The sequence below is a fragment of the uncultured Phycicoccus sp. genome (assembly GCF_947495705.1).
In the GTDB taxonomy this organism is placed as follows: Bacteria; Actinomycetota; Actinomycetes; order Actinomycetales; family Dermatophilaceae; genus Phycicoccus.
In genome coordinates, this window is the sequence record NZ_CANLZR010000002.1 from 113,382 (window position 1) to 171,052 (window position 57,671).

Below are 57,671 nucleotides of genomic sequence, written 5' to 3' on the forward strand. Positions count from 1 at the left end.
GGCCGGATCCCGACTCGGTCGCCCCGTCGCTGAGACCGCCGCATTGGCATCCCTGCCGGAGGGCTGCCGACTGGTCTCGGACCCGAACGCTGCGGGCGCGGTTCTCCTGCTCCGGCCCGACGTGCCGGTCTGGATCGACACCCGGGCCGACTACTGGGGGCGCGAACGCAACGCCGAGGCCATCCGGCTCATCACAGAGGGTGTGGACCGGACGGGCGCCCTCGATCGGGCCACCTGCGCGATGCTCGTTGACAACCCCGGTCTGCCGCCGTCGGCCCTGGCCGCGAGGCTCGACGCCGATCCCTCCTGGTCGCGGGTCCACGCCGACGGAGCCGCCACGGTATGGACCGCGCAGCCCTGAGGCGTCAGGGGTAGATGCCGTACGGATGCGGCGGCATGACCAGCCCGACCCACCACCACGCACCCAGCAGGCCGATGCCCACAGCGAGTGCCAGCGCGACCAGCGCGGGCCCGCGACGGCGTGCCACGGGCAGGAGGTAGAGCGCCGCTGGGAATGCGAACATGAAGTAGCGCAGGAGGGACGGGGTGATGAGCGACCCCAGGGCGAGGTACGGGGGGTAGAGGACCACCCAGGCCTTCAGGAGCGGCGGAGTTCCCATGGGCATGAGCTTGAGGCCGATGGTGGTCGTCACCACGAGAATGAGGACGAGCAACACCCCGATGAGCGGCTCCGTCAGAGCCCACAGCGCCGGGGAGAGCGGCGCCCCCGGCGTCGCGTACGAGTTGTGGGCCTCCAGGTAGACCAGTGGGTCGCCGGAATGGAACCCTGCCCAGACCGGCCAGGCCACAGTGGCGACCGCGGCCGCGACGACGACGCCCAGCAGGCCGCGGACGGATGTCCACTCCCGCGTGGACCGCCAACGGAGCAGCGCAACGACGGTGATCGTGGCCGCCAGGGGTACGGCCAACGGCCGTGCGAACGACAGCGCCACGATCGACGCCGTGGCGAGTCCATGACGCTCGTCGCTCGCCAGTTGCCAGGTGAGGACCAGCAAGAGGAGGGCGAGACCCTCGGTGTAGGCCATCTGGAAGACCGGGCTGGACGGCCACACCGTGATGGCGACGACGACCGTCACCGCGGCTGTCGTCCCGAGGATTCCGATGACCCATCGAGCAAGGACGACGATGGCCGCCGTCGCGAGCGACAGGTTCAGCCACGGGCCCACGTCGGCGGGCGGCAGGTCGAGGACGAAACCGGCGGCACGCATGAGCAACGGGTACAGCGGATGGAACGCGTAGTCCTGGTACCCCGCGGGAGGATCGCCCGGCGAGCCTCCCGACGGATACCCCCGCTCGGCGATCCCGACGTAGTGGACCGCATCCCATCCGGTGCGGGGGTTGGGGACGTCCAGGTTGTCGACCGCGATCGCGACGACCCCTTGGTAGAGCAGGAACAGCGCGCCAAGGAGCGCGGCGAACGCGGTGCGCGGCAGGGATCGCGACGAGGGGGGAGCCGACGGGCCGAGCGACATGACCGCGGACCGGACCCGCTCGACCCGACTGACACGCCCAGCCGTCGAGCCTTTCACTCCAGCACCCTGCACACCGTCTCCCCTACCGCCAACGCACTTCGTGCAACCAGAAAGTAGGCGACGCCACCGGGTGCGGACGAGAGGGGCGCAGAAGCCGTGACCGTTCGGACGATCAGGGACGGCTGCACCGCCGATCGCTCACTCCGCACGGAGGACGCGCACCCCCGGGGCGCATCCGAACCTGCGCCGCACCTCCTCAGGGGGCTGATCCGTCAACACCACCGGATCCGAGGCGGCTTGCAGAAGCGCGCATTCCTCCTCGACGGTGAGCGGCTGCTGCGGTGTGCTGAGAGGACCGGGCTCCGGCCTGAGGGCATCGAGCAGCAGGCGACTCACCGTGTCCGTGACGACCGGCCCTTCCGACCACACCACCTGGGCATCGGGGGCGCCCGGGGTGGAGAGCAGCCGGAGGACCAGGGCGCCGTCCACTGTGGACCACACCCCCACATACGCCGCGGCCGGTAGCGCGAACGAGTACGCCAACCCGAGGGCCACCGGTCCGGCGGCGAGGTTGCGGACGGCCCGCGGCATCGCGACCCGCCGCAGACGGCTCATGCCGAGTGCGACGACGACCGATATCGGCGCGAGGAACAGGGCCGACGAGTGCCAGAGCAGCTTGCTCGCGTAGTACGTGTCCGGGGTGATGCCGACGTAGGCCGCGAGGATGAGGCCGGTGACGGCCGGCACTGCCATGAGCCCCACCGCCCACCCGGCGACGCCCCCGGCCCAGCGAAGCAGGGCGACGCTGGCGACCACTCCCACGAGCAGAACGACCCACGGGACCGGCGCGACCACATCCGCATCGGTGGCGTGCTGCACCCCGACGGCGGTGACGACGGCGATGAGGGACGATGCCGACACCGCCAGGCTCAGGATGCCGAGCGATCCCACCACCCATAGCCCGACGGTGCCGCGTCGCCGGACCAAGCCGACCGCTGACCCGAGCGCAGCCAAGCCCACTATCGGGAGCACGAGCTGCCAGGTGTGCGAGATGACGACGACACCGGCCGCCGACACCACGAGCGCGCGGATGCTCGTCGGGTCCACCAGCTGGGTCCGGAGGACGGCGGCGACGACGCCCGCGGCCAGCAGCGAGGTCTGGAGGCCGAGGCCTTGGTAGTTCCCGAGGAACAGGGGCCACAGCGTGAGCGTCCCGGCGACGAAGCCAGCGACGACCGGCACGCGCTCACTGCACCCCAGGCGGTCGGCGAGCGTGGCCGCGAGAGCTGCCGTCGTCAGCGTCAGGCCGGCCGACAGCAACCAGACCAGAACCGCTGAGACGTCGACGACGGCGACGATGTCGGTCTCCGGACGCAGACCACATGCCGACCAGACAGCAGCCAGAAGCGTGTGCCACGCACGCGGGTACGACGTGACCCCGTACGTCAGCCAGCCCGCGTCCTGGATCTCCGCTGCCATGATGAGATGCCTCACATGGTCGCCACCGAGGAACCACTCGGTCCGTCGTCCGACGGGGAGCACCCGGACCGCGACCGGATAGAGGAGCATGATGACGGCCGGGGCCGCCACCAGGAGTTGCTGTGGACGGGTCCCGTCACCCGCGCGAAGCCGCCCGCCCCGAAGCCACCGCCACGTGGCGAGCGCCGTACCCGTGATTCCCGTGAGGGTGACCAGCCCGGCTGTCCCGACCTGGAGGGGGCGCAACCCGGCGAGACCCAGTCCGATGGCCGCGGCGACCAGAACTGCGAGGGACACGACGACTGCCGACCCGATGTCGCCCACCGGGCCGAACCGATCGGACGCTCTGCGCTCGTCGATGGTCACGCTCCAGGTCTCACAGCACGGCGACCGTCGACGAGGTCCGTGCCGACTGGAGGCACGCTTCGGCGACCTCGATGGTCCTCGTCGCGCTCTCGAGAGTGACGATGTCGGCGTCCTCGCCCCTCACGGCGTCCCGGAACGCCTCGTGCTCGGTGCGCAGGGGTTCGGGTTTGGGGAAGGCGTACCGGATCACGTCGCCCTCGGAGACGCCCCGGAATTGGGCGATGGCGTCCCAGGACTGCTCGGTCTCGCCGTTGGCGAAGTAGGTGAGGTCGGCGGCCAGCGTGTCGACGACGAAAGATCCCTGCGTCCCGGTGAGCACGACGAGGCGCTCCTTGAACGGCGAGAGCCAGTTGACGAGATGACTCGTGATCACCCCGTTGCGCAGCTGACCCACGACCGCGACGAGGTCTTCGTGGTCGCGACCTGAGCGATGGGTCATCCGCGCCGACACGGACACGATCTGCTGCTGGCTGACCCACTCGGTGAGGTCGATGTCGTGGGTCCCGAGATCCATGACCACGCCGACATCCCCCACGCGGCGCGGGAACGGGCCTTGGCGTCGGGTCGCGACCTGGTACAGGTCACCGAGTGCGCCGTGGGTCAGGCGACGGCGGGCCTCGCGCAGGGCGGGGTTGTACCGCTCGACGTGACCGACCGCTGCGAGCGTCCCGGCGTTCCGGTACATCTCGACAAGACGACCCGCGGCCTCCGGATCCATCGCGAGCGGCTTCTCGATGAGGGTGGGCACACGGGCCTCGGCCAGCACCGAGGCCACCGGCTCGTGCAGGGCGGTCGGGACGGCGACGACGCAGTAGTCGACCCCGGCCCGGACGACCGACTCCACATCCGCGCCGACTGTCCGGCCGGTGGCCGCCCCGTGGACATCACCGCGAGGGTCGGCGCACGCCACGAGGTCGACGCCCGGCAGGGAGTCGAGGACCCGGGCATGGTGGCGACCCATCATCCCCAGACCCACGAGCCCGACGCGCAGGGTGGCGGTCATGCGTCGGCCTCCAGCGCGAGCTGGTTCACGGCGCTGACCACGCAGTGGAGGTCGGCCTCCGACAGCGCGGGATGCACCGGGAGGGAAAGGCAGTGTGCAGCGGCGCGGTCCGTGGCCGGCAGGTCGGCATCGACGGCGAAGGCGGGGAGCCGGTGAACCGGCACGGGGTAGAAGACCCCGGTCTCGACGCCATAGCGGTCCTGGAGGTCTGCGGCGAAGCGGTCCCGGTCGGACGGGACGGCGACCGTGTACTGGTGGTAGACGTGTCCCACGCCGTCCGCGCGGCGCGGTGTGGTGACCCCACGGAGGTGCTCGTCGTAGTACGACGCGTTGGTACGCCGTCGCTCGGTCCACGCGTCGACCTTCGTCAGCTGCACTCGCCCGATCGCGGCGTTGAGGTCCGTCATCCGGTTGTTGAGCCCGGCGATCTCGTTGCGGTAGCGGACCTCCATCCCCTGGTTGCGAAGGAGCCTGACCTTCCGTGCGACGCCGGGGTCGGCAACGGTCACCATCCCGCCCTCCCCCGTCGTCATGTTCTTGGTCGGGTAGAACGAGAACACGGCAGCGTCCCCGAACGTCCCTACGGGCGCCTGGCCGATACTCGCGCCGTGCGCCTGAGCCGCATCCTCGATCACGAGCAGGCGTTGCTCCCGGGCAAGGGCGAGCAGCGCGCCCATCGGGGCCGGGTGACCATAGAGATGGACGGGGATCATCGCCCGGGTGCTGCCGGTGGTCGCGGCACGGGCCGCGTCAGGGGACATGCAATAGGTGTCGAGGTCGATGTCGACGAACACGGGACGCGCGCCGACCATCGCGACGGCGTTCGCGGTCGCCGCGAACGTGAAGGACGGGACGAGCACGTCGTCCCCCGCGCCGATCCCGAGGGCCAACAGTGCGAGGTGGAGGCCGGAGGTGCCGGAGTTCACCGCGACGCATTCCCGGTCGATCTCGAAGTGGGCGGAGAACTCGGTCTCGAAGGCTGCGACCTCGGCGCCCTGTGCCAGCCGGCCGCTGCGCAGGACGCGCAGCACGGCCTCCTCCTCCTCAGGCCCGAACAGCGGCTTCGCGTGCGGGATCACGGCGTTCACAAGGCCACCTGTCGCAAGAGTCCGTCTGCTTCCTCGTACCGTTCTCCTCCGACGGGGCAGCGCCACCCGCCGGCCTCACCGTCCGGGACGAGGCGCACCCCCGCCGGGCCGACCCATCCGACCCGTCGGCCCGGGTTGCCGGCGACCAGTCCGAAGTCAGGAACGTCGTCGACCACGACCGCGCCGGCGGCCACGAGCGACCACCGGCCGAGGACCACCGGGGCCACGCAGACAGCTGCCGCTCCCACCGACGCGCCCTCGGCGCACATGACACCGACGGCGTCCCAGTCGGTCGCTGACTTGGGCTTTCCGTCCGGAGTGACGGCTCGAGGGTGCCGATCGTTGGTCAGGATCGCGCCGGGGCCGATGAAGACGCCGTCGGCAAGAACCGCCGGCTCGTAGACCAGGGCGTTGTTCTGGACCTTGCAGCGGTCGCCCAGGCGGACTCCGGCCCCAATGTAGGCGCCCCGACCCACGATGCAGTCCGCGCCGAGGGCAGCGCCCTCCCGGACCTGGGCGTGGTGCCAGATCCGAGTCCGGTCGCCGAGCACCACGTCGTCGGCGACGTCGGCAGTGTCGTGTACCAGCGCTGTCATGGGGGTCCCTCGAGACGGGGCAAGACGTATCCGGTCGTGGACTGTACGCGAGCAGCGTCCCTCCCGCCCGGAGCACAGGCTGCGGGCCCGCGATGAGTCCGTGAGGGCCAGGTTTTCGGACCGAACGGCCGACCCAGGAGCCCGGGTCGCAGGCCCACGCGCGGCATATGGTCGTGAGGGCCCGCGACCGCTCGGGCCGATGTCTTCCGGAGGTGCGCGACGTGTACGAGGGGCTGCGAGTGGCCGTCGTCGTGCCGGCGTACAAGGAAGAAGCGCTGATCGCGGCGACGATTCGCTCGATGCCGCCGCTCGTCGACCATGTCGTGGTCGTCGACGACTGCAGTCCGGATGCGACCGCGGAACGCGCCCGGGCGGCCGCCGATGACCGCACCGAGGTGCTGAGCCTCCCGCAGAACCTCGGAGTCGGTGGCGCGGTCCTGGCGGGCCATCGACGCGCCCTGGAACTCGGCGCTGACGTCAGCGTCGTCATGGCCGGGGACGGCCAGATGGACCCCGAGCACCTGCCGCACCTGCTGGACCCCATCGCATCCGGTCAGGTCCAGTTCACGAAGGCCAACCGGTTCTACGGCCGAGGCTCCTTCGCAGGGATGCCACGCACCCGGGTCCTCGGCAACATCGCCCTGTCGTTCCTGACCAAGGCCGCCTCGGGGTACTGGAACCTCTTCGACCCCCAGAACGGGTATACGGCGATCCACCGGGACGCCCTGGAACGAGTCCCGTTCGACCTCATCGCGCCCCGGTACGACTTCGAGAACGACCTCCTCATCCAGCTCAACATCCTGCGCGTCCCGGCGCGCGACGTCCCGGTGCCCGCGAAGTACGGCGACGAGGTCTCGGGGATGAACCTGGCGACGGTCGGCCCACGCATCGCAGGCCGCCTCTTCCGGGGCTTCTGGACCCGGATCTGGTGGAAGTACGTCCTGCAGTCCTTCTCCCCGGTGGCGCTGCTCCTGTTCGCCGGGCTCGCGTTGAGTGGTTTCGGCCTGCTCGTGGGCTTATGGGTGCTGTGGCACACCCTGGGCCCCCCGATCGCTTCGGCCGGCTCGGTGATCCTGTGCGTGGGCCCCTTGCTCTCCGGCATCCACATGTTGCTCTTCGCCATGCTGCTCGACATCCAGGACTCGACCAACCGCGGATGACGAAGACGTGGACCAGGTCCGCGTCGGACCCGCACGAGCACTCACGGTCTGAGCCGGCCGGAACGCGACAGAGGCGCCGCCGGACACGGGGTCCGGCGGCGCCTCGGGCGCTGCTCGCGGGCGAGCGGGCCGCTGTCAGTAGCGGTAGTGCTCCGGCTTGTACGGGCCGGCCACGTCGACGCCGAGGTACTCGGCCTGCTCCTTGGTCAGCTCGGTGAGCTCGACCCCGAGAGCGTCGAGGTGCAGCTCGGCGACCTTCTCGTCGAGGTGCTTCGGGAGGGTCTCGACGGTCGGCTTGCCGTCGGCGTCGTAGTACTCGGCCGTCTTCGTGAACAGCTCGATCTGGGCGATCGTCTGGTTCGAGAACGAGTTGCTCATGACGAAGCTCGGGTGCCCGGTGGCGTTGCCGAGGTTCATGAGCCGCCCCTCGGACAGGACGATGATCGAGTCGCCGTCGTCGAACGTCCACTCGTGGACCTGCGGCTTGATCTCCTGCTTCTGGATGCCGGGGACCTTCGCGAGGCCGGCCATGTCGATCTCGTTGTCGAAGTGGCCGATGTTGGCGAGGATCGCCTTGTTCTTCATCTGCTGCATGTGCTCGGCGGTGACGACGTTGAAGCAGCCCGTCGAGGTGACGATGATGTCGGCCTGGTCGACGACCGACTCGAGCTTGGCCACCTGGTAGCCGTCCATCGCGGCCTGGAGCGCGCAGATGGGGTCGATCTCGGTGACGATGACGCGGGCGCCCTGGCCGCGCAGCGACTCGGCGCAGCCCTTGCCCACGTCGCCGTAGCCCGCGACGACCGCGACCTTGCCGCCGATGAGGACGTCGGTGGCGCGGTTGAGGCCGTCGATGAGGCTGTGCCGGCAGCCGTACTTGTTGTCGAACTTGGACTTGGTGACCGAGTCGTTGACGTTGATCGCCGGGAACAGCAGCTCGCCGGCCTCGGCCAGCTGGTAGAGGCGGTGCACGCCGGTCGTGGTCTCCTCGGTGACGCCCTTGATCTCGGCGGCGACCGTGGTCCACTTCTGCGGGTCCTGCTGCATCGTGCGGCGCACGAGGGCCTTGAAGACGCCGAACTCCTCGGAGTCCTCCTCGGTCGTGGGCGGCACCTGGCCGGCGGTCTCCCACTCCTTGCCCTTGTGGACGAGCATCGTGGCGTCGCCGCCGTCGTCGAGGATCATGTTGGCGCCCTGATCCCCGGGCCAGGTGAGGATCTGCTCGGTGCAGTCCCAGTACTCCTCGAGCGTCTCGCCCTTCCACGCGAACACCGGCACACCCTGCGGCTCCTCGGGCGTGCCGTGCGGGCCGACGACGACCGCGGCCGCGGCCTCGTCCTGGGTCGAGTAGATGTTGCAGGAGGCCCAGCGGACCTCGGCACCGAGCGCGGTGAGCGTCTCGATGAGGACGGCGGTCTGCACGGTCATGTGCAGGGAGCCGGCGATGCGGGCACCCGCCAGCGGTTGGCTGTCGCCGAACTCGGCGCGCAGGGACATCAGGCCGGGCATCTCGTGCTCGGCGAGGCGGATCTGGTGGCGACCGGACTCGGCGAGGCCGAGGTCGCGGACCTTGTGGTCAACGGACATGCGTGAGCTCCTTGGAGATCGTTGCGTTCAAGTTGACCGGCGTCGCCCTTCTGGGCCGCGTGATGCGAGGGTCATCGCCCAAGCCGGCAGTGCGCCCCTCAGAATACCGGAGGCCCCCCGGCCTGTCGCAAACCCGCGACGACGTTCGACGGAGCTTCCCCGGCACCGGCCAGCGCCCACCGGCGTCCCCTAGCGTGGGGAGCATGCCGACGTCTCGCGGAACCCTCGCCTGGTCCCCTGCTGCCGAGCACCCGCACCTGCTCGCACCGCCCGTCGCGGCCGCCGTCCCGCACATCGCCGGCGCCCTCGTTGCGCCCATCGACCCGACGCTCGCCGACACCGCCGCCCTGTGCGACGCCTACGACGTCTCCCTGGCTGCCAGTGCGAACTGCGTCGTCGTCGCGGCGACGCGCGCGGGCGTCACGACGTACGCGGCCGTCATGGTGCTGGCGACGCACCGCGCCGACGTGAACGGCGTCGTCCGCCGTCACCTTGGGGCCCGCAAGATCTCGTTCGCCCCGCGCGAGGAGGCGGTCGGGCGCACCGGCATGGAGTTCGGTGGGATCACCCCGATCGGCCTGCCCGAGGACTGGCCGGTGCTCGTCGACGACGCCGTCGCGGAGGCGGGCGAGGTGGTGATCGGCAGTGGCCTGCGAGCCAGCAAGGTGCTGTGCACCGGCGAGGACCTGTTGGGACTGCCCAGTGCGCTGCGGCTCACCTTGGGGAAGCCTGTGGACTGACTCAGGCGTCCTCCACAGCGCACCCCAGCGTCGCCGGAACCCCGGGCTTGGGCAGCAGCACTCGGACAGTCTGCCGGCGGATTCGCTCGGTGCCGTGCGTCGGGTGGAATCGCGTCACCTCGACGTAGTCCGAGTCGAGGTCGAGTCCATGGGAGCTGAGGGCATGGCTCACATCGAGGGGGTTGTCATCCGCATAGAGCACCACCGCGCTTGCGAGGTCCGGGCAGGTTTCCCGTCCGAGCGCCACCTCCGCCCCCCGCTCCGCACCGGCGAACGTGCCGAAGAACGAGGCGCGACCGAGTGGTCTCGTGCCGAGCGCCAGCTGGTAAGCAGCGCCGTAGCCCGTGAGGTCGATCGCCGGCTGCCCTGCCATCCCATGCTCAGCCGAGACCTGGTCGAGCCGAGTGAATATCGCCGCCGTCTCGGGCTCGAGGAGCAGCTTCCCACCGAGTGCCCGGGTCGAGACCGCAGCGTCGCGTACACCTTGCCCCTCCAGACCATCGCCGAACCAGACGACCTGCGTCACCGCCGTCGTTGTCACGAGAAAGAGGCCTAGCGGGACGAACAGCCGTGCCGCCTCAGGCCGGTTCGCCGCGATGACTGCCCCGGACCCCATCAGAGCGATCGCCCAGAACACACTTGCCTGGGTCATGGTCGGTACGAAGTTGGTGTTCGTGCCCACGGTGGCCACGTATGGCATGAAGAGGGCCACGAGGACGAGCGTCAGCGATCCTCGTCCTCGACTAGCGGGTAACGCAGCCCGGCCGCGCACGGCCACGACCAGGCTCCCCGCCGCCAGGAGCGCCCACAGCACGGTCAGCATCCTGATCTGCCCGCCGAAGTCCTGGGCCGACAGAAGCCACAGACCGAGAACCGCAGCCAGGGTCGGTATCGACAGACCAACGAGCACCTGTGCGCCCGCCGGCCACTTGGTCTCAGCGTTCCGCGCCATGTCGTGCCCGGCGATCCAGAGTGGCACGAGGACCAGAGGACCGAAGGCGAGCAGGACGCGAATAGGCACCGGCCGCAGCCCGAGCATCGAGAGCATCTCGCCATGGGCGTTGGAGGCCATCTCGACCTCGACCCCCCTGGAGAGGTAGCCGATCGCGCTCGCGGGATCCATGTCAGCAAGCCAGAGGACAAGGATCATGGCACCCGCCGTCCCAGCGAGGCCGGACAGGACGGCACGGGCCCACGCGTGTCGCGGCACGAGCAGGGCCACAGCGACGAGAACGACGATGAAGAGCGCGGCCGCAGAGGTGGGCTTGCCGGTGAAGACCAGTACCGCCGAGGCCCCGACCAGAGCAGCACCCGTGCTGACCTTGCCGCTCCCGAGCCGCGCCAGGCCGGCGAGGACGAGGAGCAGACCGATGAGAACGACGATCCGGTAGCCGGGTACACGGGCTGCACCCACGTAGGCCGTCGTCGCACACGCGGCCGACACGGAGCAGGCCATGCGCTCCCACCCGGCCGCTACGGGTACCTCTGCTCGTCGCAGGGCATCCGCGATGCCGCTGGTTGCAGCAATCGAGGCACCGACGAGAAGCAGAAGGCCCGCCAGCCGGAAGAGCGCCACATCTCGTCCGAGCGCGGTGAACAACGGATTGAGCACATGCTGAAAGAGGAAGATCTCGCCCGCCGTTCTCGACGCGTCCGGAAGGTCGACGAGCAGTAGGACGTAGGACCCGTCCCAGAAGTCGAACCCCCGCCAAAAGGTCGCGACTTCCATCCCGAGAACCCCGACCACCGTAAGCAGTACGGCCACTACGCCGGTCGCCCGCCCACCGCTGGCCCTACGGGCTTGGGTCAACACGACGTGACCTGACCTCTCCTGACGCTCCGAACTCCCTCGCGAACCATAGAAAGGCAACGCCCGGTCCCGCAGGTGAACTGCCGAACCGGGCGGCGGATCAGAACGGCGGGGTGTCGTCGCCCGGGGCGCGGGCTCGCCGTCGAGCCTGCGCGTACTGCCGCAGCCGGGCGGCGCTCGTGCAGCGGCGATGTCGGGCGCGGCGGGCGTCGTGGTGGTCGAGGGCGAGGGCGAGCCGGGACTCGAGGGCGCTCCAGACCGGTGCCGGATCGGGCGGATCGGGGGACGCCGGCGGCGGCGCGCCGCCCGACGCGAGGACGACGACCTCGAGGGCGTCGAGCGGGGCCGTGGTGCGGACCCGGCCGTCGGGGTCGGCCCAGGTGGCTGTGGCGTCGGGGTGCAGCCGCAGCCGCCAGCCGGGCGCCTGCTTGATGCGGTGGTGGCGCCGGCACAGGGTGACGAGGTTGGCGGCCGCGGTGGGCCCGGCGGGCCAGGGTCGGACGTGGTCGAGGTCGCAGAACCGGGCCGCGACGCTGCAGCCCGGGAAGCGGCAGCGCCCGTCGCGAGCCCGGACGAGCGCGGCCAGGGCGTCGCCGGGGCGGTAAGCCCCGGTGGTGAGGGCGTCGCTGGCGTCGAGGCGGGCCCCGGTGCGTGGGCTGCAGGCCACCGGCGCCGCGACGGGGTCGGTGTGCCGCGCCAGCCAGGACCGGGCCACGAACAGCGGCTCGGAGGGCCGACCCCCCTGCACCTGGACGAGGTCGTCGGGCGAGCCGCACCTGCGGTCGTCGCCGGCCGCAGCCTCGGCGGCGGGGGCCTCGGCGGCGGGGGCGCCGACGGGAGCTGATGCATCAGCGGGGACGGCGAGGACGACCCGGACGTCGACCGTCGCGCTGGACAGCACGAGGTCGGTGAGGGCCTTGCCGCGCGCCTGCTCGACCGACGTGCACACGCCCGCGGCGACGTGCTGGTGGGCGAGCCGGTCGATGGCCGCCCACGCCGCGGCCGCCGCCTCGGAGGGGAAGGTGCCGTGCCAGGTGTCGACCCCGGGCTCGGACACCCACCGCCGCAGGCCGGTCTCGGCGCGCGCCCGCGCGGCGCGCTGCCGCAGCAGGTCGGGTGAGATGCGGGCCAGCACCCGACGGGCCCGGCGGCGCAGCGACGGGCCGTCGTCGGTGTCGAGGTACGAGTCCAGGGCGGCGACGACGGCCTCGGCCACGTCGGCGGGGGCGAGCTCGAGCTCGGCGGCGACGACGGCGCACCGCGCCGGGTCGAGGCGCCCCTCGGCCATGGCTGCGTGCAGCGCGCCGAGGCCGCTGGGAGCCGGGGCGTCGCGGTCGTCGGCCTCGACGGGCCGGCGGGCGGCACCGACCCGCACGGCCGTCTCGACCCGCCGCTGGGCCTGCGCGTGCGACGCGCCGAGCGCGGGGGCGACGAGGTCGGCGGCGTCGAGGGCGACCCGCCCGGGCGCGTGCGTCACCTCGCCGACGGTGCCGTCCTCGGCCCACACGGGCTCACGGCGCGCCACCTCGGCGATGGCCTCGTCCTGCACCGCGGTGAGGGAGTTGACCAGGCGCTGACAGGAGCCGACGAGGCCGAGCCACTCGTCCCGGGAGCGACGCGAACCGCCCCGGCGCACCGCCTGCGTCAGCTGCGCGACCGCGGCGTCGGCGGCCGCGACGAGCTGCTCGTCGGTGGCTGTCGTGGTGGTCATCGGCCCCCCTTCCCTTCACGCACCATCGTACTGTCGGCCACCGACAGGAACCTGGAGCGCAAACCCGAGTACGCCTCGCCGCCAGCACGATTCGCCCCAGCATCTGGGGCAACCCGCGTGAGTCGGCCCCCGGCGTCGCGCGCCCGGGCGGGCCCGTCAGGAGGTGCGGTCGCGCAGGTCGGTGACGTGCCGCGAGACGGACGGGTCGAGCCCCAGACCGAGGGCGAGATAGGTGGCCGCGAAGTCGGCGAGGCAGATGAGGGAGCCGAGCCGCTCCACGGGATGCCCCGACCGCGCCGGCTGCTCGAGCACGACCGCGCCGGCCTCCCGGGCCGACTCCAGCACCGCCTCCGCCAGCGACGCCGCCTGCGGCCCGAGGTCGGGGTCGCGCAGCGCGACGAGCCCGAGCCGCGGCATGGCCGGGCCGTCGAGGTAGGGGTCGGCGAAGATGCCCGGGCCGTCGCTGCGGCGGTCGGTGAGGCCGCTGCCGAAGGGCCCGTCGAGCGTCGCGACCACGGTGGACGCGTCGTCGGGAAGCACCCCGTGCGTGGCCGGCACCCGCGCCGTGCGCGAGAGCATCTGCGCCAGCCGGCCCGCGGCCACCCCGGAGAGCGGGCCGTCGCCCAGGACCATCGGCACGGTGCCGTCGAGACCCACGGCGAGCACCTTGGCGGGGTTGACGAACGACTCCGACCCGGGCCGGCACTCCTCGGCCAGCTCGTCGAGCAGGTCGGCGACCCGCTCGAGCACGGACACCGGGCAGTCGGCGAGGCCGAGGACGTCGGCGGCGAGCAGCACCGGGGTGAGCAGCGACCACAGCGCGGTGCGCGACGTGGGGGCCGGAAGCGCGGAGTCGACGTGCACCCCACGCGCCCGCGCCGCGACGTCGGCGAGCGGGGAGTCGGCGGCGCCGACGGTGAGCAGCGACGCACCGCGGCGGGCGGCCTCGGCAGCGAGCGCCAGCGGGCCCGCGGCCCGCCCCGACTGCGAGACGGCGATGACGAGGTCGAGCGGCCCCACCCACCCGGGCAGCGGTGCGTCCCGGCGGACGGCCACCGGCACCGGCGAGCCCGGCTCGGCCAGCACGTCGAGCACGTCACCGACGACCGCGGACCCGCCGAGCGCGGCCACGAGCACCGAGCGGGGGCGCTCCCCGCCCGCGACCCGCCCGATGCCGGCCTCGTCGGCCGCGACGAGGGCGCGGCGCACCTGGGCACCGCCCTCGGCGAGCGAGCGCAGCGCCCCGTGGGAGTCCAGCGCCGCGATGGCGTCGGGGTCGTCGAGTCGTCGTTCGTCCACCCACGGCATGGGGCCTCCTCGGGTCGGGACCGGGCGATCAGGCCGGGGGGCGCGCCTCGTCGACGAGCAGGACGGGGACGCCCTCGTCGATGCGGTACGCGAGCCCGCACTCCGGCGAGGTGCACACGAGCTCGGGACCGGCGGGGCCCTCGGCGTCGCGGAGCTCGCTGCGACACGCCGGGCAGCGGAGGATCTCGCGGAGCCACGGCTCGAGGGACGAGGGGGTGCCGGTCGGCTCGCTCATGGGGTCCTCTCGGGGCGCGGTTGCGGGGCGCCATGATCCTCGCACACCGCCGCGGACCCGGGCAGTGCTCCCCATCCGTTCCTGTTGTGAGCAGGCAGTTCGGTCTTTAGGGTCCATATGGGTCGTCGGGTAGGAGAGGGTAGTGACTCGTGCGGTTGGAGATCCTCGGCAGAGTGCAGTTGACGGGCACGGACGGACCGGTCCGGCTCACCGAGCTCGAGAACGGGCTCCTCGGGCTCGCCGCACTCCACGGCCGTGTGGGAGTCGACTCCCTCGGTGAGTGGCTCTGGGACGGCGACCCGCCGTCGTCGGCCCGCAACCGGGTGCAGTCCCTCGTGTCGGGCATCCGCCGCAAGGCCGGCGCGGGCCCGCCGGTCATCGTCACCGAGGGGCGTGGGTACCGGCTCGGCGACGACGTCGAGGTCGACCTCGCGACGTGGACCGACGAGGTCGCCGCAGCTCGGCTCGACCGCCCCTGCCGGCCCGACCTCGCGCTCGGGCACTACGACGCCGCGCTCGCCGTCTTCACGCACGAGCCGCTCCAGGGCGCGCCGCAGAGCGCGGCCGTGGAGGTCGAGCGCAGCCGGCTCACCCAGGAGCGGCTCTCGGTGCTCGAGGAGCGCCACGACGCGGCCCTGCGGGCGGGGTCCCTCGACGGCCTCGTCGCCGAGCTGGACGCGCTGACCGCCCGGCACCCGTACCACGAGGGCTTCACCGCCCTCTTCATGCTCGCGCTGGCCGCCAGCGGGCAGCAGAGCCGCGCCCTCGAGGTCTTCCAGGACACCCGGACCCGGCTCGACGAGGAGCTCGGGGTCCGCCCCTCCGACCAGCTGCACGAGGCCCAGCGCCTCGTCCTCGCCGGCGCCACCCTGGCCCAGCCGCTGCCCGAGGCGTCCGGGTCGCCCGGGACGTCCGGGACGTCCGCCGACGGCGCACCCGTCGAGCCGGCCGACGGCAGCCCGGCCGCGCCGGTGCTGGGGCTGCCGGTGCCGCGCACCCTCCCCCGCCGTCCGGCGTCCTTCGTCGGCCGCGACCCCGAGCTCGACGACATCGCCGCGGCGGCCGGCGCGGTCGAGCGCGACGCGGTCGTCGTCACCCTCACCGGGCTGCCGGGGTGCGGCAAGTCGGCGATCGCACTCGAGGCCGGGCACCGGCTCCGCGACCTCTTCCCCGACGGCGCGCTCTACCACGACGCCGCCAACACCCCCGGCGGCGCGTCCGTCGACGGGGTCGTCACGGCCTTCCTGCCGCTGCTCGGCGTCCACCCCGAGGCTGTCCCCGCCGACCCGCGCTCGCGCGCCGGGCTGTACCGCTCATTGCTCGACGGGCGCCGCATGCTCGTCGTCATCGACAACGTCGAGGCCTCGAGCGCGCCAGGCGCGGTGGGCGGCTCCGGGCTCGCCGACCTGCTGCCCACGAGCTCGGGGTCGATGGCCATCGTCACGTCGCGGCGCCCGGTCAGCGGCATTGCGGTGACGCGCCGGGTCCGGGTCCCGTCGCTGCCCACCGAGGCCGCCCGCCAGCTCCTCGCGACCCTCGTCGGGCCCGGGCGGGTCGCCGACGAGCCCGACGCCGCCGACGCCGTGCTCCGGCTCACCGGGCGGGTCCCGTTCGCCCTGCGCCTGGTCGCCGGGCGGCTCGCGCAGCGGCCCGACCTCTCGCTCGAGGACCTCGTCGACCGGCTCGAGGACGCGGGAGCCGGCACCGACGAGATCGCCGCCCTCCGCAAGAGCCTCGACCGCATCATCGCCGACCTCGAGCCGGCCGCCCGGCGCGTCGTCGAGGCGGTCGCCCACCTGCCCGTCGACACCTTCAGCGGCTGGGTCGCCGGAGCCGTCCTCGACGACCCGCGCGCCGGGGACCAGGCCCTCGACGCGATGGTCGAGACGAGCCTCGTCGAGACCGTCGTCCGCGAGGGGTACGACGCCCAGTTCCGGCTCCACGACCTCGTGCGCGCGCACGTGCGGGCGGAGTCGGCCCGGGGAGACGACCCGGCGAGCCACCCCCGCACCCGCGAGGAGACCGCCGCCGTCGCCCGGGCCGCCGTCGCCCGCGCGAGCGTCCTGCTCGCCGCCCTGCCGCAGCGCTTCATCCCGCCCGCGCCCCGGCCCGCCGACCTCGACGACGTCGGGGTGCCCGCCAGGCCCCGCCGGGCCGGCCGCCTGTACTTCCGCACCGACACCCCGCTGCTCGTCGCGCTCGCGACCGCCGTCACCCGCGAGCACCCCGAGCTCGCGTGGCGGCTGCTGGCCGACACCGCGCTCGGGACGGGCGCGGCCACCGACGTGCACGCCTGGTTCGAGGCCGAGCGTCACGTCGCCCGCAGCGTCGAGGGCGCCGACGACGACAGTCGGCTCGGGTCGGCCTACCTCCTGCTGTGCCGGGCCTGGCTGCTCCAGGACCGCCGGTCCGCCTCCCGGGAGGCCGCCGAGCTCGCCGAGGCCGCCCGCCCCCGGCTCGTGCTCCTCGGCGCCCACGGCCCCGCCGCGGCCGCGGCGCTGGTCTGCGCGCAGGCCGCGACGTCCCTCGGGATGCGCAGCCGCGCCGAGGCCGCGATCGGACGCGCGGAGGCCTCGCTCGGCCAGGTCGCGGACCCCGTGCTCGCCGCCTGGGCCGCGATCGCGCGCGGCACGGTGCACAACGACTACGACGAGCTGCGGGACGCGGCCAGGGAGTTCACCCGGGCGCGCGAGATCCTCGCCTCGACGCCCCGGACCGTCGCGTACGGCCTCGCGACCCTCGAGCTGTCGCGCGCCCGGCGGCGCACCGGCGAGCTCGGGCCGGCCACGCTGCTCGTCGACGAGGCGCTCGACACGCTGTCGGGGGTCGGTGCCGTGCACATGTACTCGTACGCCCTCGACGCGCGCGCCGAGGTGAGCCTGGCCGCCGGGCGGGCGGCACAGGCCCTCGAGGAGGCCACGACGGCGCTGGAGCGGGCCACCGCGTCACGGGACGCCTTCCTCGGCGCCCGGGCACGCCGGACCCGGGGCCGGGCCCTGTTCGCGCTCGGGCGGCTCGAGGAGGCCGAGGAGGCGCTGCGCCGGGCCGTCGAGGAGTTCACCGCCCTCGACCGGCCGCTCAGTGTCGCGTTCACCTACCAGGTGCTCGCCGGCGTGCTCGACGCCCGGGCCGACCCCGTCGGGGCCGGTGAGGCGCTGCGGCTCGAGGAGGCCGCCCTGCGCCAGGCGACGGACGCGCGCCCCACGGCGCACCGGCGCAGCCCGGGACCGGCCTGACGCTACGCCCGGACGATGTCGAGCACGGCGTCGCGGACCCGCGCCATCGTCGGCTCGTCCTCGGCCTCGGCGTTGAGCCGGAGCAGCGGCTCGGTGTTCGAGGCGCGCAGGTTGAACCACCACATCGGGTCGCCGTCGCCGCCCTCGTGCATCACGGTGAGCCCGTCGAGCCGGTCGACGGTGACGCCCTGCTGCTCGGCCCACGCCAGGACCCGGTCGGTGGCCGCCGCGGCGTCCGCCACCGTCGAGTTGATCTCGCCCGAGCCGACGTACCGGTTGAGGTCGCCCATGACCTCGCTGAGCGGGGCCTCCTGCTCCCCCAGCGCGGCGAGGACGTGCATCGCGGCGAGCATCCCGGTGTCGGCGAACCAGAAGTCGCGGAAGTAGTAGTGGGCGCTGTGCTCGCCGCCGAACACCGCGTCGTGCCGCGCCATCTCGCCCTTGATGAACGAGTGGCCGACGCGGGTCCGCACCGGCCGGGCGCCGGTGGCCGCGATGACCTCGGGGACCTGCGCCGAGCAGATGACGTTGTGCACGACCGCGACGTCCGCGGCGTCAGCCCCGTCGGCGACCGCGCGGGCCACCTCGCGCCGCGCGATGAGGGCCGTGATGGCGCTCGGGCTCACCGGCTCCCCCCGCTCGTCGATGACGAAGCAGCGGTCGGCGTCACCGTCGAACGCCAGCCCGATGTCGGCGCCGTGGGCCCGCACCGCGGCCTGCAGGTCCCGCAGGTTCTCGGGCTCGAGCGGGTTCGCCTCGTGGTTGGGGAAGGTGCCGTCGAGCTCGAAGTACAGCGGCTCCACGGTCAGCGGCAGCGGGGCGAGCCCGGCCCCGTCCTCGAGCACCGCCGGCACGGTGAACCCGCCCATCCCGTTCCCGGCGTCGACGACGACCTTGAGCGGGCGGATGCCCGACAGGTCGACGAGCCCGCGCAGGAAGGCCGCGTAGTCCGGCAGGACGTCCCGCTCCATGAAGTGCCCCGGCGCGACGGCCGGGTCGGACACCTCACCGGCGAGGATGCGCTCGGCGAGGTCGCGGATGTCGGCGAGACCGGAGTCCTGCCCGACCGGCCGGGCGCCGGCGCGGCACAGCTTGATGCCGTTGTACGCGGCGGGGTTGTGGCTCGCCGTGAGCATCGCGCCGGGGAGGCCGAGGTCGCCGCTGGCGTAGTACAGCCCGTCGGTGCTGCACAGGCCGATGAGGGTGACGTCGTGGCCGCGGCTGCGCACGCCGTACCCGAACGCCTCGGCGAGCCCCGGGCCGGACTCGCGCATGTCGTGGCCGATGACGCACGCGGGGGCGCCTTCGGGGATGAGGACGACGTCCGCGAAGGCGGCGCCGAGCGCGCGGGCCACCTCCGCGTCCAGCTGGTCGGGCACGAGGCCGCGGACGTCGTAGGCCTTGACGAGGTCAGCGAGGGAACGGTGGCTCACGGATCGTGACCCTACGGGAGGGCGAGGCCCATCCGCAGCCCCACCTGCCCGAACGGCTCAGCCCTCGGCGCTGCCCCGCAGGACGCGCAGGTGCCCCCGGCGGCCCATCTCACCGGCGAGCGGGCCAGGGTGCGGCGCCGGCTGGGACGGCCGGGGCCGGGCGGCCTCGCGCACGGCGTCGGCGAGAGCCAGCAGGTCGTCGGGAGTCGGCTCGGGCTCGGGGAACTCGCTGGCGAGCCGCATGACCTCCCACCCGACCGGGGCGGTGAGCCGGGTCGCGTGCGCGGAGCACAGGTCGTAGGTGTGCGGCTCGGCGTACGTCGCGAGCGGGCCGAGCACGGCCGCCCGGTCCGAGTAGGCGTACGTGAGGGTCGCGACGGCCGGCTGACGACAGCCGGTCTTCGAGCATCTGCGCGACAGGTTCACGCCCACGACCCTAGACCGGCGCTCCCGGCGACCGGCGCAGGCACGCCGTAGCATGCGGGTCGTGACCGCGCGCCGACGAGACCGCCACGGCCGGGGGGTCCGCGGGCCGCTGGCCTGGCCGAGCGTCCCGGCGATGACCACGCGCCGCGCCCACTTCGACGACCTCGTGCTCGACGCCGCGGAGCGCCTCCGCCCCCATCTGGGGACGCGCTACGCCGCAACGGAGTTCGCGGTGCAGGAGGTGCCCCCCACCGACCCGGCGCCGTGGGAGGAGCAGGTCGCCCCACTCGGCCGCCTGCTGCGTGCCACGGCGACCCGCCCCGACCATGTGGTGGTCTACCGGCGCCCGGTGGAGGCCCGCGCCCAGGACGAGCAGGACCTGGCCGACATCGTCCGCGAGGTGGTCACCGAGCAGGTGGCGGCGCTGCTCGGGGTGCCGGCGCACGAGCTGGACCCGGACACCGAGCAGGACGGCCCCTGACCCGCGGGCTCAGGGCAGCGGGAAGGCCCGGCTCACCGGTGAGGTGACGGCCACCGGCTCGAGCGGCACGACCGACACGAGCACCTTGGCGCCGGTGCCGGAGGTCGAGACGACGCCTCCGCGCAGCGCGCCCGCGCCGGTGGTGCGCTGGACCCATACCGCGGACGCGCCCTCGAGGTCGATGTCGGTGGACCGTTCGGCGAGCAGGTCGACGACGCGGCCCCGTTCGTCGCCGTCGACGACGAGGGTGACCCGCGCGGTGCTCGCCCCGCCGGTGCTCACGAGGCGCAGCGTGCGCGCCACGCCCGCGGTGTCGGGCAGCGCCATCCCGCCGACCTCCTCGATGAGCGTGCTGGACCCGGACCACCCGATGTCGCCGGGGCCCTCGGCGGCGCCGACCCGGCTGAGGACGGCCGCCGCGACGGGGACGTCGGAGCGGACGACGGCGGAGTACGTCCCGTCGGGCACCTCGGGCAGGGCCAGCTCGCCCACCGCGTCGGCGCCGACCGACAGCACGGTGTCCTCGGTGGTGGCGACGGTGCCGGAGCGGTCGAGAAGGGTGACGCTGGCCACGGCCTCTTCCTCCCCCGGTGCGACGACCCGCAGCGTCGTCTCGCCGGCGACGACGACGGCCGGGATCACCTGGACGGTGGACGGCTCGGCCGTGGGGACGACGGTCTCGGCCCCCAGCGGGGTGCTGCCGTCGAGCCAGGTGTCGGTGAGGGTCGCGTGCAGCCCGCCCCCGTCGGCGACGACGTGCACCGCCGGCGCCGGCTCGGTGCCCGCGACGGCGTCGAGCAGGATCGTCGCCCGACCGCCCGGGGCCACGGTCACGGCCCGGCTGTCGCCGACCTGGCCGGTGGCTCCGTGGATGGTGACGTCGGCGGTGACCGGGTTGCCGCCGGGGTTGACCAGGACGAGCCGCTCCTGGCGGCCGGCGCCGTCGCCCCCGCCGAGGAGCCAGAGGTCGGACCCGGCCGACCGGCACGGGGTGGTGACGAGACCACGCAGGTCCTTCGTCGTGCTCACCCACTCCTGGGTGCCCGCGACGGCCGGGGCCAGCGCGCCCTGCGCGGTGAGCTCGACCGGCCCGCTGCGGGGCATCCGGGCCGAGTCCGAGCCCGGGCGCGTCGCGCCGAGCTCGGCGATGGGGGCGGACCCGGCCGAGAGCACCGCCGACCCGTCGCCGGTGGCGGGCACGGGCAGCAGCTCGGCGGGGCCGGTGGCGGCCGCGACCAGGCCGCCGACCGTGACGTCGTCGACGCCGCGGATGCCGCTCAGCTCGTTGCCGGGGCACATGGCGGCGACGCTCGTCGTGAGGCTCGTGGGGGCGGCGGCGGCCTCGGCCGCGCCAGTGGCCGCGGCGAGGTCGAAGGACACCGGGACGGTGCTCGCGCCCCACGCGAGCGCGGCCGCGGCGCCGGCGCCGACGACGACGCGGGTGACGCCCGGCAGGTACGGACGGAGCGGGGCGAGGCGGCTCATCGCAGCGCCACCCGGGTCTCGCGCCGCCCGAACGGAACGGCGAGGAACGCGAGGACGGCGAGGCCGAGGCCCTGCCCCAGGTGCCACCAGCGGTCGGGGTCGACGAGGGTGACGGTGAGGGTGGCGGCGCCCTCGGGGAGCTCGTAGGTGGGTGACGTCGCGTCCTCGACCGCCTGCAGCACCGTGCCGTCGACGGTGACGACCGCGTGCTCGGCCCAGCCCGCGGGCTCGGCCACGACGAGCCGGGCGCCCTCGGGTGCGTCGATGGTCGTCGTCGTCGCGGCGTGCATGCCCGTGGTCTCGACGAGGACCGACCGGTCGGGGGTCTCCATCCGCAGGCGGGGGGACGCGACGAGGGACTCGGCCCGCGCGCCGACCGGGCCCAGCCGCCAGAGCCGCCAGCCGTCGCGCGGCGAGATGCCCTGGAGCCCGTCGGTGGCGTCGAGGCGGCGGACGATCTCGGGGATCTGCTCGCCGCGGATCGCGAGGAGGTCGGCGGCCGTGGCGTCGGCGAGCGAGGCGCTGCCGGGGACGGCGGCGAGCAGGTCGGTGACCTCGCCGGCGACGTCGCCGTCGGCCGCCGTGGCCCGCGGGAAGGGCCGCACGGCGGCAGCGTCCTCGCGCCCGACGAAGCGGTACGCCGCCCCGGCGTCACCGGGGACGACGAAGAGCGAACGCGTCGCGAAGGCACCGGAGGCCTGGTCGACCGCGACGGCGGGGCGGGGGTCGCGCCAGGCCGCGAGCCCGGTGCCGAGGGTGCCGACGACGACCCCGGCGACCGGTGCCAGCACGGCGGCCACCGCGAGGCCTGCGACGCCGCCGGCCGCGGCCCGGCGGCGGCCGGACCCGTGGTCGACGCGCAGGGCGTCGAGGCCGTGGACGAGTGCGACCACGAGCAGCAGCGCGACGGGGAGCAGCAGCATCCCGACCCAGGGCGTTATGGCGGCCCCGGCGCCGTCGACGCCGTCCGGGACGGTGCCCAGCCGGACGCGCGGCGCCGCGAGCGCGAGGGCGAGGAGGACCGGGAGGAGGAGTGCGAGCACCGTCGGCGCCCCGCGCCAGCGCCGGCCGCGGACGAGGCCGGCCACCCCGGCGACGACGAGCGGCAGGGTGGTCCACACGAGCGGGGACCCCGCTCCCCCGGTGTCGAGCAGCGCGATGCGCCAGGCGGCGGGCGCCTCACCACCCCAGTCGGCGAGCCCGACTCCCGCGACGAGCGCGGGCCAGGCGGCCGGCCCGTCGCGCAGCACCCACGGGGCGAGGAGCGCGACCGGCGCCAGCGTCGCCACGAGGGCGTGCACCCGGCCACCGCGGCGGACCACGGCGGTGAGGAACGCGAGGACGACGGCGAGCGCGGCGAGGACGGGCGCGAAGGCACCGAGGACCACGACGGCCAGCGCGGTCGCGAAGGCGCTGGTGGCGGTGGAGCGGCGGGTGGCGATGAGCCACAGACCGGCGGCGATCGCAGGGAGGAGGACCGCGGCCACGGCCGCGCCGAGCCGGCCCTGGGCCACGCCCGCGACGACCGGGCCGGAGCACGCCCAGGCCACCGCGCCGAGGCAGCGCACCCAGCGCCGGGTGGCGACCACCCGCAGCGCGAGATAGGACGAGACGGCGGCGAGGGGCATCGCGAAGAGGACGAGGACCCCGACGACGAGGCCGGCGGGCGAGGCGGGGGCGGGCAGGAGCGGCAGGTGCTCGACGAGCCAGGCCGGCCCGGCGAGGAGCACGCTGTGCGGGCCCGCCGGGTCCGGGCCGCCGAGGCCGGGGCCGGACCAGCCGTCGCGCCAGGCGTGCCAGAGGGCGGAGGCGTCGGCGCGCGCCCCGACGAGCTCGCCGCCGGTGAGCCCGGACCCGAGGCCGGTGAGCACCCCCGCCCCGAGGGAGCGCCCCGCGGCGACGGCGACGGCGAGGGCGGCGACGACGGCGACGACCCCGGGGTGCCGGGCGACCTTGACGAACCACGAGCGCGGGTTGAGGTCGGAGACCTCGTCCCCGATGGGCGGTCGGGGCGGCACGAGGGCGTGGTGCACGGAGTCGCCCCAGCCGGTGAGGACGGCGCGCCGCGGCTCGAAGAGCATCGCGAGGTCGCGGCGGCGGACCTCGGGACGGCTGCGGGTGCGCCAGCGGGCGCGGCTGCCGCGGACCGGGTCCAGGGAGGTCAGGGCGGTGAGCTCGGCCCAGGCGGCGCGGGGCCGTTTGAGCAGCATGAGCCCGAGGGCCGCCGCGACCGAGGTGACCGCGATCCAGGCGGACAGGAACGGTGCGGACCACCAGGGCGCCCGCGCGAGCGCGACCCGGCGCGCGGCCCGCCGCCGGCCGGCGCTGGTGGCCGTGGCGACCGCGACCCCGGGCTCGGAGCGCACCCGCGAGCCCGCGACGACGACGACGCGCCGCCCCCGCAGCTGGGCCCGCCAGCCGAGGTCGAGGTCGGCGCCGACGTCGCCGAAGCTCGTCTCCCAGCCGCGCAGCGCGACGAGCAGGTCACGCTCGATGAGCGACCCGGCCAGCGGCACGGCGAGGACGTCGGTGGTGGCGTCGTACTGGCCCTGGTCCGGCTCCCCGGGGACCGGGCGCGAGAGCAGCCGCCCGCCGCGGGTGGTGCGGATGGACAGGGCGCGCAGGCGGGTCGGCAGCTGGGCGTCAACGTGCTTGGGGCCGACGAGGCCCGTGGAGGGCGACCGGCGCCAGGCGTCGACGAGCCGGACGAGGGCGGCCGGCTCGGGGCCGGTCCCCACCGGGAGGAACCAGACGAGGCCTACGCGGTCCTCGGGGCCGGGGTGGGCGAGGACCGCCCGGTACGTGGCCGCCCGGGCCGCGTGCCGCGGGTCGGACTCGACGACCGTGACGGGCACCCGGTGGCGGTCCCGGACGGCGGCGACGAGGTCGGCGACCGTCAGGTCCCCGTCACCGTCGACACCCGCGAGGGTGCGCCCTCCGGTGCGGTCGACGACGAGGACGGCGTCCGGGACGAGGGTCTGGGCCAGGGCCGCCTCGAGCACCTCGGTGAGGCCCACCGGGTCCCGGCGGCTGATGACGACGGCCGTGACGAACGGGGCCACTGCGCCGACGGGGGTCGGGGCGGTGTCCGTGGGTCGGGTGGGAGCCAGCGTCATGCGAGGTGGGGACGGCGAGAGGACGGACCCCTCAGACCGCGCGCTTCTTCAGCTTGCGGCGCTCACGCTCGGACAGCCCGCCCCAGATGCCGAAGCGCTCGTCGTTGCCCAGCGCATACTCCAGGCACTCGGCCCGGACCTCGCACGAGACGCAGACCTTCTTCGCCTCGCGGGTGGACCCACCCTTCTCGGGGAAGAACGCCTCGGGGTCCGTCTGCGCGCAGAGCGAGCGCTCCTGCCAGGAGAGCTCACCCTCCTCCGGCTCGACGTCTCCGAGCAATCCCTCGACCAGAAACAGCTCTTGCATGATGCCTCCTCGACCCTCGACCCTCGTCCTCCGGCCGGTCCATCCGGAGTACATGCATGGAATTACACGCGTGTCATGCCACGCTCGTCAAGCCGTTCGGTGTTATTGGTCGGATTTCTCGTTGTGGGCACCTCGTGGTACGGCCCGCCGAGGAGGGCCGGCGGGACGCCCGCACGGCCCCGCCGAGGGGCCCGCGGCGGTCGAGGCCGGGTTCGTCCGGGCCCGCCGGAGGCTGCAAGACTGCCGTCATGCGGATCACGGCCATCGCCGGGGGCGTCGGCGGAGCGCGGTTCGTCCGCGGCCTGCGCCACCACCTCGACACCACCCCCGACCTCGCCGACTCCGAGGTCACCGTCGTCGCCAACACCGGCGACGACATCACCCTGTTCGGGCTGCGGGTCTGCCCCGACGTCGACACCCTCCTCTACACCCTCGGCGGCGGCGTCGACGAGGGTCAGGGCTGGGGCCGGGCCGACGAGGGCGTCCGGGTGCAGGAGGAGCTGGCGGCCTACGGTGCCCAGCCGCAGTGGTTCCGGCTCGGTGACCGCGACCTCGGCACGCACATCGCCCGGTCGCAGTGGCTCGGGCAGGGGCAGAGCCTGTCGCAGGTCACCGCCCGGCTCGCCCGGCGGTGGGGGCTGCCCGGCCGGCGCATCACCCTCCTGCCGATGACCGACACCCCCGTCGAGACCCATGTCGTCGTCGAGGACGGCGACGACGAGCGGGCGATCCATTTCCAGGAGTGGTGGGTTCGTCACCAGGCCGCCCTGCCGGCCCGACGGTTCGTCGTCGCCGGGCTCGAGCGCGCGCACCCGGCACCGGGGGTGCTCGACGCGATCCGGCAGGCCGACGTCGTCCTCCTGCCACCGAGCAACCCCGTCGTCTCGATCGGCATCGTCCTCGGGGTCCCGGGGGTCCGTGACGCCCTGCGCGGCACCGCCGCGCCGGTGGTCGGGGTCTCGCCGCTCATCTCGGGGCGCCCCGTGCGGGGCCACGCCGACGCCTGCCTGCGGGCCATCGGCGTCGAGCCGAGCGCGCAGGCGGTCGGTGGCCTCTACGAGGACTTCCTCGACGCCTGGCTCGTCGACCCCGCGGACGCCGGTGCGACGCTGCGGCGGGCGCGGGTCGAGGCCTTCGACGGGCCCTTGCTCATGAGCGACGTCGAGGCCACCGGGCGGATCGCCGCGCACGCCCTGCGCCTGGCCACGGCCGTGTCCGCGTGACCGAGCCGGCGACGCCCGCGGTCCAGGTCTTGGCCCTCCACGGCCTCCCGGAGGTGCGCCCGGGCGACGACCTCGCCGCCCTGCTCGCCGACGCGCTGGAGCGCGACGGGCTCGCCCTCCGCCCCGGGGACTGCCTCGTCGTGTCGAGCAAGGTCGTGTCCAAGGCGGCCGGCCTCACCTGGGCCGGGGAGCGAGCGGGCGCCGTCGCGCACCACACCCGTCGCGTCGTCGCCGAGCGTCGCGGCACGGGCGGGGTCACCCGGGTCGTCGAGTCGGTGGCCGGGCCCGTGATGGCCGCGGCCGGGGTCGACGCCTCCAACACCGGCCCGGGCGGGGAGACGCTGCTGCTGCCCGACGACCCGGACGCCGAGGCCGCGGCGCTGCGGGCGGCGGTGCTCGAGCGGGCGGGGCGCACAGCGGACACGGCGGTCGGAGTCGTCCTCTCCGACACCGCGGGCCGGCCGTGGCGGGACGGCCTCACCGACTTCGCGCTCGGGTCCGCCGGGCTCGTCGTGCTCGAGGACCTGCGCGGCGGGACGGACCACGACGGCCGCCCGCTCGCCGTCACCGCACGGGCCGTCGCCGACGAGGTGGCCGCCGCCGCCGACCTCGTGAAGGGCAAGGCCGACGGCGTGCCGGCCGCGCTCGTCCGCGGCCTGCCGGCGGCCTGGTTCGCCTCCGACGCGGACGGCGCCCGCTCGCTGGTCCGGGTCGGCCGGGGCGACTGGTTCGCCAGCGGCCACGTCGAGGCCCTCCGCGCCGCGCTCGGCGTCGGGGCGGGGACGCGGGACTCCGAGGAGCTCGGCATCCGCTCTGTCGCACCCGAACCCCTGGGCGAGCGGGTGGGGCGGGTGGTCGCGCTCGCGCTGCACGACGTGCCCGACGGGTCCGCCGACGTGGCGGTGGCCGACGACCACGCCGAGGTGGTGCTCGCCGCGGCGGACCCCTACGACCTGGGCCGCCTGGTCGTCCGCACCGAGGTGGCCGCCGCGTCCGAGGACCTGCGCGCCGAGCACACGGCCCGCAGCGTCGGCGCCGTCACCCTCCGCCTCACCTGATCTCGCGCGCACCGGTCAGCGGCCGCGCACCGGGAGGTGGGTCGGTGTCGACATCCGCGGCCCGCGCCGGGGCCGGTGGTGACCGCCGAGCTCGAGCAGCCGTTGCACCCGGTACCGGTGCCCGGCCCACGGCTCGAGCAGCTCGGCGAGGCCATCGTCGTCGACCGGGGTGCCGGTGAGCGCCCAGCCGATGTCCTTGGCGACGTGGTAGTCGCCGAAGCTCACCTCGTCGGCCAGCCCCAGCGCACGCTGGGCCACCTCGGCCCAGGTCCAGCGTCCGATGCCCGGCAGCGCCGTGAGCCGGGCATGCGCGGCGTCGCGGGGCATCGAGGCGCACTCCTCGAGCCGGCCCGCGTACCGGACGGCGGCGGCCACGGTGCGGGAGCGGCCGGGGTCGACCCCCGCCGCGAGCCACTCCCACGACGGCACGGCGGCCCAGCCGGCCGGCGTCGGCGGCACGACGAGCCGCATCGCCTCCCCCGGCCCGGGGGCGGGCTCGCCGAAGCGCCGGACGAGGCGCCGGTAGCCCGCGAAGGCCTCCTTGCCGGTGACCTTCTGCTCGATGACCGACGCGACGAGGTTCTGGACCACGAGCCCCGACCGCGGCACCCGCCAGCCCGGGTGCCGGCGCCACTCCTCGGCGACGAGGCGGTGGTGCCCGGCGTCGAACCCGCTGGGGTCGTCGGCCTCGCCGAGCAGGGCGGGGACCTGCTCGAGCATCCACGACGCGCCACTCCCCCATGCCTGCACCGTGACCTCCTCGGCCACGGCCCGGGGTGCGGTGAGCCGCAGCGTGACCGGGCCGTCGGGGGTCCGCCAGGCGAACCACAGGCCGGTGTCGTCGCGCCGGCTCGTGGGGTCGCCACCGCCGCGCCGGAAGACCGAGAGGACGGCGGCCACGGGCACGGGCCGGGCCGCCCGGACGACGCGCACCACCCCGTCGCTCACGAGGTCACCCCACGTGGCGCGGCGCCACCCGCAGCGGGGGCCCCGCGGGAGCGGCAGCCCCCTTGAAGGCGGCCCACACGTACGTGGGCACGAGCGGCAGCCCGGCCGCGAGCAGAGGCTCGGGCACCCGGGCCGCCCAGCCGGGCACGTTGTCGTCGGCGGAGAACGCGGCGGGGTCGGCGAGCACCGGCAGGGTGTAGTCCCACACGTCGTACGCCGAGAACAGCCGCCGCAGCCCGGCCGGCGTGTAGTAGCGCTCGTAGTAGTGCGGGCCCTTGCCGGTGACGCGCATGTACCGGTCGGCGGCCGGCCGCGGCAGCCACGACAGGAACGGCAGCCGGTGGTGGGGCTCGACGACCTGCCAGCGGTGCCCGACCCCGAGGTAGAGCAGGCCGCCGGGCCGCAGCACCCGGTGGATGTCGGCGACGACCGCCTCGGGGTCGACGACGTGCTCGTAGATGTGGTTGAGGACGGCGACGTCGACGGAGCCGTCCTCGAAGGGCAGGTCCTCACCGCGGGCGAGCCGGAAGTCGACCCGCTCCCCGAAGCGGGCCCGGGCCTTGGCGAGGCCGGGCTCGTCGATGTCGACGCCGCTGGTGCGCGCGCCCGCGAGCGCCAGCTCGTCGGCGATGAACCCGGCCGAGCAGCCGACGTCGACCGCCCGCAGCCCCGCCAGCGACGGGACGCCGAGGGCGTGCCGGACGACGGCGACGATCTTGGCGGCCTTCTTGCGGCGCGCCTGCTCGTCGAGCATCTTCGCCATCGACTCCGAGTAGGCGAGCTGCTCCTCGCGGTCCTGGGGCTCGCTCATCCCCGTGATCCTAGGAGGTGGTGGCGCCGGCCCCACGCCCAGCCGCCGCCGGCGACGACGAGGTCACCGACGACGGTGAGGAAGCGGGCGACGACGACGACGGCCGTCGCGGCCGACAACGGCATGAACGTGACGAGCAGGAGGGCGAGCACCCCGTCGCGGACGCCCACGCCCGCCGGGACGAGCACCGACAGCTGACCCACCGCCGACGCGAGGGCGAAGCCGCACACCGCCACGACGACGAGATCGGTGGCCGACGCGTCCGGCTGGAGGTCGCGCACGAGGACCGCGACGCCGAGCCCTGCCGACACCCAGGCCCCGACGAACCAGGCGCACGTCACGAGGATCGCGCGGCCCCCGAGGGCGTGCTCGAGCGGCTCCCGCCGCAGGACCCGCAGCCCGAGCGCGACGCACCGGTTGAGCAGGGGCGGCCACAGCAGGACGGCGCCGAGCACGAGCGCGGCCCCGACGAGCCAGCCGGTGACCGCGGAGGCGTCCCGGGCCAGGAGGCGCGGCAGCGCGACGACGCCGATGAGGCTGCCGCACAGGATCGCCAGCCCGATCGACAGCAGCCCGGTGACGGCCATCCGCCGCCGCGGCACCCGCAGCGCCGCACCCATCTCGGCCTGGGCGAACACCGTCCACACCGAGCCCGGCACGTACTTGCCGAGCTGGCCCACGAAGAAGATGCTGGCCGCCGGCGCCATCGGGAGCCGGGTGCCGAGGTCGGTGAGCAGGACCCGCCAGCCGACGAGGGTGAACACCGGGGCGCCGAGCGTCAGCGCGAACGCGAGGAGGACCGAGCCCCATCCCATCCGGCCGAGCTCGTCGGCGACGGCGTCCCAGTTGCGCGCCAGCGCCCACCCCACGGCGGCGAGGATGAGGACGAGGAGCCCGTAGCGGACGACGAGCAGCGCGCGCGAGCGGGTCATCGGGCCCGGCTCACCGGCGCCGGAAGGTGAGGCGGAGGACGGCGTACGCGGGCGAGCCGGTCCCGCCGAAGGTGGCGCGGGCCTCGCGCATCCGGCCCAGGACGTCGCCGTCGACGTCCCCGACGAGGGTGAGCCCGAGGTCGTCGGCGCGGGCGAGGACGCCACGCACGTCGGCGGGGCGGACGGCGAACTCCGGGTCGTCGTCGCCGATCGGGACGGTGAGTGTCAGCAGGCCGCCGGAGCGCAGCGCCCACGACGCCTGGCCGACGACGTGGTCGACGTCCGAGGCGGTGCAGCCGCCCGGGTGGAGCCGGGCGACGACGTCGAGGCTGGCGGTGTCGACGTCGAGCACCTCGATGGCGGCGCGGCGGCCGGTGAGCTCGAGCTCGACCGGGGCGAACCCGAGGGCCCGGGCCCACCGCGAGAACGGGCTGCCGCTGCCGGACTCGTCGACGACGACCGCCGAGCGGGAGGTGTCGTCGAGGACCCGGACGAGCGCGGCGACCGCCCCGAGCGCCGCCCACGCGGCCACGGGGTCCTTCGCCCGGGGCAGCCCGAGCGCCCGGGCTGCCTCGGCCGCCTCGACCGCTTCGGCGTCGACCCCGAGCAGGTCGGTGGCGCGGATCTCCTCGGGCAGGTCGGTGGGGCCGAGGTCGAGCACCGGGCCGCGGCGGGCCCGCAGCCCGGCGAGGGTGGTGCGCAGACGCGCCACGGGGCCCATCGGCACCGGCGGCGGCGCCTCGTCGTCCTCGTCGACGGCCGGCCCGGCGGCGAGGGCCTCGATGGCCCCGACGTAGTTGGCCCACGGCCCCGACAGGTCGGGCTCGCGGACGGCGGCCGCGAGCGCGGCGGCCGCCCCTGGTGCGGCGAGCCGCTGCAGCGCCTCGACGAGAGCGGAGCGGTCCGCGGGCGGCACGAGCAGCCCGTCGACGCCGTCGCGGACCTGCCGGGGGAACGTGCCGACCGCGGTGGCCAGGACCGGCAGGCCGTGGCGCCGGGCGAGGAGGACGTTCTGGGACGCGGTCGCCGAGCGGTAGGGCAGCGCGAGCACGTCGTGCCGGGCCATGAGCCCGGCGATCCGGTCGGCAGGCACGTAGCCGCCGTGCACCTCGACCCGGCCCTGGAGGCGGGGGTCCGCGGCGAGCTCGCGGACCCGCCGGCCGGCGTCGCCCCACAGCTCGCCGGCGACGGTCAGGGTGACCCCGTCGACCTCGCGGACGGCCTCGAGCAGCAGGTCGATGCCCTTGTAGTCGCGCACGATGCCGAGCGCGAGGAGGCGCACCGGGCCCTCGTGCGGCGGGCGCGGCTCGCGCGGGCCGCCCGGCAGGTGCGGCGGGAGGTCGACCTCGCGGACCCGCTGCGCCCCCACCTCGGTGGCGACCCGGGCCTGGTCGTCGGAGTGCACGAGGACCGCGTCGGCCCGGCCGAGGAGCGCCGACACCAGGGCCCGGTCCCCGGGGTGCGGCTCGTGCGGGAGGACGTTGTGCGCGACGACGACGACGCGCGGGCCACGTCCGGTGCCCGCGGAGGCCGAGACCCCGGCGGCCCGCAGCAGCGCGAGGTGGGCGGGGACGACGACCGGGACGACGTGCACGACGACGATGACGTCGACGTCACGGAGCCGGCGACCCGCCCGCAGCCAGGTGTCGGGGCGGGCCCAGGACAGCACCCGCAGGGTGCGCGGGAAGGGGACGACGTCCGGGGCGCCGCCGGGCACGGCCTGCTCGCCGGGGTAGAGCAGGGGCGGGTAGAGGTGGCTCCACGACACGAGCGTCACCTCGTGCCCGGCGTCGACCAGCTCGTGCGCGAGGGCCGTCGTGTGGGAGGCCACGCCACCCTTGAACGGGTGCGTCGGCCCGACGATCGCGACCCGCAGCGCGGCCGGGTCAGACACCGTCGCGGGACCGGACGACGAGGTCGGAGAGCAGGGCGAGCGAGGCGATCATGATGCCGCTGACGACGAGGAGCACGGTGCTCGCCGGGAAGTAGAACGGGTGGCGCACCATGTCGACGACGGCCTTGACGAACCCGATCGCGATCATCCACAGCGCCGGCGGCATGAGGACCTTGAGCGGGTCGAAGTACATGACCATCCGCAGCACCTGGAGGATGTAGCGGTAGGCGTCGTTGACGAAGTGGAACTTGCTGACGCCCGCGCGCTTGGCGTAGCTGGTCTCGACGTACTTGATGTCGTGCTGGTTCGACAGGAACGCGATGGTGATCGTCGTGACGCACGAGAAGCCGGCGGGCAGCAGGCGCAGGTACGGCAGCGCCACCTCGCGCCGGAACGCGCGCAGCCCGGAGTTGAGGTCGGGGATGCGGGTCTTGGTGAGCCACTCCGCGACCTTGCGGATGAACCACTTGGCGGGGACCCGGGCCCACTTGTGGGTGCCCTCCTCGGTGGTGCGGGCGCCGACGACCTGGTCGTAGGTGAGGTCCTCGCGCAGGATCCGGACGAGCTCGGGGATGCGCTCGTTCTCGTAGGTCATGTCGGCGTCGGTCCACACGACGATCTCGCCGCGGGCCTGCTGGGTGCCGATCCGGCGGGCCGTGCCGGACCCGCCGTTGCGCCGGAACGGCAGGACCCGGATGTGCGGGTAGCGCTGCTGGGCGCCGCGCAGGACGGCCAGGGTGTCGTCGGTGCTCGCGTCGTCGATGCACAGCAGCTCGTAGGTGAGCTCGGACTCGCCGAGGACGGCCGACAGCCGGTCGATCTCCTTGAGGACGTGGGCGCCCTCGTTGTAGCAGGGCAGCACGACCGTCACGTAGGGGACGGGGCCCGGGCCGTCGGGGCCGTCCTCGATGACGTAGCCGGCGCTCGTGCGGGTCGTCTCGGAGCGCGGGGTGGACGACGGGTCGTTGCTGCGCCCCGCCATCTCGCCGGTGCGGAACTCGATGGCCTCGGTGGGCGCCGCGGGGTGCTCGGCGGTGCCCGACGCGGCCGGGACGCCGATCCGTTCGGTGGGCGCGGCGTGCAGGGTGTCGTGGTCGGCCTCGGCTGCCGCGGACTCGGGGTGCTCGTTCATCGCCCGCGAGCCTACCGGCGGCGAGGCCCCGGCTCGGCGCCACGCCACCCGGCACTGCGTCCCCGGAACTCCTCCGCCTCCCGGAGGTATCCGTCCGGACCCGGACGGGTGTACCGGGTGACCCTCTCGCGACCTATAGGTCACTCGGGGGACGGGATTTGAGCCCACCCGCCCCAACAGCATCACGTGCCCCACGCATCACCGACAACTCCCCCGGATCCGGAGGGATCGCTCCGGAGGACGGAGCTTTCCGGGACGACGACATACGCGCCGGGCCGGGCTGGGCGGGTCCGGGCACCCTCGCCGGGCGGGTTCGGCGGGTCCGGACACCCGCGCCGGGCCGGGCTGGGCGGGTCCGGGCACCCGGCCCGGAGCCCGAACGGTCAGGCGCCGTCGATGAGGCGCGCGACGGCCTTCTCGACCGCCGCCTGGCGCTTCGCGTCGTCGCGGTACCGCCGCCGCAGCGTCTCGGCGATCGTCACCCCGTCCTCGTACTGGTCGATGACCCGGGGGTCGATGTAGGACTGGCGCGCGATGGTCGGGGTGTTGCCGAGGTAGGCCGCCACCTCCTCCACCGCCGCCTTGACCGCCCGCTGCCGGGAGGCCTTGGTCTCCCCCGGCTCCGGCGACTCGGCGAGGGCGACGGCCGCGAGCACCGTCGCGTGCCACGTGCGGAAGTCCTTGGCGGTGAGGTCCTCGGCCACCATCGTCGAGATGTACTCGTTGACCGCGGACGCCTGCAGGTCGGCCCACCGGGCCTCCGCCTTGTACGCCAGCAGCCGGGGGGACCCCCCGCGCCGGCGGCGCATGAAGTTCAGCGACGCGATGACGTGCGGGTCGCTGATGACGATCGAGTGCTCGATGCCCGACTTGCCGACGAAGGCGAAGACGAGGTCGCCCCCCTGACGGCGGACGTGGCGCCGCTCCAGGGTGGTGAGCCCGAAGGAGCCGTTGGCATCGGCGTAGGCGTCGCTGCCGATCCGGAAGTAGCCGAGGTCGAGGAGCCGGGTGGCCGTCGCGGCGGCCCGGGCCAGCGGCATCCCCTCGCCGGCGAGGTCGTCGATGATCCGCTCGCGGGCCTTGGCGAGGCGGGTGCCCGCCCCCTTGACCCGGTCGAACTTCAGCTCGTCCCGCTTGGCCCGCCAGGCAGGGTGGTACAGGTACTGGCGCCGCCCGGCCGCATCGGTGCCGACCGCCTGTATGTGGCCGTTGGGGTACGGGCAGATCCACACGTCGTCCCACGCGGGCGGGATCGCGAGGGCCCGGATCCGCTCGACCTCCTCGCGGGGAAGGGCCTCACCGCCCGCGTCGCGGTACGAGAAGCCACGGCCGACGCGTCGCCGCGTCCAGCCCGTCGACCGCGGTGACACCCGCCGCAACCTCGCCATGGCGGCACTCTAGGGCGCCCGCGACCACCGTGACCTGCAAGGACACCGACGTTCACCACGAGGAGCCGGCCCGGCGGGGCCGGCCGGGCCGGTTTGGCGATGTCCGGCCCGTGTGGGAGGTTGGCTCCATGTCCGGCCTCTCGACAGACGCCGTCGCCGACCTCCTGCGCGAGGTCGCCGCCGAGGTCATCACGCCCCGGTTCCGCTCGCTCTCCGCGGGCGAGGTGATGGAGAAGAACCCCGGCGACCTCGTCACCGTCGCCGACCGCGAGGCCGAGGTCCTCATCTCCGACCGGCTCCGCGCGGCCTACCCGGACGCCGTCGTGCTCGGCGAGGAGGCGTTCGCGGCCGACCACCGGCTCATGGACCGCTATCTCGCCGCCGAGCACGCGTTCACCGTCGACCCCGTCGACGGCACGAAGAACTTCGTCCACGGCTCCCCCGACCACGCGGTCATGGTCGCCGAGGTCCTCGGCGGCGACACCGTCCGCGCGTGGATCCACCAGCCCGAGTACGACGTCACGTGGGTCGCCGAGCGCGGTGCGGGCACCTACCGCGACGGCCGGCGGATGACGACGACCCCGGTCGCCGAGGACCGCGAGCCGGTCGGCGTCACCTCGATGTGGTCGCTGCGCGGGCACGCGTTCAACGGCCTGCCCGCGATGACGCTGTCCTGGGTGTGCTGCGGGGTCGACTACCCCAAGCTCATCGAGGGCGCCACCGACTACATCGTGTACTCCCGCTCCAACCCGTGGGACCACGCGCCCGGCACGCTCATGGTGGCCGAGGCCGGCGGCCACGTCGTGCACCCCGACGGGTCGCCGTACGGGCCGCGCTCCACCCGCCCGGGTCTCGTCGTCGCGGTCGACGCGTTCACCTGCGGAGCCGTGCAGCGCCGCGCCGCGGACGCCTTCAGCCGCGTCTGACGGTCACGGAGCCGGCACCGGCGCCACCGACACCCGCACCCCGCCACGGTCGGTCTTGACCGGCGGCCGGTCCAGCGCGTGCTCCTCCTCCCGGAAGCGGATGTCGACGACCGGCCGCGGCTCGAGCCCGAGACCCTCGATCGCCTCGGGCCCGTCCGCGGCCAGGACGACGAGCCGCCCCCCGCTCCCGGCGGCGCCCCGGGCGAGCTCGTCGACGACGCCGGCGAGCCGCTCGGGGTCCTGGCGCACCGCGGTCGAGGCCACGAAGTAGGGCTGCCCGCACATCCCGCGCACCGTCTGCGGCCACTCCGAGGAGGCGCGGCTGTCGATGCCGAGTACGACGTCGCCGGGCTCCAGGGCCGCGCACACCCGCTCGGCCGCGGCGAGCGACCCGCGCTCGACCCCCACCCCGCGGAACGGCCAGGTGGCGAGCACGGCCGGGACGCCCACGCCGGCGACGAGCAGCCCCGCGACGAGCGGGGGCCCCCACGCCCGCCCGGCGACGCGCGGCCGCTCCGCCACCCAGGCGGCCGCGACACAGACGAGGACGACGACGAACGGCAGGGCGATGAGCAGCCGCCGGTCGGCCCACGGGTGGTCGGGCGTGATGCCCGGGCGCAGGAGCGTGAGCAGCGTCGAGCCGGTGGCCACGACGAGGGCCGGCGCCCACGGCGCGAGGTCGCCGCCGCGCAGCCGCTCGACGGCGCGCCGGAGGACGAGGGCGAGGGCGACGAGCGCGACGACCAGGGCCGCCCAGCCGACGTACCAGGACAGCCAGTCGACGGTGTGCTCGGCGTAGGTGCGCCCCCCGTCGACCGGCAGGCCCTGCCGCTCCTGCATGCCGGCGACGTACCGGGCGCCGGGGTCGTTCGGGTCCTGGCGCACCGTCATCCACCACGGCCGCGACCACAGCACGACCCCCGCGACGACGACGAGGCCCGCGACGACGTCGGGTGCCCGGGCGGCCACGACGCCGGGCAGTCGCCGGCCCGAGCGCCAGAGCCGCAGCCCGACCCACGACAGGACCCCGACGACGGCGACGAGGGCGAACAGCGGCAGGAGGCTCGCGTAGATGTCGCCGAGGTACCGGTAGGACAGCCCCCACGCGAGCGCCAGCGACCCCACCGTGGTCGTGGCCAGCCCCGCCAGCGCGGGCCGCACCCAGCGCATCCCGAGGGCGAGACCGACGGCGAGGAAGGGCACGAGCAGCAGTAGCTCCCGGAGGAAGTCGATGCGGGCGAGCCCCGTCCCGCCCACGAGCAGACCGCCGACGAGCGCGAGCCGCCGCCCCTCGTCACCCGCCCGGCCGGCCGCCAGGGTCAGGGCCAGGAGCCCGCCGACGAGGGTGACAAGCGCCAGCTGCTCGGAGTACGTGCCGCGAGCGACGTTGAGCACCGGGAACAGCGCGCCGGTGAGCGGCACGGCCGCCACCCCCCACCAGGGCCGGGTCACGAGAGCGACGACGAGCCCGACGAGGAGCAGGACGACGGCCATGGCGAGCGCCGGGAGCACCTGCGCCGTCGCGGGGCCCCCGGCCCACACCCCGTAGCCGTACACGACGGCGGGGGCCATGAGGAACTGCGGCTGAACGGCGGGGGCGTCCGGCGGGCCGACCTGGTAGAAGGCGGCACTGGCGACCGTCACGTCGCCGCGCTCCAGCGGCGCGGGCCCGCCGATGACCGAGACGTCGACCGGGACGACCCGCTCGTGGGTGGCCGCCAGGCTGATGGCCGCCTGGAGGTTGCTCGCCGCGTCGCGCCGCGGCAGCACGTGCTCGGAGTGCGTCACGCCCGCGTACACCGCGAACCCGGCGCACAGCACGACCATCGCGGCCGCCGCCCCCCGCCCCAGCGGCACCCCGGGCAGGCTGAGCACCGCCCGTCCCGCCAGCGCGCCGGCCAGTACGGCCACCGGCCAGCCCACCCACGGGGTCCACCAGCCGGCCGCCGCGAGGACGCCGCCGAGGAGGGCGGTGACGAGGAGCCAGAGCCCCGCAGCGAGGCCCACCCGGGTCAGGACCGCGCCCGCGGCGGAGGGAGTCGGGGCGGCGCGGCTCATGACAGGCGAGCCTAGCCGTGGCGGGCGTTGCTACCGTGCGGGGCGATGGCCTCCACGACCCCACCCGCCGCCCTCCTCGCCCGACTCGTCGAGGCCGACCCCGGCCGCCCGCGCGTCACGTACTACGACGACACCGACGGCCCGACCCGCGGCGAGCGGATCGAGCTGTCCGCCCGGGTCCTCGCGAACTGGGTGGCCAAGGCCGCCAACCTCCTCCAGGACGAGCTCGACGTCGGCCCGGGGGCCAAGGTGCGGCTCGACCTGCCGCCGCACTGGCGCACCCTCTACTGGGCGTTCGCGGCCTGGGCGGTCGGGGCCCGGGTCGTCGTCGGGGACGTGGAGGTGGACGCCCCCGTCGACGTCCTCGTCACCGACGACCCTGGCACCGCGGGCGCGTCGAGCGCGGACCGCCTCGTCGTCGTGACCCTCGCGGCGCTGGCCCGGCAGGCGGCCGGGTCGGTGCCGAACGGCGGGGTCGACGAGGCCCGCGAGCTCGCGACCCACGGTGACCTGTTCGACCCGTACGACGCACCGGCCCCCGACGACCCGGCCCTGGTGACGACCGACGGCGTCGTGCCGTTCGCCGCCCTCGTGCCCGCGGCGCCGACGGGTGGCCGGGTGCACACCGCCACCACCGACGTCGCCGCCTTCCTCGCGACGACCCTCGAGGCGTGGGCCGCCGACGGCTCGGTCGTGCTGACCCGCGGCGCCCCCGACGCCGACGTGCTCGCGGCCCGGCTCACGACCGAGGGCGTCACCCGGCACGGGTGACGCCCTCGGTCGGGTCGGTTCTGCCTCAGCGCATCCGCGCCTCGACGGCCTTCCACGTCACGGTGGCGACCACGCCGGTCCGGGCGATCCGCGCCGAGCCCTGAGCAGCCTTGACCGCGGCCTCGGTCTGCGGTCCGAACGAGCCGTCGGCGGTGATGCGCAGCGCCTTCTGGAGCGCCTTGACCGCGGAGCCGTGCGACCCGCGCTTGAGGACGGTGCCCCAGTAGGGCAGGAGCGGGTGGGCGCGCCGCTCCAGGGCGTCCCACGTCGCGCGGTCGACGACCCCGGTGGCCGAGCGGCCGACCGACCGCTGCACCGCCTTGACGCGGCTCTCGGTGTTGGGGCCGAAGCGGCCGTCGACGGCGAGCCCGCCGACCGCCCGCTGGAGGGCCCGCACCGCCGAGCCCGAGGAGCCCCGGCGCAGCGTCGTGCCCTTGTACGCCGTCAGCTCGGTGGAGGTGCCGGCCGTCGACACCCCACGGGACGCGGTGGCGGAGGTGGACCTCGAGGAGGACGACGACGCGGAGCCGGTCTTCGTCGACGTCGAGGTGGCGCTCGCGCCCATGAGGACCTTCCAGTCCTTGGCGTCGACGACCCCGTCGACCGCGAGGCCCTTGCTCTTCTGCCAGGCCTGGACGCGGGCAAGGGTCTTCGGCCCGAAGCTGCCGTCGGCGGTAAGACCCCCGATGGCCCGCTGCATCGCCTTGACGGCCTCACCACGGCTCCACAGCCGCAGCGTGACCCCGGCGTACTTCGCGAGCGGGCTCGACGAGGACGACGAGGACGACGAGGACGAGGACGAGGAGGACGACTCGGAGGTCGACGGCGTCTTCGTGACGTTCTTGCCGAGCAGCGCGTTCCACACGGTGCGGCCGACGACGCCGGTCTGCTGGACGCCGATCGAGCGCTGGAACCGCTTCACCTGGGTCTCGGTGGCCGGCCCGAACGACCCGTCGACGGTGAGCCCGCCGAGAGCACCCTGGAGGGCCCGCACGGCCTCGCCGCGGGAGCCGAGCCGCAGGGTGGTCCCGACGTACTCCGCGAGGCTCGCGGAGGGGGGCGCCGGGGGGGTCGAGGTGGAGCCGGACCCTGCCGTGCCGGTCCCCGTGCTCGTGCCCGAGCCCGAGCCCGAGCCCGAGCCGGAGCCCGTGCTGCCGGCGCCGGCGATGAGCGCCTTCCACACGGTGCTGCCGACGACGCCGGTCTGCTGGACGCCGATCGAGCGCTGGTACTGCTTGACCCGGGTCTCGGTGGCCGGCCCGAACGACCCGTCGGCGGCGATGCCGCCGAGCGCCTGCTGCAGGACCGCGACGGCCTGGCCGCGCGAGCCGAGCCGGAGCACGGTGCCGACGTAGTCCGCGAGGTCGTCCGAGGTCGGGCCGGTGCCGCCCTTGGGACCGGTGAGGTAGTCGACGACGGGCACCCCGGTCCACCAGGACGTCGTGGCGTAGGCCCCGTCCCAGGTGAAGGAGATGTGGATGTGGTCGGTGTGCGGCGAGGAGCCGGTGTACGCGGCCCAGCCCCGCTCCGGCGCCCAGGCCTTCCAGATCTGGCGGTTCCAGATCATGTAGTTGACGCCGAACCGGCGAGCCATCGCGCCCGCTCGGCCCTTGTCGTCCGGCGCCGCGAGCCAGCGGGTCACGGCGTTGCCGATGGCGAGGTCGGCGGACTTGCGGGCGTCGAGCATCCAGTCCAGCGCCCGCCCCTCGCCGTGCTCCTGGTCGCACCGCCGGAGCACCCCGTAGGAGTGCTCGCCGTACGTCCGGTTGAGCAGCTTCGCGAAGGCGATCGGCCCCGGCTGGCTCTCGGCGAGGCACAGCGTGCCCGGCTGGTAGGGCGGCGCGACGTCGAGCGTGCTCGGCAGGGTCCGGGTGGGCTTGGGGACCGGGACGGTCGCGGCGTGCGCGGCTCCGGCGGCGATCGGCAGCACGATGACCGAGGCCGACAGGGCCCCGAGAGTGCGCGCGGGACGGCGCCAGGGCGACGACGGGGCAGTCTTGGGCAGGGACACGCGAGAGCTCCATCTGAACGGTGTAGCGCCCGGGGGCAGGGAGACCGGGCGCGCCAGGACAGCAGTCACACGCGTCTCACGCGTCACAGCCGATACCCCAGCACCTCAGTTGTCCCACCTGTCACCGACCGCCGCAACACGTTCCGACGAATTACACACCTGTACTTCGTTGGCGCGCACGGGAAGCGGGCACAGGTCAGCTGCGAGCCGCCGCCGTCACGACGTCGGCGGACACCGACGCGGGCCCGCCGATGACACTGATGCCCTCGAGGTCGCCGGCACGCTGCAGGACGGTGCGCGACGCCCCGGGGAGCGCCTCGGCCCGGACGAGCAGCGTGATCTGCGGGCGGCTGCCGGCCGTCAGCGCGTCGGTGAGCGCCGCGTCGGAGCCGCTCGCGAGGGAGACCCCGGTCTGGTCGGCGAGCCGGGGCAGGTAGAACCGGGCGACCGTGGCGGCGACCTCGTACCGGTCCGCCCCGGCCAGGCGGGTGACCACGGTGCGCGGCCGGGCGTCGAGGGTGGCCTGCACGCCGCTGCTCACCGACGCCGTGCCGCCGGCGATGCGGATCCCCGTCGTGCCGAGGTCGTCGAGGGCGCTCGTGACGGAGGCGGGCACGCTGCCGCTGCGGGTGAGCAGGATCGGCTCCCCCTCGGCGCCGGCCGGGCCCCCGGCGCCGAGGGCGTCCGCGAGGGCGGTGCCGGAGGCGACGACGGCCGCGGGCACGGCACCCTCGGCGCCGATGCGACGGGCGGCGTTCGCGGAGACGGCGTAGCGGTCCGAGCCGCCCACCCGGCTCACGGTCAGGCCGCGGGACTGCAGGTAGGTGACCACCTCGGCGCCGACGGTGCCGGCCCCGCCGACGACGACGGCGTTCTCGAGCGTCCCGGCCCGCCGCGCGATCTCGACGCGGGTGGCGGTCGGCACGTCGCCGGACTTCGTGAGGAGCAGTGGCGCGCCCAGGGCCTGGGCCAGCGGACCGCCGACCGCGGCGTCGGCCCGCCCGGCGACCTCCCCGCTCGCGATGACGACGGTGGTGGCCGCCGGCAGGTGCGAGGCGGACACGGCCGCGGCGACGTCGTAGCGGGTGGGGCCGCTGTACCGGGTCGTGGGTCGCTGCACGTACGTCGAGTACAGCCCGAGCCGGGACCGCAGCGTCTCGCCGCTCATGCTCGCCGTGGACCCCGAGGCCGAGGTCGCCGTGGCGGTGCGGACGGCGCCGGACTCGACGCGGGACGACAGGTCCAGCGCGGCGACATCGGCGAGCCCGAAGGCGGAGGCGAGCGAGCTACGCGACGGGCGGGACGTCCAGGCCCGGCGCGGGTTGCTCTCGCGCAGGCTCCAGTGGTCGTCGACGCTGCGCAGGTACGGGACGGCCGAGGACCACACGTCCTCGCTGTTCTGGGTCCGCCCGCCGGACGACGACGAGTAGAACGCCTGGATGACCTTGCCCCCGTACGTGGCGACGTAGCCGCGGCTCGAGGAGCCCGCGGCCCGCACCGCGGCCCGCCACGCCTGCCAGGAGCTCAGCTCGGATGACGTCGGGTACCCGCCGAAGACCTGGCTCTGGGTCGTGTCGTAGACGTGGCAGTTGCACGTGCTGCGGATCCCGCCGACGAAGGCGGTCAGGGCGTAGCCGCGGGCGGCGGCCGCCTGGGCCTGCAGCGCCGCGCTCGGCCACGACCACGGCACCTCGCGGATGTAGTCGAGGTACTCGTCGTGCACCGTGACCCGGGCGACGACCTCGAGGGTCGAGGCACTCGGGGTGCGCGTGACCGTCATCGAGCCGTCCCGGTAGCGGGTGCCGTCGTTCGTGACGAGGGTGCGGTCGTCGTCCCAGTACACGGCCGCGGACGACCCGGTGAGCGAGGTCGCCGGCGAGCAGGCCGGGCAGCTGACCTTCACCCCGGACCCGGACGCCGTCACCGTGGCCGTCGTGCCGGCCGGCCCGGACGTCGAGGTCCCGCCCGCGACGACGGTGAGCGTGCCGCCACCGGAGGAGAGCGTCGAGGTGGTGAAGCTCGTCGAGGAGACGGCGTGCCGGAGGTTCACCGACAGCCGGTCGGTGTCGGCGACGAGCGTGTAGTCGGTGCCGGTGTAGTAGTGGCCGAGGATGTCGGCGGCGGAGAAGCCGTCGCGGGCCATCTCCATGGCCCCGTACTGGCTCATCCCCACCCCGTGGCCCCAGCCGGCCCCGGACAGGGTCCAGGTGGACGAGGCGGCCGCCTCCACGGCGGCCACGGACCCGCCGGGCGCCGCCGCGGTGTCCGGAGCCGGGTCACCGCCGGGCGCCGGGCGGGCCTGGTCCACCCCCCAGACCGGCTGCGGCTCGGCGGCCACGGCCGCCGGCGCGGCGAGCACGATCGCCGCGAGGGCGACAGCCCCCGCCGCGCGGCGCCGCATCGTCATCCGAGCACCTCGCGCTGGACGGTCCCGCCGGTCACCAGCCACACGCTCGCCGTCCCGCCGACGACCGTCGCCTCGGTCAGCGCGGTGTTGCCGCGCAGCCAGGTGACCACCGGGGACGGCACGCTCTCCGGCCGGACGTAGAGGATCGGCCGCCCGAGCTGGCCGCCCGAGAGGGTGTCGGCGAGCGCGCTCTGCTTGCCCGACGAGACGAGCACCGAGCCGGCCGGGACGCCGAGGGACTTCGCCCACGACGCGACCCCGACGGCGACGTCGTACCGGGTCTGACCCCCGATCCGCTTGGCGGACGGCAGCTGGTCGAGGACCTCCGCCGACACCGAGGCGGTGCCACCGGTGACGACGCTGCGGCGGACCGCGAGGTCGCTCAGCACGGTCGCGGTGGCCTCGGGGATCACGGTCGGTGCCACGAGCAGGATCGGTCGGCGCAACGCGGTGGCGGGCCCGGAGAGGACGAGGCCGTCGGCGATGGAGCTCTGCCGTCCGCTGGCGACGACGACGTCGGGGGCCGAGCTGCCGGTGACGACGCGGCGAGCCACGTTGGCGGCCACCGAGTACCGGTCCGAGCCACCGACCCGGGAGATCGTCGTGACCCCCAGGTCGCGCAGCTGGGACTCGACGCCCTGGCTGACCGACGCGGTGCCGCCGACGATCGTCACCGTGCGGACGCCGCGGCGGGACACCTCGGCCGCGGTCACCGACGGCAGCGACGAGGCGCTGGTGAGCAGGAGCACCGACCCGGTGCGGGCGGCGAGCGGGCCGGCGACGAGCGCGTCCGCCATCGCCTGGTCGTGCCCGTTGACGAGCACGACGGAGGTGCTGTCGGGCAGCCGCTCGCGGCTCGTCGCGACGGCGACGGCGAAGCGGTCGGCGCCGGCGAGCCGCGGCGGGCAGTACCCGGGCGGCGCCTTGCTCGTGGTGTTGACGGTCAGCGGCCAGCTCGCGGACAGCGCGGTGTCCCGCTCCCCCGAACCGGTCCCGGCGTTCAGCTCGACCCGGTAGTCGCCGGGAGGCAGGGGGTCGCCGTTGCCGAGGCGCCCGTCCCAGGCTGCCTCGAACCACGCGGCGGACGAGGTGGTGCCGCGCAGGGTGTGAACGGACCCGTTCCGGCACACGCTCGAGACGGTGAGCGTCCAGGACAGCGCCTTGCCGGCCTTGGCGCGGACGGTGACCCCGAGCCCCCCGTAGGAGTACGACTGGCGGCTGATCGACGGGTCGTAGAACATCGCGCCCTGGTAGGACTTCGCGGCCGAGCGGATGTCGGGCAGACGGGCGTACAGCTTGGGGCCCGGGCACGAGGTGGAGTAGACGTCACGGTGCCCGATGACCGTCGGCATCGTGCCCTGGCCGTCGAGGTAGGTGCTCGCCGACGGGTCGACGTAGCTGAGGCCGAGCTTCCACGCGATGAGCTTCGCCTGGGCCGTCACGACGGCCTGCGGCGGCGTCGCCGAGGTGAAGTCGCCGAGGACGGAGGTCCCGCTCGTCTGGCTGTTCACCCCGTACGAGTGCGCGCCGACGACGGCCTTGGTCATACCGCCGTACCGGCCCTCCCACGTGCCGCCGAACCGGTCGACGAGGAAGTTGTAGCCCATGTCGCCCCAGTTGCGACCGTTGGTGTGGAAGACGTAGATGCCGCGGATGATGCTGGGGACCTGCGCCGCCGTGTAGTCGTTGGACCCGACCGTGTGGTGCACGACCGCTGCCTTGACCTCGCCATAGTACTGCTTGGCGTGCCGGATGCTCTCGTCCGCGCCCCACTGCGCGCGGGTGTGGATGACGGGCTTGGTCCCGGCGGCCGCCGCGGCTCCGGCGGCGCTCGCCGCGATGCTCCGGTCGGCCTCGGTCGTCGTGGCGTCGACGACGTCGAGGCGGGCGCTGCGCCCCGCGTTCTCGGTGTCGCCGGTGACCCGCACCTGGAGGGCGTCGGCCGTGGAGATCCACGGCGCGGTGCCGCCGCGGCTCCCGTCCTCCTCCGCGGTGTCGGGGTCCGGGCCTTCGTCGATGTGGCTGTCCAGGACCCGCCAGTCGCCCCAGACGCCGTCGCGCTCCTCACGGATCTCGACGGTCGCGTCCTCGGCGACGGACCCACGCGGCCAGGTGACACCGACGACGTGCGCGCGCCCGTCGAGCCGGACCTCGCTCGAGCGGGCCTCGTCGCGGAGGGCCGGGGCGACGGACCGCCCGCTCTCAGGGGCGAGCGCCGCCTCGGTCGGCACCGGGTCGAGCTCGTAGGAGCGCAGCGCGGTGGGCACGGGCGCGGGCTCGGCCACGGCCACGGTCGGGCCCGTGAGGGCGACGGGAAGAGCCGTCGCCAGAACGAGGGCGACGAGCACGGACAGGGAACGCCGAAGGGCGACAGAGGTCATGGTGGGTCCAGGTGCAGGGGGGGTTGGACGCCAACAGGGTGCCACACATACCACGGGGGGACACTGCAGTCACAGGAGTTGCAGCCGACCGGCTGAGGATCCGCTCAGACACGGACTCAGGGGGCGCGCTGCAGCGTCACGTCCAGGGCGGTCGACCGGGCCTCCCGAACCTGCACGCCGTCGATGCACCTCGAGGCGAAGCCGGTGGCGGACACGCAGACCCGGTGCGGCTGCTCACCGCGGACGTCGCCGATCTGGTAGCCGCCGTCGGACGAGGTCACCCCGTCGGCGACGATCCCGTCGCCGGGTACCACCTCGTTGAGGACGGTGACCCGGGCACCGACCACGGCGTTGCCGGCCGGGTCCTCGACGTGTCCCTCGACGATCCCCGAGGCGGTGACCGTGATCCTGCGTGCCACGTCACCGGGGTCCCCCGAGGCGACGGTGACCGTCGGCGCCAGGCTCGCTCCGGGGCCCTCGCAGTCGGTGAAGTCGTCGTAGCCGTACGGGCCGGCCAGGCCGCTGGTCGTGTCGTAGGTGTCGTAGCAGACCCGGTAGGTGCCCGGGTACAGCCCGACGAAGCGCGCGTAGCCGGTGGAGCCGGTCCGCTGGTCGACGCGGGCCGAGCCGGGCCCGTACAGGTACACGTTGACCTTGTTCAGCCCGGTCCCCGCGCTGTCGGTGATCCGGAGCTTCGTGGCGCCCAGCCCCTTGAGGCGGGCGTCGACCCCGGCCCGCACCGAGCCGGCGGTCACCGTCACGGGGGTCGCGAGCGCCGGGTCCCGCACGTCGTTCCAGCACTCGTCGCCGTACCCCGAGGCGGCGAGCGTGCCTCCCGTGGCGCTGCGCCCGTCGAAGCAGACGACGATGTCGTCGCCCGGGGGCACGCCGAAGAAGCGGTAGTTGCCGTTGGCGTCGGTCGCCGTCGCGAACGCCGGCCCACCCGCCAGCGACGGACCGGACAGGGTCACCGCCACCCCGGCCAGCGGGCCGCCCGCTCCCCCGTCCTGGGTGACCCGGCCGCGGATCGACGGCGGGGGGTCGTCGGTGATGAAGGCGTCGAGCGCGGCCTGCACGTTCGTCGAGACGGACGCGGACCCCCCGAGGATGACGATCCGCCGGGGCCGGAGCCGCTCCAGCTCGGTCGCGACCGAGGCCGGCACCGCGTCCTTGCGGACGAGCAGGACCGGGCCGCTGTTGGTCGCCCCCACCGGGCCCCCGGACAGGGCGTCGGGGAAGTTCAGGCCGGTCGCGACGTAGACGACCTCGAGCCCGGCGGCGAAGACCGACCGGCTGATCGCGGCCGATGCCGCGTAGCGGTCGGTGCCCGAGACGCGGTGGACCGGCCCGTCGGTGTACTCCGCCAGGTCCTCGGCGACGTCGGCCGACACCGACGCCGACCCACCGAGGACGACGATGCGGTCCGGGGAGAGCCGTGCCAGCTCGAATGCCACCGACGGGGGCACCGAGCCGCGCCGAACGAGCAGCACCGGCCCGCCCTCCAGCGCGGCGACCGGGCCGCCGGAGAGCGCGTCGGGGAACTTCTCGCCCGTCGCGACGTAGGCGACGGGGACGCCGGTCCCGAAGGTGGACGCGCTGATCCGCGCGGAGGCGTCGTACCTGTCCGCGCCCGAGATGCGCGTGACGGTGCCGCTGGTGTAGCTGCGCAGGGCCTGCTGGACCTCGGCCGACACCGACGCCGACCCACCGAGGACGACGATGCGGCCCGGGGTGAGCCGGGTCAGCTCGGCCGCCACCGACGACGGCACCGATCGGGGCCGGACGAGCAGCACGGGGCCGCCGTTGTACCCGCCGACGGGGCCGCCGGAGAGGGCGTCGGGGAACTTCTCGCCCGTCGCGACGTACGCGACCGGGACACCCGGACCGAAGGTTGACGCGCTGATCCGTGCGGAGGCCTCGTACCGGTCCGCGCCCGAGATGCGGTGGACCCCGGGTGCGGACGTGGGCGGGCCGACGGCTCCGGTGGCCACCCCCGCCGAGCCCAGCAGCCCGGCGGCGACCACCGCCACGACCGCACGCGTCCTCATGCCGACCGGTGCCACGTGGCACTCCTCCCGTGCAGCCCGCGCGGCGCCCTGCACGCCACCCGTGGTGGCGCGAACATACGCTGATCTGGGACTTCGCCGGTCCGGAACGGAGAAACCCGGCCCCCGTAAGGAGTGGCTGGTGACCACGTGCCTCGGCGGCAGCGGTGTGCCGGGGGCACGGGCCGGGCCCGGTGCAGGCGCTACTAGAGTGCCCGGCATGGACAAAGTCGTCGCCACCCCCTCCGAGGCCGTGGCCGGGATCGCCGACGGGGCCACCCTGGCCGTCGGCGGGTTCGGGCTCTGCGGGATCCCCTCGGTCCTCATCGCCGAGCTCCACCGGGCCGGGACCACCGACCTCGAGGTCGTCTCCAACAACTGCGGGGTCGACGACTGGGGCCTCGGCATCCTCCTCGGGGCGCACCGGATCCGCCGGATCATCGCCTCGTACGTCGGGGAGAACAAGGAGTTCGCCCGGCAGTACCTCGAGGGCGAGCTCGAGGTCGAGCTGACGCCCCAGGGCACCCTCGCCGAGCGCCTGCGGGCCGGCGGCGCCGGCATCCCGGCGTTCTTCACCCCCACCGGTGTCGGCTCCCAGGTGGCCGACGGCGGCCTGCCGTGGAAGTACGACGCCGACGGCGGCGTCCAGGTGGCCTCGCCCGCCAAGGAGGTGCGGGTCTTCGAGCGGGACGGCGAGGACCGCGAGTACGTCCTCGAGCACGCCATCGTCGCCGACTTCGGGCTCGTGCGCGCCTGGAAGGGCGACCGGCACGGCAACCTCGTCTTCAACAAGTCGAGCCGCAACTTCAACCCGCTGTGCGCGATGTCCGGCCGGGTGACCGTCGCAGAGGTCGAGCAGCTCGTCGAGCCCGGCGAGCTCGACCCGGACGAGGTCCACCTGCCCGGCATCTACGTCCAGCGGGTCCTGCCGCTCACCCCCGAGCAGGTCGCCGACAAGCGCATCGAGAAGCGCACCGTCACCCCGAGCACGGAGGTCTGAGATGCCCCTGACCCGCGAGCAGATGGCCGCCCGCGCCGCAACCGAGCTCGAGGACGGCGCCTACGTCAACCTCGGCATCGGCCTGCCGACCCTCGTGCCCAACTACGTGCCCGACGACGTCGAGATCGTCCTCCAGTCCGAGAACGGCATCCTCGGCGTCGGCGCCTACCCCACCGAGGACGCCGTCGACCCCGACCTCATCAACGCCGGCAAGGAGACCGTCACCGTCCGTCGCGGCGCCTCGTACTTCGACTCCGCCACGTCATTCGGGATGATCCGCGGCGGCAAGGTAGACGCCGCGATCCTCGGCGCCATGCAGGTGTCGGCCACCGGCGACATCGCGAACTGGATGATCCCCGGCAAGATGGTCAAGGGGATGGGCGGCGCGATGGACCTCGTCCACGGCGCGAAGAAGGTCGTCGTGCTCATGGAGCACGTCGCCAAGGACGGCTCGCACAAGATCGTCCAGGAGTGCTCGCTGCCGCTCACCGGCAAGAAGGTCGTCCAGCGGATCATCACCGACCTCGCCGTCATCGACGTCACCGCCGACGGCCTCGTCCTGCGCGAGCTCGCCCCCGACGTCACCGAGGAGCAGGTCCGCGAGGCCACCGGCGCCCCGCTGACCGTCGCGCTCGACGGGCCGGCCGAGGTCTCCCCCTGAGCCCGGCGAGCCCCCTCGTCGTCGTCGGGGTCGCCACCCGGCTGCGACCCGACGGCCTGCGGCGGCTCGGCGCCAGCCTGGCCGCGCAGACCGGCCTCGACGACGTGCGCCCGGCGCTCGTCGTCGTCGACAACGACCCGGACGGCAGCTCGCGGGCGGTCGCGGCCGAGCTGCGCGAGACGCTCCCCTGGCCGGTCACCTACGAGGTCGAGCCGGACCCCGGCATCCCGGCCGCCCGGCGTCGCACGGTCGCCCTCGCCCTCGAGGCCGGGGCCGACGCCCTCGTCTTCGTCGACGACGACGAGGAGGCCCCGCCGGGGTGGCTGGCGGCCCTCGTCGGCCACTGGCAGGCCTCCGGGGCCGACGCCGTCACCGGCCCGGCGCGGCGCCGGCTCCCCGCGGACGCTCCCGGGTGGGCCCGCACGAGCGACCTGTTCGACCCCACCGGGCGGCATCGCACCGGCGAGCGGATGACGAAGGCCTACACGAACAACGCCCTGGTCTCCCGCGCCGTCCTCGAGCGGCTCGACGTGCCCTTCGACGACGCCTTCCGGCACACCGGGTCCAGCGACCTGCACTTCTTCCTGCGGGCCGTCCGCGAGGGCTTCGACGTGCAGTGGTGCGAGGAGGCCGTCGTCGAGGAGCACATCGGCGCCGCCCGGCTCGACTGGGGCTGGTACGTGCGCCGCGCGTACCGCTCGGGGGCCGGCGACACCGTGGCGAGGCGGCTGCTCGACCCGGGCCCGCGCACGGTTCTGGAGGTGCTCGCCCGCGCGCTCGCGCGGACCGGGCACGGTGTCGTGCTCGCGCCGCTCAGCCTCGTGCGCCCGGAGCTGCGGTCGCTCGCGGTCCGTCGCCTCGCCTCCGGGGCCGGCACCCTGGCCGGGCTGTTCGGGCACAACTACGAGGAGTACCGCCGGGCCGACTCGGTCTGACCGGGAGCGCTCAGAACATCCCGTCGAGCGTCTCGCCCTCGGAGTCCTCGGACCCCTCGACGTAGTCGGCGAGCTGCTGGCGCAGGTCGGGCGAGATGCTGCCCGCGCCGCCGAAGATCACGAGATGCGCCGGCCGCAGGCGGCGGAGCTCCTCGTCGACACTGCGCGGCACCTCGTCCCGCTCGACGAGCAGCAGCGGCGCCCCGGCGATGCCCGCGATGACCGCGCCCGTCACGACGTCCCCGATCGCCTTGGCGATGTAGACGACGTCGACCTCGGTGCGCTCCCCCGTGGCCGACACCTCAGCCGACGCCTCCGCCGGCGAGGGGCTGAGCACCCGCTGCACCGCGCCGTCGGTGAGCGGGCGCACCGCGCGCACGACCGACTCCGGGACCGCGTCGGCGTCGCCGAGCACCCGGACGGTGTGCGGCGCGATGGTGTCGATCGCGTCGAGGACGTCGCCCGGGACGCCGTCCTCGCCGGTGAGGAGGACGACCCCGTCGTCGCGGACGGCCTCGAGCGCCGCCACGAGGACGGCCGTCTCGTCGCCGTGCGGCGCGAGGTGCACGGGGGTGCCGAGCGGCACGCCGCCGGCCAGGGCCGCGACGGTCCCGCACGGGCCGTCGCCGCTGACCCGGCGGACGGTGAACCCCGCGTCGGTGAGGGACTGCTCGACGGCCGGGAGCACCGCCGTCTCGTCCCCGACGAGGACGATCTCGGCCGGCGAGAGGCGGCGCAGCTCGGTGAGCGTCGGGGGCGGCACGGTCCGGGACCGCACGAGCAGGACGGGCGCGGCGGAGCGCACCGCCTCGGGCACCGTCGCGAGGGCGACGGAGAGGTCCTGGCCGGCGGCGAGGAAGACCCGGTCAGTGCCCGCCTCGAACGCCTTCGACGAGGTGAGCGCCGAGGTCGTGTACCGGTCCCGCGAGAACCACCGCTCGACCCCCGGGACATCCGGCTCCGGCGCGTCGGTGGGCGACCACCTGCTGCCGCGGCCGGCCGCCTCGTACGCGTCGACGACCTCGTCGACGGGACCGTCGGCGACGAGCACACCGCCGTCGAGCCAGATCGCTCGGTCGCACATGTCCCGGACGGTGTTCGCCGAGTGCGACACGAGGAACACGGTGCTGGCCCGGCCCCGCAGCTCGGTGATGCGCTCGTGGCTGCGGGCGCGGAAGTGGGCGTCCCCCGTGGCGAGGGCCTCGTCGATGATGAGGACCCCCGGCGAGGTGGCGGTCGAGATCGCGAACCGCAGCTTGGCGGCCATCCCGGAGGAGTACGTCGACATCGGGAGGTGGATGAAGTCGCCGAGCTCGGAGAACTCGACGATCTCGTCGAAGACCGCGTCGACCTGGGACCTGCTCATCCCGAGGGCCTGGGCGCCGATGTAGATGTTCTTGGCCCCCGACAGCGACTTCTCGAGCACGGCGTTGACCCCGAGCAGCGCCGGCGACCCGTCGGCCCACACCTCGCCGGACGTCGGGGGGATGAGCCCCGCGATGGCCCGCAGCAGCGTCGACTTGCCCGAGCCGTTGCGCCCGATGATGCCGATGGACTCCCCGTGGTACGCGACGAACGACACGTCCTTGACGGCGTGCACGGTGCGCGGCGCCCGCCCGTCGCCGCGCAGGAGGCCCCGCAGCCCGCCGGAGCCGCCGGTGCGGGCGCGCGAGCCGAAGACCCGGTAGACGATGTCGAGGTGCGAGACGACGACCGACGGAGTGCGCTCAGCCGCGGCCATAGCTCGCCTCCCCGCGCCAGAAGAACACCAGTCCCCCGACGATGAGCACGAGCGCCCACGCGGCGGAGGCGACCCACGGCAGAAGCCCGAGCGGGTACTCCGCGAGCAGGCTCTGGCGGACGATCGTCAGCTGCAGCGCGAACGGCTGGTACTCCATGACGTACCCCACGGCCGCCGGCAGGTTCGCGGTGTAGTGGCTGATCGAGAAGAACACCCCCGAGGTGTACCGGAGCAGCCGCAGCAGCAGCGGGATGAGGTTGGCGACGTCCCGCGAGCCGTGCGTGATGCGGGCGGCGATGAGCGCCATCCCGATGATCTGGACGGCCTGGAGCACGAGCGCCAGCGGGAAGAGGAGCCAGGCCCACGTGGGCCGCTCACCGCTGGCGAGCATGAGGACGACGAGGATCACGAACGCCGGGAGGTTGGCCAGCATCTCGGTGATGCCCACCGAGACGGGCAGCACCGCCCGCGGGAAGCGCAGCGCCCGGACCAGACCGGTGTTCCCCGTGACCGCTCGGGCGCCGCTGGAGATGACCGAGCCGCTGACCCCGAAGACGATGACCCCGATGGACAGGAAGCCGATGAAGTTGTCGACCCCGCGCCGGGTCCCGAGGAGCACCCCGAAGATGAGGAAGTAGCTGAGGATCAGCAGCATCGGGTTGAACACCGACCACAGCCGGCCCAGCTGGTTGTTCTGGTAGCGCGCCTCCGAGCGGCTCGAGGAGAGCGTGAGGATGAACCCGCGCCGGGTCCACAGGTCGCGGAGGTACTCGCTGAGCGGCGGGCGCGCGGCGAGCGCCTTGAGCCCGTAGCGCTCGGCGAGCGCCCTCGCGGCGTCGGTGCCGGGGGGTGCGGCGGTCACGGGCGTGTCCCGGCCTCAGAGCCGGTGCGCACGCTCACCGGGCGTGACGCGTCCCCGGGTGTCGAAGAAGCGGGTGGAGGCCCCGGCGATGGCGTCGACGTCGTAGCCGCGGTGGTTCTGGAGCAGGACCACGAGGTCGGCCTCGCGCAGGGCGGCGTCGAGGTCGTCGACGGCCGGCACGGTGTCGCCGAAGGCGTCCCAGCGCGCGACGTGCGGGTCATGGTAGCTGAGGTCGGCGCCCTTGTCGAGCATGTGCCGGGCCACGGGGACCGCGGGCGACTCGCGCTGGTCGGCGATGTTCGGCTTGTACGTGACCCCGAGCAGCAGGACCTTCGCACCGCGCATGGCCTTGCCGTCCTCGTTGAGCAGGTCCTGGGCGCGCGAGACGACGTAGGCCGGCATCGTCGCGTTGATCTCCTGCGCGAGCTCGACGAAGCGGAACGGGTAGCCGAGCTTGGCCCGCACGTTGTACGACAGGTAGTTCGGGTCGATCGGGATGCAGTGCCCGCCCACCCCGGGGCCGGGGTAGAACGCCTGGAAGCCGAACGGCTTGGTGGCCGCGGCGTCGATGACGTCCCACAGGTCGATGCCGAGGTCGTGGCAGAACCGGGCCATCTCGTTGACGAGGGCGATGTTGATGTGGCGGTAGGTGTTCTCGAGCAGCTTGGCCGTCTCGGCCTCGCGGGTGCCCTTGGCGCGCACGACGGTGTCGACGAACTGCCCGTAGAAGGCGGCCGCCCGGTCACCGGACTCGGGGGTGTGGCCGCCGACGACCTTCGGGGTGTTCTTCGCGCCGAACGTCGGGTTGCCCGGGTCGATCCGCTCCGGCGAGAAGGCGAGGTGGAAGTCGACGCCGGCCCGCATGCCGCCGGCCTCGAGGATGGGGCGGACGACCTCGTCGGTGGTGCCCGGGTAGGTCGTGGACTCCAGGACGACGAGCGTCCCGGGGGTCAGGTTGCGGGCGATCGCATGGACCGAGCCCTCGACCGCACCGAGGTCGGGTCCACCGTCCTCCCCGAGGGGCGTCGGCACGCAGATGACGACGGTCTGGGCGTCCTTGATGACGTCCTCGCTCGTCGAGGCCTGGAAGCCACCGGCGAGGATCTCGGCGAGCTCGCTGTCGCTGATGTCGTCGATGTGCGAACGGCCGGCGTTCAGCGCGTCGACGACGCCCTGGTTGATGTCGAAGCCGCGCACGCTCAGACCGGCTCGGACGGCCTCCTGGACGAGGGGCAGACCCACGTAGCCAAGGCCGATGACGGTGACGTCCACGGACATGCACAGCTCCTGCTGATCTAGGGGAAGTCGCTCCCGACCCGAGAGCAGCCGAGAGTCTATCCCAGCGCCGGGGGGCCTCCCCTGCGTGGCATGATCGGGCCCCATGTCACCTGCCCGCGGGAAGGACCCCGTCGTCCTCCTTGTGTCGAGCAACGGCGCGGGCATGGGCCACCTCACCCGCCTGCTCGCCTACCAGCGCCGGCTGCCCTCGGGGCTGCGGCCCCACGTCGTGTCGCTGAGCCAGGCCGTGCCGGTCGTCTCGACCTACGGAGTGGCCTGGGAGTACCTGCCGAGCAAGCAGGCGACCGGCATGGACTCCGGCGAGTGGCGCTGGCTCTTCGCCGAGCGGATGGTCGAGGTCGTGCAGCGGCTCCGCCCCGCGGTGCTCGTCTTCGACGGCACGCACCCGTACGCGGGCCTGGACGAGGCCATCGCCTCCTCCCCCGGCACCCGGGCCGTGTGGTCGCGGCGCGCGATGTGGAAGGAGCGGCGCAACTCCCACCAGCTCGAGAAGGTCTCGTGGTTCGACGCGGTGCTCGAACCGGGCGACCTCTCGGCGCCCGCGGACCGCGGCGCGACGGTCGGCACCACGGCGCACCGGGTGGGCCCGGTCACCCTCGTCGACCGCGCGGAGTGCTCCGAGCGCGCCGCCGCCCGCGCCGCGCTCGGCCTGCCCGCCGACGGCCCTCTCGCGTTGGTCTCGCTCGGCGCCGGCAACATCAACGACACCACCGACGAGGTCGGCGCGGCCGTCTCCGCGCTGTCCGCCCGCGGCGTCGGGGTGTGCGTCACCCAGGCCGGCATCGCCGAGCAGGCCCGCGCCGCGGACGACGTGCACCTCGTGCGGCACTTCCCCATCTCCGAGCACCTCGCGGCCTTCGACGTCGCGATCGCCGCGGCCGGCTACAACTCCTTCCACGAGCACCTGCGCCTCGGGCTGCCGACCCTGTTCGTGCCCAACGACGAGACCTCCCTCGACGACCAGGTCGCCCGCGCGGAGTACGCGGCCGCGCAGGGCTGGGCGCTCTGCCGGCGCTCGCTCGCCGGCGGCGGCGCCCAGGCCGCGGTCGACGAGCTGCTCGAGCACGGCCCCGAGCTCGCCGAGCGTGCCCTCGCGGCCGACCCCGGCAACGGCGCAGCCGACGCCGCCCGCCTCCTGGCCGACCTCGCGCTCGACGGGGCGCGCCGGTGAGCGGGGTCGACCGGTCCGCCGACCGCCGCCAGCGCTTCGCGGCGCGGGTGCGCCGCACCCCCGGCTACCTCGCGGTCAAGGACGGGGTCCTGCCGCGGCTGCGCGGGAACACGGCACTCACCGACCTCGTCTGGCGGGTCTTCACCCCGGCGCACGGCCTCGGCGAGGCACGTCGGATGTTCCGCTCCGACGGCCTCGACGTCCCCGACGCCGACCGGCTGCCCGTCATCGCGTTCACCGTCCTCGGTGCCGACGACGCGGGCGTGGACCGAGCACTGCGGGCCATCACCGAGCTCCGCCGGGACACCGCGGCCTTCCGCGCCGTCCTCGTCGTCGACCGGCCCGTGCTGGCCCGGGTCCGCGACCACGGCATCGTCGCCGACCACGTCATCGGCGAGGCCGACTGGTACGGCGACGCCGACGCCTACGCCGAGTACGTGGGGCGCCGGCTCGTCTCGGTCGTCCAGGGGTTCCGGGTGTGGCATCTCGCCCACCTCGGGCCCGGAGGCCAGGTGTCGGCCACCGACGAGCAGCTGATCCGCGCCATCCGGGGGGCCATGTCGTCGTCGGGGGCCGCGGCGCCCGACGACAGCCCCTCGGGGGCGCATCCGTGACGACCCCACCGCCGCTGGCCGCCTCCTGGTTCGAGGCCACCTCGGGTCCCGCCCTGCGTCTCCTCGCCCTCGGGGGGCACGCCGGCGACCTCGACCCGGGCCTCGCCGTGCTCGGGGTCGAGGTGCGCACCCTCGACGACCCGGACGAGGCGCCGGGGCCCGGCGCCCGCACGCTGCTCACCGGGGTGCGGGCCGTCCTCAGCGTCGGTCCCCACCCGGCCGCCGTCGCCCGGCTGGTCGCGCTCAAGCGGTCCACCGTCCTGCCCACGCTCCTGGCCGACGTCGACCTCGTCCTGTCGACGGACGCGACCACCGACGCGGCCCTCCGCTCGGGCGCCGACGTGCTCCGCGGCCGGCCGTGGCTGCCCTCCGGGGAGGCCGCGTCCCTCCTGGACACCTACCGCCGCACCGACGCGTGGCTGCTGGCTCGCGCCGGGGCCGACGGCGCCGCCCCCAGCGCGCCCCTCGACCTCGACGCGCCGGCTCCCGCCGGGCTCGAGCACCTGCTCGCCGACGCGGTGCGGCACGCCGCGCGCCGGGACGCCGCGCTCGCCCGGACCGTGCTCGAGGCGGCGATGACCGTCGAGTGGACCGACGCCCGGCGGCTCGGCTCGGGGCTCGAGGCCCAGTCCCTGGCCCTGCGGCTGCGCACCACCGACGACCCCTCCTCGGTCCCGGACGCCGAGGTCGACGACGTCGTGCGCCGGACCCTGGAGGCCGCCGACGCCGAGCTGGACCGGGGGCGCGCCTACCGGGCGCTGGCGCTGACCGCGGACGCCCTCGGCCTGGCGTTCCACCGCGAACGGCACAGCGAGACCCTGCACTCCCCGCTCATCGAGGACCCCGCCGCCTTCCTCGCCCCCGTCCGCGCCTCCGCCACGATGCGATCGCTGGCGGACCGCCCCGCCCGGCCCGGCCGCGCGCTCGAGGACATCGCCCCGGTCCTGGTCCTTTCGAGCCCCTACGCCTCCTTCCACGGCGAGGTCGTGGCCGCCCTCGAGGCCGGTGGGCTCGAGGTCGACGTCGTCGCGCTCCACGAGCGGTACCCGCTCTTCGCCCGCTCCGTCGTCGACACCGAGTTCCTCCACGCGCTGGCCCACCTCACCCGGTGGGACGCCGGCACCGGGCTCGGCTCCCGCGAAGACCTGCGCGGCACCGAACGGCGGCTCCTCGCCGCGACGAGCCGCCTCCTCACCGGACGGCGGGCCGTCTTCTGCGACTGGCTCGACCGCAGCACCGTCTGGGCCTCGCACGTCTGCCCGCCCGAGGTCCGGCTCGTCGTGCGCATCCACGCCATCGACGCCCTCTCCCCGTGGCTGCCGCTCGTGCGGTGGGCTGCCGTCGCCGAGGTGGTCGTCGTCAGCGAGGCGATGCGCTCGCTCGTGCGCGACGAGCTGGCCGCGCTCGGGGTCGAGCGCCCCGTCCGGGTGGTCCCCAGCTTCGGGGACGTCTCGGGCCTGCGCCGGCCCAAGACCGACGACGCCCGTACCCGGCTCGGGATGATCGGCTGGGGCCGCCGGGTCAAGGACCCGCTGTGGGCGCTCGACGTCCTCGCCCAGGACGACTCATGGTCGCTCGCGCTCATCGGACCGCCCCCCGGGGAGGGGGCCTCCGTCTCCGAACGCGCCTACTACGCCGAGCTCGCCCGGCGCCTCGACGACCCCGCTCTGCGGGACCGGGTCGAGGTCCTCGGCTGGACCGACGACGTCCCCGGGGCGCTCCAGCGCGTCGGGGTCATCCTCAGCACGAGCCGTCGCGAGGGCTGCCACCGCGGGCTCATCGAGGGGTCGGTGTCGGGCGCCGTCGCCGTCGTGCGCGACTGGCCGCTCCTGCGGGGCCGGGACGGCACCGGCGGGCTCGTGCCGTCACAATGGGTGGTCCGCGACGTCGAGGAGGCCGCCGCGCGCATCCGCGCCGTCACCGACCCGACGCGCTGGGCGGAGGAGTCCGCGGCCACCGCCGACACCGCCGCCCGGGCCTTCGACAACGAGGCGTCCGGAGCCGCCTATCTCGACGCAGTCCTGGGAGAGCACCACCGATGACCACCACCGACACCCGGCCGAGCCCGGCCGGTACGCGGGCGTCGCGCCGCTGGCGCGGTGACGTCGAGGGGCTGCGGGCCGTGGCCGTCGGCCTCGTCCTCGCCTACCACGCGGGCCTCGGGCCCTCGGGCGGCTTCCTCGGCGTCGACGTGTTCTTCGTCGTCTCGGGGTTCGTCATCACCACCCAGGTCGTCCGCGAGGTCGAGCGCGACGGCCGGCTCTCGCTGACGACCTTCTACGCCCGCCGGGCCAAGCGCCTGCTCCCCGCGGCCGGGCTCGTCCTCCTCACGACAGCCGTCCT

45 protein-coding genes (2 of these 45 cut by a window edge) are annotated in these 57,671 nt (G+C 74.7%); 16 read left to right on the plus strand and 29 right to left on the minus strand.

Annotated elements, in window-relative coordinates:
• On the plus strand, window positions 1-361 hold the 3' end of the coding sequence (locus Q0963_RS03855) for a hypothetical protein (RefSeq protein WP_299442803.1). The gene continues 1,160 nt to the left of window position 1, outside the view; 361 of the gene's 1,521 nt are visible here — the last part of the coding sequence; its start codon lies off the left edge, out of view; its stop codon occupies window positions 359-361.
• A 4-nt stretch (window positions 362-365) separates the two neighbouring features.
• On the opposite strand, the gene Q0963_RS03860 is transcribed toward Q0963_RS03855, so the two are convergent.
• From Q0963_RS03860 to Q0963_RS03880, 5 genes are all read right to left on the minus strand, one after another.
• Entirely contained in the window at window positions 366-1,493 is a 1,128-nt protein-coding gene (locus Q0963_RS03860; RefSeq protein WP_299442806.1) for a hypothetical protein, read from the minus strand.
• Between the two features lie 198 nt (window positions 1,494-1,691).
• Complete coding sequence (locus Q0963_RS03865; RefSeq protein WP_299442809.1) at window positions 1,692-3,083, minus strand: hypothetical protein; 1,392 nt, start codon at window positions 3,081-3,083, stop codon at window positions 1,692-1,694.
• 265 nt (window positions 3,084-3,348) lie between these two features.
• A complete protein-coding gene (locus Q0963_RS03870) occupies window positions 3,349-4,341 on the minus strand; it encodes a Gfo/Idh/MocA family protein (protein WP_299442811.1) in 993 nt (330 codons plus the stop codon).
• Complete coding sequence (locus Q0963_RS03875) at window positions 4,338-5,429, minus strand: DegT/DnrJ/EryC1/StrS aminotransferase family protein (protein WP_299442813.1); 1,092 nt, start codon at window positions 5,427-5,429, stop codon at window positions 4,338-4,340. The genes Q0963_RS03870 and Q0963_RS03875 overlap by 4 nt, the downstream gene beginning before the upstream one ends.
• Window positions 5,426-6,025 carry an acyltransferase gene (locus Q0963_RS03880; protein ID WP_299442816.1) on the minus strand — a complete coding sequence of 200 codons (600 nt, stop codon included), beginning with the start codon at window positions 6,023-6,025 and terminating at the stop codon, window positions 5,426-5,428. The genes Q0963_RS03875 and Q0963_RS03880 overlap by 4 nt, the downstream gene beginning before the upstream one ends.
• Window positions 6,026-6,246: 221 nt before the next feature.
• Here Q0963_RS03880 and Q0963_RS03885 point away from each other — a divergent pair, with 221 nt between their 5' ends.
• Window positions 6,247-7,185: a glycosyltransferase family 2 protein gene (locus Q0963_RS03885; protein WP_299442819.1), complete on the plus strand. Its 939-nt coding sequence runs from the start codon at window positions 6,247-6,249 to the stop codon at window positions 7,183-7,185.
• A gap of 135 nt (window positions 7,186-7,320) precedes the next feature.
• On the opposite strand, the gene ahcY is transcribed toward Q0963_RS03885, so the two are convergent.
• Window positions 7,321-8,772: an adenosylhomocysteinase gene (gene ahcY / locus Q0963_RS03890; protein WP_299442821.1), complete on the minus strand. Its 1,452-nt coding sequence runs from the start codon at window positions 8,770-8,772 to the stop codon at window positions 7,321-7,323.
• Between the two features lie 203 nt (window positions 8,773-8,975).
• Here ahcY and Q0963_RS03895 point away from each other — a divergent pair, with 203 nt between their 5' ends.
• A complete protein-coding gene (locus tag Q0963_RS03895) occupies window positions 8,976-9,512 on the plus strand; it encodes a YbaK/EbsC family protein (RefSeq protein WP_299442823.1) in 537 nt (178 codons plus the stop codon).
• A 1-nt stretch (window position 9,513) separates the two neighbouring features.
• Here Q0963_RS03895 and Q0963_RS03900 read toward each other — a convergent pair whose 3' ends face one another.
• From Q0963_RS03900 to Q0963_RS03915, 4 genes are all read right to left on the minus strand, one after another.
• A complete protein-coding gene (locus Q0963_RS03900; RefSeq protein WP_299442826.1) occupies window positions 9,514-11,241 on the minus strand; it encodes a hypothetical protein in 1,728 nt (575 codons plus the stop codon).
• Between the two features lie 181 nt (window positions 11,242-11,422).
• Window positions 11,423-13,033: an HNH endonuclease signature motif containing protein gene (locus Q0963_RS03905; protein ID WP_299442829.1), complete on the minus strand. Its 1,611-nt coding sequence runs from the start codon at window positions 13,031-13,033 to the stop codon at window positions 11,423-11,425.
• A gap of 156 nt (window positions 13,034-13,189) precedes the next feature.
• Entirely contained in the window at window positions 13,190-14,341 is a 1,152-nt protein-coding gene (locus Q0963_RS03910) for an SIS domain-containing protein (protein WP_299442832.1), read from the minus strand.
• 28 nt (window positions 14,342-14,369) lie between these two features.
• The gene (locus tag Q0963_RS03915; RefSeq protein WP_299442835.1) at window positions 14,370-14,576 is read right to left on the minus strand and encodes a Trm112 family protein; all 207 of its coding nucleotides are present in this window, start codon (window positions 14,574-14,576) and stop codon (window positions 14,370-14,372) included.
• A 173-nt stretch (window positions 14,577-14,749) separates the two neighbouring features.
• On the opposite strand from Q0963_RS03915, the gene Q0963_RS03920 reads away from it, so the two are divergent.
• Window positions 14,750-17,812, plus strand: coding sequence for an AfsR/SARP family transcriptional regulator (locus Q0963_RS03920; protein WP_299442838.1), 3,063 nt, complete (start codon window positions 14,750-14,752; stop codon window positions 17,810-17,812).
• 2 nt (window positions 17,813-17,814) lie between these two features.
• On the opposite strand, the gene Q0963_RS03925 is transcribed toward Q0963_RS03920, so the two are convergent.
• Together Q0963_RS03925 and Q0963_RS03930 are read right to left on the minus strand one after the other, a co-directional pair.
• Entirely contained in the window at window positions 17,815-19,245 is a 1,431-nt protein-coding gene (locus Q0963_RS03925) for a phosphomannomutase/phosphoglucomutase (RefSeq protein ID WP_299442840.1), read from the minus strand.
• Between the two features lie 57 nt (window positions 19,246-19,302).
• Window positions 19,303-19,671 carry a DUF3499 domain-containing protein gene (locus tag Q0963_RS03930; RefSeq protein WP_299442843.1) on the minus strand — a complete coding sequence of 123 codons (369 nt, stop codon included), beginning with the start codon at window positions 19,669-19,671 and terminating at the stop codon, window positions 19,303-19,305.
• 133 nt (window positions 19,672-19,804) lie between these two features.
• On the opposite strand from Q0963_RS03930, the gene Q0963_RS03935 reads away from it, so the two are divergent.
• Window positions 19,805-20,152, plus strand: a complete 348-nt coding sequence (locus Q0963_RS03935; protein WP_299442882.1) for a metallopeptidase family protein — start codon at window positions 19,805-19,807, stop codon at window positions 20,150-20,152.
• A gap of 9 nt (window positions 20,153-20,161) precedes the next feature.
• Here Q0963_RS03935 and Q0963_RS03940 read toward each other — a convergent pair whose 3' ends face one another.
• Genes Q0963_RS03940 through Q0963_RS03950 form a run of 3 tightly spaced genes read right to left on the minus strand, consistent with a single transcriptional unit; the run spans window position 20,162 to window position 25,060 of the window.
• The gene (locus Q0963_RS03940; RefSeq protein WP_299442885.1) at window positions 20,162-21,637 is read right to left on the minus strand and encodes a DUF5719 family protein; all 1,476 of its coding nucleotides are present in this window, start codon (window positions 21,635-21,637) and stop codon (window positions 20,162-20,164) included.
• A complete protein-coding gene (locus Q0963_RS03945) occupies window positions 21,634-24,753 on the minus strand; it encodes a hypothetical protein (RefSeq protein WP_299442888.1) in 3,120 nt (1,039 codons plus the stop codon). Before Q0963_RS03945 ends, Q0963_RS03940 begins: the two co-directional genes overlap by 4 nt.
• A gap of 31 nt (window positions 24,754-24,784) precedes the next feature.
• On the minus strand, window positions 24,785-25,060 hold the full coding sequence (locus Q0963_RS03950) for a WhiB family transcriptional regulator (RefSeq protein WP_299442891.1): 276 nt from the start codon (window positions 25,058-25,060) through the stop codon (window positions 24,785-24,787).
• A gap of 248 nt (window positions 25,061-25,308) precedes the next feature.
• On the opposite strand from Q0963_RS03950, the gene cofD reads away from it, so the two are divergent.
• Window positions 25,309-26,283 carry a 2-phospho-L-lactate transferase gene (gene cofD / locus Q0963_RS03955; protein ID WP_299442894.1) on the plus strand — a complete coding sequence of 325 codons (975 nt, stop codon included), beginning with the start codon at window positions 25,309-25,311 and terminating at the stop codon, window positions 26,281-26,283.
• The gene (cofE, locus tag Q0963_RS03960) at window positions 26,280-27,341 is read left to right on the plus strand and encodes a coenzyme F420-0:L-glutamate ligase (protein WP_299442897.1); all 1,062 of its coding nucleotides are present in this window, start codon (window positions 26,280-26,282) and stop codon (window positions 27,339-27,341) included. The genes cofD and cofE overlap by 4 nt, the downstream gene beginning before the upstream one ends.
• Before the next feature lie 15 nt (window positions 27,342-27,356).
• On the opposite strand, the gene Q0963_RS03965 is transcribed toward cofE, so the two are convergent.
• The 6 genes from Q0963_RS03965 to Q0963_RS03990 form a co-directional block, all read right to left on the minus strand.
• On the minus strand, window positions 27,357-28,289 hold the full coding sequence (locus Q0963_RS03965) for a DNA-3-methyladenine glycosylase (RefSeq protein ID WP_299442900.1): 933 nt from the start codon (window positions 28,287-28,289) through the stop codon (window positions 27,357-27,359).
• Between the two features lie 4 nt (window positions 28,290-28,293).
• Window positions 28,294-29,100 (minus strand): bifunctional 2-polyprenyl-6-hydroxyphenol methylase/3-demethylubiquinol 3-O-methyltransferase UbiG, encoded by an 807-nt coding sequence (locus Q0963_RS03970; RefSeq protein ID WP_299442903.1) that lies wholly within the window; start codon window positions 29,098-29,100, stop codon window positions 28,294-28,296.
• Complete coding sequence (locus Q0963_RS03975) at window positions 29,097-30,032, minus strand: lysylphosphatidylglycerol synthase domain-containing protein (RefSeq protein WP_299442906.1); 936 nt, start codon at window positions 30,030-30,032, stop codon at window positions 29,097-29,099. Before Q0963_RS03975 ends, Q0963_RS03970 begins: the two co-directional genes overlap by 4 nt.
• Before the next feature lie 10 nt (window positions 30,033-30,042).
• The gene (locus Q0963_RS03980) at window positions 30,043-31,926 is read right to left on the minus strand and encodes a glycosyltransferase family 4 protein (RefSeq protein ID WP_299442909.1); all 1,884 of its coding nucleotides are present in this window, start codon (window positions 31,924-31,926) and stop codon (window positions 30,043-30,045) included.
• Window positions 31,919-33,058 (minus strand): glycosyltransferase family 2 protein, encoded by a 1,140-nt coding sequence (locus tag Q0963_RS03985; RefSeq protein WP_299442912.1) that lies wholly within the window; start codon window positions 33,056-33,058, stop codon window positions 31,919-31,921. The genes Q0963_RS03980 and Q0963_RS03985 overlap by 8 nt, the downstream gene beginning before the upstream one ends.
• A 383-nt stretch (window positions 33,059-33,441) precedes the next feature.
• Window positions 33,442-34,446 (minus strand): DNA topoisomerase IB, encoded by a 1,005-nt coding sequence (locus Q0963_RS03990; RefSeq protein WP_299442915.1) that lies wholly within the window; start codon window positions 34,444-34,446, stop codon window positions 33,442-33,444.
• 128 nt (window positions 34,447-34,574) lie between these two features.
• On the opposite strand from Q0963_RS03990, the gene Q0963_RS03995 reads away from it, so the two are divergent.
• On the plus strand, window positions 34,575-35,372 hold the full coding sequence (locus Q0963_RS03995) for an inositol monophosphatase (protein ID WP_299442918.1): 798 nt from the start codon (window positions 34,575-34,577) through the stop codon (window positions 35,370-35,372).
• A 3-nt stretch (window positions 35,373-35,375) separates the two neighbouring features.
• On the opposite strand, the gene Q0963_RS04000 is transcribed toward Q0963_RS03995, so the two are convergent.
• Window positions 35,376-37,430 (minus strand): hypothetical protein, encoded by a 2,055-nt coding sequence (locus tag Q0963_RS04000; protein WP_299442921.1) that lies wholly within the window; start codon window positions 37,428-37,430, stop codon window positions 35,376-35,378.
• A gap of 45 nt (window positions 37,431-37,475) precedes the next feature.
• On the opposite strand from Q0963_RS04000, the gene Q0963_RS04005 reads away from it, so the two are divergent.
• Window positions 37,476-38,201, plus strand: a complete 726-nt coding sequence (locus Q0963_RS04005; RefSeq protein ID WP_299442925.1) for a TIGR03089 family protein — start codon at window positions 37,476-37,478, stop codon at window positions 38,199-38,201.
• Between the two features lie 25 nt (window positions 38,202-38,226).
• Here Q0963_RS04005 and Q0963_RS04010 read toward each other — a convergent pair whose 3' ends face one another.
• The 4 genes from Q0963_RS04010 to Q0963_RS04025 form a co-directional block, all read right to left on the minus strand.
• On the minus strand, window positions 38,227-40,212 hold the full coding sequence (locus Q0963_RS04010) for a peptidoglycan-binding protein (RefSeq protein ID WP_299442928.1): 1,986 nt from the start codon (window positions 40,210-40,212) through the stop codon (window positions 38,227-38,229).
• 196 nt (window positions 40,213-40,408) lie between these two features.
• Entirely contained in the window at window positions 40,409-42,619 is a 2,211-nt protein-coding gene (locus tag Q0963_RS04015) for a cell wall-binding repeat-containing protein (protein WP_299442931.1), read from the minus strand.
• Window positions 42,616-45,000 (minus strand): cell wall-binding repeat-containing protein, encoded by a 2,385-nt coding sequence (locus Q0963_RS04020; protein WP_299442934.1) that lies wholly within the window; start codon window positions 44,998-45,000, stop codon window positions 42,616-42,618. Before Q0963_RS04020 ends, Q0963_RS04015 begins: the two co-directional genes overlap by 4 nt.
• 116 nt (window positions 45,001-45,116) lie before the next feature.
• Window positions 45,117-47,063 carry a cell wall-binding repeat-containing protein gene (locus tag Q0963_RS04025; protein WP_299442937.1) on the minus strand — a complete coding sequence of 649 codons (1,947 nt, stop codon included), beginning with the start codon at window positions 47,061-47,063 and terminating at the stop codon, window positions 45,117-45,119.
• A gap of 202 nt (window positions 47,064-47,265) precedes the next feature.
• Between Q0963_RS04025 and Q0963_RS04030 the strand changes: the two genes are divergently transcribed.
• Genes Q0963_RS04030 through Q0963_RS04040 form a run of 3 tightly spaced genes read left to right on the plus strand, consistent with a single transcriptional unit; the run spans window position 47,266 to window position 49,641 of the window.
• Window positions 47,266-48,045: a CoA transferase subunit A gene (locus tag Q0963_RS04030; RefSeq protein ID WP_299442940.1), complete on the plus strand. Its 780-nt coding sequence runs from the start codon at window positions 47,266-47,268 to the stop codon at window positions 48,043-48,045.
• Between the two features lies 1 nt (window position 48,046).
• Window positions 48,047-48,706, plus strand: coding sequence for a CoA transferase subunit B (locus Q0963_RS04035; RefSeq protein ID WP_299442943.1), 660 nt, complete (start codon window positions 48,047-48,049; stop codon window positions 48,704-48,706).
• The gene (locus tag Q0963_RS04040) at window positions 48,703-49,641 is read left to right on the plus strand and encodes a glycosyltransferase family 2 protein (protein ID WP_367180029.1); all 939 of its coding nucleotides are present in this window, start codon (window positions 48,703-48,705) and stop codon (window positions 49,639-49,641) included. Before Q0963_RS04035 ends, Q0963_RS04040 begins: the two co-directional genes overlap by 4 nt.
• Before the next feature lie 10 nt (window positions 49,642-49,651).
• Here Q0963_RS04040 and Q0963_RS04045 read toward each other — a convergent pair whose 3' ends face one another.
• From Q0963_RS04045 to Q0963_RS04055, 3 genes are read right to left on the minus strand one after another with little or no spacing between them, the layout of a single operon-like run.
• Complete coding sequence (locus Q0963_RS04045; RefSeq protein ID WP_299442946.1) at window positions 49,652-51,382, minus strand: ATP-binding cassette domain-containing protein; 1,731 nt, start codon at window positions 51,380-51,382, stop codon at window positions 49,652-49,654.
• The gene (locus tag Q0963_RS04050) at window positions 51,369-52,244 is read right to left on the minus strand and encodes an ABC transporter permease (RefSeq protein WP_299442949.1); all 876 of its coding nucleotides are present in this window, start codon (window positions 52,242-52,244) and stop codon (window positions 51,369-51,371) included. Before Q0963_RS04050 ends, Q0963_RS04045 begins: the two co-directional genes overlap by 14 nt.
• Before the next feature lie 15 nt (window positions 52,245-52,259).
• The gene (locus Q0963_RS04055; RefSeq protein ID WP_299442952.1) at window positions 52,260-53,522 is read right to left on the minus strand and encodes a nucleotide sugar dehydrogenase; all 1,263 of its coding nucleotides are present in this window, start codon (window positions 53,520-53,522) and stop codon (window positions 52,260-52,262) included.
• A 103-nt stretch (window positions 53,523-53,625) separates the two neighbouring features.
• Here Q0963_RS04055 and Q0963_RS04060 point away from each other — a divergent pair, with 103 nt between their 5' ends.
• The 4 genes in view from Q0963_RS04060 to Q0963_RS04075 are tightly spaced (each overlapping or abutting the next) and all read left to right on the plus strand, a layout consistent with a single transcriptional unit that may run on beyond the window.
• Window positions 53,626-54,714, plus strand: coding sequence for a glycosyltransferase (locus Q0963_RS04060; protein WP_299442955.1), 1,089 nt, complete (start codon window positions 53,626-53,628; stop codon window positions 54,712-54,714).
• Window positions 54,711-55,328 (plus strand): hypothetical protein, encoded by a 618-nt coding sequence (locus tag Q0963_RS04065; protein ID WP_299442958.1) that lies wholly within the window; start codon window positions 54,711-54,713, stop codon window positions 55,326-55,328. Before Q0963_RS04060 ends, Q0963_RS04065 begins: the two co-directional genes overlap by 4 nt.
• Complete coding sequence (locus Q0963_RS04070; RefSeq protein WP_299442961.1) at window positions 55,325-57,370, plus strand: glycosyltransferase; 2,046 nt, start codon at window positions 55,325-55,327, stop codon at window positions 57,368-57,370. Before Q0963_RS04065 ends, Q0963_RS04070 begins: the two co-directional genes overlap by 4 nt.
• On the plus strand, window positions 57,367-57,671 hold the 5' end (the start) of the coding sequence (locus Q0963_RS04075) for an acyltransferase family protein (RefSeq protein ID WP_299442964.1). 1,759 nt of this gene lie beyond the right edge of the window; the window shows 305 of its 2,064 coding nt (coding positions 1-305); it begins with the start codon at window positions 57,367-57,369; its stop codon lies off the right edge, out of view. Before Q0963_RS04070 ends, Q0963_RS04075 begins: the two co-directional genes overlap by 4 nt.

Excerpts from the sequence above, each read along its gene's own strand:
- Q0963_RS03905 (WP_299442829.1), bottom strand. The coding sequence starts at position 13,033 with ATGACCACCACGACAGCCACCGACGAGCAGCTCGTCGCGGCCGCCGAC.
- Q0963_RS03935 (WP_299442882.1), top strand. The coding sequence starts at position 19,805 with ATGACCACGCGCCGCGCCCACTTCGACGACCTCGTGCTCGACGCCGCG.
- Q0963_RS03860 (WP_299442806.1), bottom strand. The coding sequence starts at position 1,493 with ATGTCGCTCGGCCCGTCGGCTCCCCCCTCGTCGCGATCCCTGCCGCGC.
- Q0963_RS04035 (WP_299442943.1), top strand. The coding sequence starts at position 48,047 with ATGCCCCTGACCCGCGAGCAGATGGCCGCCCGCGCCGCAACCGAGCTC.
- Q0963_RS03940 (WP_299442885.1), bottom strand. The coding sequence starts at position 21,637 with ATGAGCCGCCTCGCCCCGCTCCGTCCGTACCTGCCGGGCGTCACCCGC.
- Q0963_RS04045 (WP_299442946.1), bottom strand. The coding sequence starts at position 51,382 with ATGGCCGCGGCTGAGCGCACTCCGTCGGTCGTCGTCTCGCACCTCGAC.
- Q0963_RS03915 (WP_299442835.1), bottom strand. The coding sequence starts at position 14,576 with ATGAGCGAGCCGACCGGCACCCCCTCGTCCCTCGAGCCGTGGCTCCGC.
- Q0963_RS04020 (WP_299442934.1), bottom strand. The coding sequence starts at position 45,000 with ATGACCTCTGTCGCCCTTCGGCGTTCCCTGTCCGTGCTCGTCGCCCTC.
- Q0963_RS04060 (WP_299442955.1), top strand. The coding sequence starts at position 53,626 with ATGTCACCTGCCCGCGGGAAGGACCCCGTCGTCCTCCTTGTGTCGAGC.
- Q0963_RS04055 (WP_299442952.1), bottom strand. The coding sequence starts at position 53,522 with ATGTCCGTGGACGTCACCGTCATCGGCCTTGGCTACGTGGGTCTGCCC.
- Q0963_RS03985 (WP_299442912.1), bottom strand. The coding sequence starts at position 33,058 with ATGAACGAGCACCCCGAGTCCGCGGCAGCCGAGGCCGACCACGACACC.
- Q0963_RS04005 (WP_299442925.1), top strand. The coding sequence starts at position 37,476 with ATGGCCTCCACGACCCCACCCGCCGCCCTCCTCGCCCGACTCGTCGAG.
- Q0963_RS04015 (WP_299442931.1), bottom strand. The coding sequence starts at position 42,619 with ATGACGATGCGGCGCCGCGCGGCGGGGGCTGTCGCCCTCGCGGCGATC.
- Q0963_RS03900 (WP_299442826.1), bottom strand. The coding sequence starts at position 11,241 with ATGGAAGTCGCGACCTTTTGGCGGGGGTTCGACTTCTGGGACGGGTCC.
- Q0963_RS03975 (WP_299442906.1), bottom strand. The coding sequence starts at position 30,032 with ATGACCCGCTCGCGCGCGCTGCTCGTCGTCCGCTACGGGCTCCTCGTC.
- Q0963_RS03950 (WP_299442891.1), bottom strand. The coding sequence starts at position 25,060 with ATGCAAGAGCTGTTTCTGGTCGAGGGATTGCTCGGAGACGTCGAGCCG.
- ahcY (WP_299442821.1), bottom strand. The coding sequence starts at position 8,772 with ATGTCCGTTGACCACAAGGTCCGCGACCTCGGCCTCGCCGAGTCCGGT.
- Q0963_RS03995 (WP_299442918.1), top strand. The coding sequence starts at position 34,575 with ATGTCCGGCCTCTCGACAGACGCCGTCGCCGACCTCCTGCGCGAGGTC.
- Q0963_RS03970 (WP_299442903.1), bottom strand. The coding sequence starts at position 29,100 with ATGAGCGAGCCCCAGGACCGCGAGGAGCAGCTCGCCTACTCGGAGTCG.
- Q0963_RS03870 (WP_299442811.1), bottom strand. The coding sequence starts at position 4,341 with ATGACCGCCACCCTGCGCGTCGGGCTCGTGGGTCTGGGGATGATGGGT.
- Q0963_RS04000 (WP_299442921.1), bottom strand. The coding sequence starts at position 37,430 with ATGAGCCGCGCCGCCCCGACTCCCTCCGCCGCGGGCGCGGTCCTGACC.
- cofD (WP_299442894.1), top strand. The coding sequence starts at position 25,309 with ATGCGGATCACGGCCATCGCCGGGGGCGTCGGCGGAGCGCGGTTCGTC.
- Q0963_RS04030 (WP_299442940.1), top strand. The coding sequence starts at position 47,266 with ATGGACAAAGTCGTCGCCACCCCCTCCGAGGCCGTGGCCGGGATCGCC.
- Q0963_RS03990 (WP_299442915.1), bottom strand. The coding sequence starts at position 34,446 with ATGGCGAGGTTGCGGCGGGTGTCACCGCGGTCGACGGGCTGGACGCGG.
- Q0963_RS03895 (WP_299442823.1), top strand. The coding sequence starts at position 8,976 with ATGCCGACGTCTCGCGGAACCCTCGCCTGGTCCCCTGCTGCCGAGCAC.
- Q0963_RS03945 (WP_299442888.1), bottom strand. The coding sequence starts at position 24,753 with ATGACGCTGGCTCCCACCCGACCCACGGACACCGCCCCGACCCCCGTC.
- Q0963_RS03880 (WP_299442816.1), bottom strand. The coding sequence starts at position 6,025 with ATGACAGCGCTGGTACACGACACTGCCGACGTCGCCGACGACGTGGTG.
- Q0963_RS03910 (WP_299442832.1), bottom strand. The coding sequence starts at position 14,341 with ATGCCGTGGGTGGACGAACGACGACTCGACGACCCCGACGCCATCGCG.